Origin of the sequence: Burkholderia sp. LMG 13014, assembly GCF_905232215.1 — a bacterium.
In the GTDB taxonomy this organism is placed as follows: Bacteria; Pseudomonadota; Gammaproteobacteria; order Burkholderiales; family Burkholderiaceae; genus Burkholderia.
The window spans coordinates 1-45,249 of record NZ_CAJNKE010000013.1; the positions used below are offsets into that span (position 1 = coordinate 1).

Annotated in this window: 44 protein-coding genes and 5 pseudogenes; 32 read left to right on the forward strand and 17 right to left on the reverse strand. The window is 64.1% G+C overall.

Going from position 1 to position 45,249, the window contains the following annotated elements:
- Positions 1 to 78: 78 nt before the first annotated feature.
- Genes JYJ84_RS03435 through JYJ84_RS03455 form a run of 5 tightly spaced genes read right to left on the reverse strand, consistent with a single transcriptional unit; the run spans position 79 to position 5,096 of the window.
- Positions 79 to 906, reverse strand: coding sequence for an SDR family NAD(P)-dependent oxidoreductase (locus tag JYJ84_RS03435; RefSeq protein ID WP_175221408.1), 828 nt, complete (start codon positions 904 to 906; stop codon positions 79 to 81).
- Positions 907 to 917: 11 nt separating this feature from the next.
- Positions 918 to 2,195, reverse strand: a complete 1,278-nt coding sequence (locus tag JYJ84_RS03440) for a Rieske 2Fe-2S domain-containing protein (protein ID WP_175221409.1) — start codon at positions 2,193 to 2,195, stop codon at positions 918 to 920.
- A 24-nt stretch (positions 2,196 to 2,219) separates the two neighbouring features.
- A complete protein-coding gene (locus tag JYJ84_RS03445; RefSeq protein ID WP_175221410.1) occupies positions 2,220 to 3,521 on the reverse strand; it encodes a Rieske 2Fe-2S domain-containing protein in 1,302 nt (433 codons plus the stop codon).
- Between the two features lie 36 nt (positions 3,522 to 3,557).
- On the reverse strand, positions 3,558 to 4,556 hold the full coding sequence (locus JYJ84_RS03450) for a PDR/VanB family oxidoreductase (RefSeq protein WP_175221411.1): 999 nt from the start codon (positions 4,554 to 4,556) through the stop codon (positions 3,558 to 3,560).
- A gap of 36 nt (positions 4,557 to 4,592) precedes the next feature.
- Complete coding sequence (locus JYJ84_RS03455) at positions 4,593 to 5,096, reverse strand: bacteriohemerythrin (RefSeq protein WP_236027221.1); 504 nt, start codon at positions 5,094 to 5,096, stop codon at positions 4,593 to 4,595.
- Positions 5,097 to 5,411: 315 nt separating this feature from the next.
- Here JYJ84_RS03455 and JYJ84_RS03460 point away from each other — a divergent pair, with 315 nt between their 5' ends.
- The 3 genes from JYJ84_RS03460 to JYJ84_RS03470 all read left to right on the forward strand — a co-directional run bounded on the left by JYJ84_RS03460 (position 5,412) and on the right by JYJ84_RS03470 (position 9,376).
- Entirely contained in the window at positions 5,412 to 6,482 is a 1,071-nt protein-coding gene (locus JYJ84_RS03460) for a porin (RefSeq protein WP_236027222.1), read from the forward strand.
- A gap of 333 nt (positions 6,483 to 6,815) precedes the next feature.
- A complete protein-coding gene (locus JYJ84_RS03465; RefSeq protein ID WP_175221413.1) occupies positions 6,816 to 8,552 on the forward strand; it encodes an AMP-binding protein in 1,737 nt (578 codons plus the stop codon).
- Positions 8,553 to 8,587: 35 nt separating this feature from the next.
- Complete coding sequence (locus JYJ84_RS03470) at positions 8,588 to 9,376, forward strand: enoyl-CoA hydratase/isomerase family protein (RefSeq protein WP_175221414.1); 789 nt, start codon at positions 8,588 to 8,590, stop codon at positions 9,374 to 9,376.
- A gap of 44 nt (positions 9,377 to 9,420) precedes the next feature.
- Here the strand turns inward: JYJ84_RS03470 and JYJ84_RS03475 are convergent, their stop codons facing one another.
- Positions 9,421 to 10,338: a LysR substrate-binding domain-containing protein gene (locus JYJ84_RS03475; RefSeq protein ID WP_175221415.1), complete on the reverse strand. Its 918-nt coding sequence runs from the start codon at positions 10,336 to 10,338 to the stop codon at positions 9,421 to 9,423.
- Positions 10,339 to 10,517: 179 nt separating this feature from the next.
- On the opposite strand from JYJ84_RS03475, the gene JYJ84_RS03480 reads away from it, so the two are divergent.
- The 4 genes from JYJ84_RS03480 to JYJ84_RS03495 all read left to right on the forward strand — a co-directional run bounded on the left by JYJ84_RS03480 (position 10,518) and on the right by JYJ84_RS03495 (position 14,080).
- A complete protein-coding gene (locus tag JYJ84_RS03480) occupies positions 10,518 to 11,216 on the forward strand; it encodes a pirin family protein (RefSeq protein ID WP_175221596.1) in 699 nt (232 codons plus the stop codon).
- A 48-nt stretch (positions 11,217 to 11,264) separates the two neighbouring features.
- Positions 11,265 to 11,678, forward strand: coding sequence for a DoxX family protein (locus JYJ84_RS03485; protein ID WP_175221416.1), 414 nt, complete (start codon positions 11,265 to 11,267; stop codon positions 11,676 to 11,678).
- A gap of 270 nt (positions 11,679 to 11,948) precedes the next feature.
- The gene (locus tag JYJ84_RS03490) at positions 11,949 to 13,064 is read left to right on the forward strand and encodes an alkene reductase (RefSeq protein WP_175221417.1); all 1,116 of its coding nucleotides are present in this window, start codon (positions 11,949 to 11,951) and stop codon (positions 13,062 to 13,064) included.
- 110 nt (positions 13,065 to 13,174) lie between these two features.
- Positions 13,175 to 14,080 (forward strand): LysR family transcriptional regulator, encoded by a 906-nt coding sequence (locus JYJ84_RS03495; protein WP_175221418.1) that lies wholly within the window; start codon positions 13,175 to 13,177, stop codon positions 14,078 to 14,080.
- Between the two features lie 36 nt (positions 14,081 to 14,116).
- Here the strand turns inward: JYJ84_RS03495 and JYJ84_RS03500 are convergent, their stop codons facing one another.
- The 4 genes from JYJ84_RS03500 to JYJ84_RS03515 form a co-directional block, all read right to left on the reverse strand.
- Positions 14,117 to 14,833: an SDR family oxidoreductase gene (locus tag JYJ84_RS03500; RefSeq protein WP_175221419.1), complete on the reverse strand. Its 717-nt coding sequence runs from the start codon at positions 14,831 to 14,833 to the stop codon at positions 14,117 to 14,119.
- A gap of 50 nt (positions 14,834 to 14,883) precedes the next feature.
- Positions 14,884 to 15,552, reverse strand: coding sequence for a peroxiredoxin-like family protein (locus JYJ84_RS03505; protein ID WP_175221420.1), 669 nt, complete (start codon positions 15,550 to 15,552; stop codon positions 14,884 to 14,886).
- Between the two features lie 308 nt (positions 15,553 to 15,860).
- Positions 15,861 to 16,043, reverse strand: coding sequence for a hypothetical protein (locus JYJ84_RS03510; protein ID WP_175221421.1), 183 nt, complete (start codon positions 16,041 to 16,043; stop codon positions 15,861 to 15,863).
- Positions 16,044 to 16,148: 105 nt separating this feature from the next.
- Positions 16,149 to 16,505 carry a helix-turn-helix domain-containing protein gene (locus JYJ84_RS03515; protein WP_175221422.1) on the reverse strand — a complete coding sequence of 119 codons (357 nt, stop codon included), beginning with the start codon at positions 16,503 to 16,505 and terminating at the stop codon, positions 16,149 to 16,151.
- A gap of 92 nt (positions 16,506 to 16,597) precedes the next feature.
- Between JYJ84_RS03515 and JYJ84_RS03520 the strand changes: the two genes are divergently transcribed.
- A complete protein-coding gene (locus tag JYJ84_RS03520; RefSeq protein ID WP_175221423.1) occupies positions 16,598 to 16,924 on the forward strand; it encodes a nuclear transport factor 2 family protein in 327 nt (108 codons plus the stop codon).
- Positions 16,924 to 17,655 (forward strand): oxidoreductase, encoded by a 732-nt coding sequence (locus JYJ84_RS03525; protein WP_236027223.1) that lies wholly within the window; start codon positions 16,924 to 16,926, stop codon positions 17,653 to 17,655. The genes JYJ84_RS03520 and JYJ84_RS03525 overlap by 1 nt, the downstream gene beginning before the upstream one ends.
- Before the next feature lie 180 nt (positions 17,656 to 17,835).
- Here the strand turns inward: JYJ84_RS03525 and JYJ84_RS03535 are convergent.
- Positions 17,836 to 18,014 (reverse strand): annotated as a pseudogene (locus JYJ84_RS03535) (fumarylacetoacetate hydrolase); the annotation flags it as partial.
- A pseudogene (locus tag JYJ84_RS03540) lies at positions 18,005 to 18,784 on the reverse strand (LysR substrate-binding domain-containing protein); the annotation flags it as partial. The pseudogenes JYJ84_RS03535 and JYJ84_RS03540, both read right to left, overlap by 10 nt.
- A 140-nt stretch (positions 18,785 to 18,924) precedes the next feature.
- Between JYJ84_RS03540 and JYJ84_RS03545 the strand changes: the two are divergent.
- Positions 18,925 to 19,146 (forward strand): annotated as a pseudogene (locus tag JYJ84_RS03545) (transposase); the annotation flags it as partial.
- Between the two features lie 42 nt (positions 19,147 to 19,188).
- Positions 19,189 to 19,428: pseudogene (locus JYJ84_RS03550) on the forward strand (transposase); the annotation flags it as partial.
- A 138-nt stretch (positions 19,429 to 19,566) separates the two neighbouring features.
- Here the strand turns inward: JYJ84_RS03550 and JYJ84_RS03555 are convergent.
- Positions 19,567 to 19,861: pseudogene (locus JYJ84_RS03555) on the reverse strand (ISL3 family transposase); the annotation flags it as partial.
- A 237-nt stretch (positions 19,862 to 20,098) separates the two neighbouring features.
- Between JYJ84_RS03555 and JYJ84_RS03560 the strand changes: the two are divergent.
- The 6 genes from JYJ84_RS03560 (at position 20,099) to JYJ84_RS03585 (ending at position 24,697) form a co-directional block, all read left to right on the forward strand.
- Positions 20,099 to 20,419 (forward strand): DUF4148 domain-containing protein, encoded by a 321-nt coding sequence (locus JYJ84_RS03560; RefSeq protein WP_175221424.1) that lies wholly within the window; start codon positions 20,099 to 20,101, stop codon positions 20,417 to 20,419.
- A gap of 271 nt (positions 20,420 to 20,690) precedes the next feature.
- Positions 20,691 to 21,605: a dioxygenase gene (locus JYJ84_RS03565; RefSeq protein ID WP_175221425.1), complete on the forward strand. Its 915-nt coding sequence runs from the start codon at positions 20,691 to 20,693 to the stop codon at positions 21,603 to 21,605.
- Between the two features lie 13 nt (positions 21,606 to 21,618).
- A complete protein-coding gene (locus JYJ84_RS03570; RefSeq protein ID WP_236027225.1) occupies positions 21,619 to 22,368 on the forward strand; it encodes an SDR family NAD(P)-dependent oxidoreductase in 750 nt (249 codons plus the stop codon).
- 18 nt (positions 22,369 to 22,386) lie between these two features.
- The gene (locus JYJ84_RS03575) at positions 22,387 to 23,268 is read left to right on the forward strand and encodes a 3-keto-5-aminohexanoate cleavage protein (RefSeq protein ID WP_175221427.1); all 882 of its coding nucleotides are present in this window, start codon (positions 22,387 to 22,389) and stop codon (positions 23,266 to 23,268) included.
- A 104-nt stretch (positions 23,269 to 23,372) separates the two neighbouring features.
- Positions 23,373 to 24,350, forward strand: a complete 978-nt coding sequence (locus tag JYJ84_RS03580; protein WP_175221428.1) for a zinc-binding alcohol dehydrogenase family protein — start codon at positions 23,373 to 23,375, stop codon at positions 24,348 to 24,350.
- Positions 24,347 to 24,697 (forward strand): cupin domain-containing protein, encoded by a 351-nt coding sequence (locus JYJ84_RS03585; protein WP_175221429.1) that lies wholly within the window; start codon positions 24,347 to 24,349, stop codon positions 24,695 to 24,697. The genes JYJ84_RS03580 and JYJ84_RS03585 overlap by 4 nt, the downstream gene beginning before the upstream one ends.
- 41 nt (positions 24,698 to 24,738) lie before the next feature.
- On the opposite strand, the gene JYJ84_RS03590 is transcribed toward JYJ84_RS03585, so the two are convergent.
- The gene (locus JYJ84_RS03590; protein ID WP_175221430.1) at positions 24,739 to 25,803 is read right to left on the reverse strand and encodes a LacI family DNA-binding transcriptional regulator; all 1,065 of its coding nucleotides are present in this window, start codon (positions 25,801 to 25,803) and stop codon (positions 24,739 to 24,741) included.
- 382 nt (positions 25,804 to 26,185) lie between these two features.
- Here JYJ84_RS03590 and JYJ84_RS03595 point away from each other — a divergent pair, with 382 nt between their 5' ends.
- From JYJ84_RS03595 to JYJ84_RS03640, 10 genes are all read left to right on the forward strand, one after another.
- Positions 26,186 to 27,196, forward strand: coding sequence for a sugar ABC transporter substrate-binding protein (locus tag JYJ84_RS03595; protein ID WP_175221431.1), 1,011 nt, complete (start codon positions 26,186 to 26,188; stop codon positions 27,194 to 27,196).
- Positions 27,197 to 27,289: 93 nt separating this feature from the next.
- The gene (locus tag JYJ84_RS03600) at positions 27,290 to 28,795 is read left to right on the forward strand and encodes a sugar ABC transporter ATP-binding protein (protein ID WP_205182757.1); all 1,506 of its coding nucleotides are present in this window, start codon (positions 27,290 to 27,292) and stop codon (positions 28,793 to 28,795) included.
- A 2-nt stretch (positions 28,796 to 28,797) separates the two neighbouring features.
- Positions 28,798 to 29,778: an ABC transporter permease gene (locus tag JYJ84_RS03605; protein WP_175221433.1), complete on the forward strand. Its 981-nt coding sequence runs from the start codon at positions 28,798 to 28,800 to the stop codon at positions 29,776 to 29,778.
- Complete coding sequence (locus JYJ84_RS03610) at positions 29,775 to 30,782, forward strand: ABC transporter permease (RefSeq protein WP_175221434.1); 1,008 nt, start codon at positions 29,775 to 29,777, stop codon at positions 30,780 to 30,782. Before JYJ84_RS03605 ends, JYJ84_RS03610 begins: the two co-directional genes overlap by 4 nt.
- A gap of 275 nt (positions 30,783 to 31,057) precedes the next feature.
- The gene (locus JYJ84_RS03615; RefSeq protein ID WP_175221435.1) at positions 31,058 to 32,161 is read left to right on the forward strand and encodes a porin; all 1,104 of its coding nucleotides are present in this window, start codon (positions 31,058 to 31,060) and stop codon (positions 32,159 to 32,161) included.
- Positions 32,162 to 32,263: 102 nt separating this feature from the next.
- Complete coding sequence (locus tag JYJ84_RS03620; protein WP_175221436.1) at positions 32,264 to 33,394, forward strand: YncE family protein; 1,131 nt, start codon at positions 32,264 to 32,266, stop codon at positions 33,392 to 33,394.
- 189 nt (positions 33,395 to 33,583) lie between these two features.
- Positions 33,584 to 34,129, forward strand: a complete 546-nt coding sequence (locus JYJ84_RS03625) for a heme-binding protein (RefSeq protein ID WP_175221437.1) — start codon at positions 33,584 to 33,586, stop codon at positions 34,127 to 34,129.
- 36 nt (positions 34,130 to 34,165) lie between these two features.
- Positions 34,166 to 35,365 (forward strand): acetamidase/formamidase family protein, encoded by a 1,200-nt coding sequence (locus tag JYJ84_RS03630; RefSeq protein WP_175221438.1) that lies wholly within the window; start codon positions 34,166 to 34,168, stop codon positions 35,363 to 35,365.
- A 94-nt stretch (positions 35,366 to 35,459) separates the two neighbouring features.
- Positions 35,460 to 36,761 (forward strand): MFS transporter, encoded by a 1,302-nt coding sequence (locus JYJ84_RS03635; protein ID WP_175221439.1) that lies wholly within the window; start codon positions 35,460 to 35,462, stop codon positions 36,759 to 36,761.
- 48 nt (positions 36,762 to 36,809) lie between these two features.
- The gene (locus JYJ84_RS03640; RefSeq protein ID WP_175221440.1) at positions 36,810 to 37,742 is read left to right on the forward strand and encodes a fumarylacetoacetate hydrolase family protein; all 933 of its coding nucleotides are present in this window, start codon (positions 36,810 to 36,812) and stop codon (positions 37,740 to 37,742) included.
- A gap of 51 nt (positions 37,743 to 37,793) precedes the next feature.
- Here the strand turns inward: JYJ84_RS03640 and JYJ84_RS03645 are convergent, their stop codons facing one another.
- A complete protein-coding gene (locus JYJ84_RS03645; protein WP_205182759.1) occupies positions 37,794 to 38,663 on the reverse strand; it encodes an AraC family transcriptional regulator in 870 nt (289 codons plus the stop codon).
- A 140-nt stretch (positions 38,664 to 38,803) separates the two neighbouring features.
- Between JYJ84_RS03645 and JYJ84_RS03650 the strand changes: the two genes are divergently transcribed.
- From JYJ84_RS03650 to JYJ84_RS03665, 4 genes are all read left to right on the forward strand, one after another.
- Complete coding sequence (locus tag JYJ84_RS03650; RefSeq protein WP_175221441.1) at positions 38,804 to 39,745, forward strand: alpha/beta fold hydrolase; 942 nt, start codon at positions 38,804 to 38,806, stop codon at positions 39,743 to 39,745.
- A gap of 295 nt (positions 39,746 to 40,040) precedes the next feature.
- Positions 40,041 to 40,322 (forward strand): YciI family protein, encoded by a 282-nt coding sequence (locus JYJ84_RS03655; protein ID WP_175221442.1) that lies wholly within the window; start codon positions 40,041 to 40,043, stop codon positions 40,320 to 40,322.
- A 577-nt stretch (positions 40,323 to 40,899) separates the two neighbouring features.
- On the forward strand, positions 40,900 to 42,138 hold the full coding sequence (locus JYJ84_RS03660; RefSeq protein WP_175221443.1) for a porin: 1,239 nt from the start codon (positions 40,900 to 40,902) through the stop codon (positions 42,136 to 42,138).
- A gap of 156 nt (positions 42,139 to 42,294) precedes the next feature.
- Positions 42,295 to 43,089, forward strand: coding sequence for an SDR family NAD(P)-dependent oxidoreductase (locus JYJ84_RS03665; RefSeq protein ID WP_175221444.1), 795 nt, complete (start codon positions 42,295 to 42,297; stop codon positions 43,087 to 43,089).
- A 34-nt stretch (positions 43,090 to 43,123) separates the two neighbouring features.
- Here JYJ84_RS03665 and JYJ84_RS03670 read toward each other — a convergent pair whose 3' ends face one another.
- Both JYJ84_RS03670 and JYJ84_RS37600 read right to left on the reverse strand, forming a co-directional pair.
- Positions 43,124 to 44,266, reverse strand: a complete 1,143-nt coding sequence (locus JYJ84_RS03670) for an FAD binding domain-containing protein (protein WP_175221445.1) — start codon at positions 44,264 to 44,266, stop codon at positions 43,124 to 43,126.
- A gap of 39 nt (positions 44,267 to 44,305) precedes the next feature.
- A complete protein-coding gene (locus JYJ84_RS37600) occupies positions 44,306 to 44,494 on the reverse strand; it encodes an alpha/beta fold hydrolase (protein ID WP_236027227.1) in 189 nt (62 codons plus the stop codon).
- Between the two features lie 497 nt (positions 44,495 to 44,991).
- Here JYJ84_RS37600 and JYJ84_RS03680 point away from each other — a divergent pair, with 497 nt between their 5' ends.
- Positions 44,992 to 45,201 carry a fumarylacetoacetate hydrolase family protein gene (locus tag JYJ84_RS03680; RefSeq protein WP_236027229.1) on the forward strand — a complete coding sequence of 70 codons (210 nt, stop codon included), beginning with the start codon at positions 44,992 to 44,994 and terminating at the stop codon, positions 45,199 to 45,201.
- The last annotated feature ends 48 nt before the right edge of the window (positions 45,202 to 45,249 follow it).

The following is a 45,249-nucleotide window of genomic DNA, read 5'->3' on the forward strand; positions in this document are numbered from 1 at the left end:
GCCGCCGGGCGGCCGATTCGGCGAACGCGCGCAGCGATGGATGGAGCCGCTCGAGCGGGGTGGGCTCGTTCATCGTGCTCATGGCGTGGGCGTTGCCGACGGGGCAAACGTGATCGCGGGAATGGCGGCCTTCACGCTGAGCCCGCCGTCGACCGTGACGATCTCGCCGGCCATGTGCGCACTCAAGTCGGACGCGAGGAACAGCAGATGTCCGGCGATTTCCGCCGGGGTGGCGGCGCGACCGATCGGGATCGCGTCGCCGACGCGCGCCCAGGTCGCTGCGTCCAGCCGCTGGTTCAGGCGCGGCGTGCGCACGAACCCCGGTGACACCGCGTTGATGCGCACGTTGTACGGCGCGTACTCGACGCCCGCGCAGCGCACGAGGTGATGCAGTGCCGCCTTCGACGCCGCATACGCGACCTCGCTGGCTACCGCACGATCGCCGGCGAGCGAGCCGACGAACGCGAACGTGCCGCCGCCGTCCGCCTTCATCATCTCCCCGCCGATCTGCAGCGCGAGATACGCATGACGCACGACGATGTCGAACTGCTGGTCCCACGATGCATCGTCGACGGCGGCCAGCGGCTTGATGCCCGCGACACCGATGATGTCGACCACGCCGTGGATGCGGCCGAATTGCGCGCGCGCCGTGTCGAACACGCGCTGCATGTCGCTGCGCGACGTGGCGTCGGCCACGCACGGAATGCCGTCGACGGCTTCGGCGATGCGGCGGGCAAGCGTTTCGTCGCGGTCGACGCAGAGCACGCGGGCTCCGGCCTGGGCGAGCGCGTGGACCGTCTGCTCGCCGATGCCCTGGCCGGCGCCGAGCACGACGAAACCGCGTCCGTCGAGGCGCAGCAGGGACACGTAGTCCGGCGTGTGGCTGCGGGTGGAGTCGTTCGTCATCAAGGTTCTCCTTACGCTTCGACGGCTTCGATGGTGTCGCGATGCGCGGGCAGCAGGTCCTGCCACGCCGCATCGTCGGCGAGTGTCCGGTCGCACGCGCTGACGCCGCGCAGATCGAGCCCGAGCGCCGGCGGCTGCTCGTCATTCATCACACGCTTGACCGCTGCGAGCAGTGCGCGGCGCACACGCACGACGGCCTGGTCGGCAGGCACCAGATGCTCGCGCGACCGGTCGTACAGCGGGCCCTGGGACAGCCCGATCGTCGCATCCTCGACTTCGACGCCGCGCAGCCCGGTCCAGTTTTCCTTCATCAGCGCGCGGCTCTGGCCGAACGAATCGGCCCAGCTCGCGTTGAACGTGCAGTTCTTGCGATCGTAATACTTCGGGTCGTCGAGGCCCAGCAGCTCGATGATCTTCTCCTCGGTGACCGGCGCTTCGCCATGCACGACGATGTAGGTGCTTGTGTGCATGTCGTCTTCCGGCACTTCGAGCACGGTGAACAGGAATGCCGGCGCGGGAATGATCCGGCCGTACGGCACGATGAACGGTACGACGCGCGCGTTGCGCACACCTGACTCGCCGGTCTTGCGCAATGCGACATAGTGAAAGCCGAACGCCGTGTCCTCGATCTTCAGCGACGGCTCGAGGTCGTTCGACGCGAGCGCGGCCGGATTCACGACGTCCGGATTGCGTGTGAACGAATCGTCCTTCCAGCCCGGCCGCGCCATGTTGGTGTGCAGCACGCCGACGTGCGAGCTGTCCTCGCCGCCTTCCACGAGTTGCAGGTAATTGCACGCGACATTGATGCGCAGCACGACGCGGTGATCGGGTGCCGCGTCCATGAACGCGTAGCGCGAGAACGCGGGCTCCAGTTCCTTCGGGCCGACGTAGGCCCACACGATGCCGCCGGCCTCGCGCACCGGAAATGCGGGCGCCGTCATCCGCGCCGCATACTTCGGGTCCGCATGGTTCGGTGTTTCCAGCACCGCGCCGGACACGCTGAATTTCCAGCCGTGATACAGGCAGCGGATACCGCCTTCCTCGACGCGGCCGAGCGCGAGCGACGCGCCACGGTGCATGCAGAGCTCCTCGAGCAGGCCGACGTGGCCGTTCGAGTCGCGGAACGCGACGTACTGTTCGCCGAGCAGGCGGACCCGCAGCGGTGCGCAATCGGGCGCCGGCAGTTGCGCGGACGTGCAGACCGGGTGCCAGTAACGCCGCATCAATGCGCCGCCGGGCGTGCCCGGGCCGACGCGGCACAGCATCTCGTTATCGTCGTGGCTCAACATATCGAACTCCTGTTTCGAATGGGGTTATGTATTGCGGTGCGTGCGTGCGCTCGAGGATGAAACGATCCGGTGATGCGGAACCAGCCGCCGCCAGTCGTCGCCGGGGCCGATCTCGCCGGACACGCCGATCGCGCGGCCCGATTCCGCGCGCAGCGCCGGAATGTCCTGCTGGTCGCGCGCCGCACGCGCACACGCAAGCAGCGTGCGATGCAGGCGGCTGATCGCGAGATCCGCCGTCGACAGCATTTCCTGCGACCGGTCGCGGATCGCGCCGCTCGAGATGCTGCACGCGGCGTCTTCCTGCGTGATGCTGTCGAAGCCGGTGAAATGGCCGTCGCGCTGCGCGCGGCGATCCTGACGGTAGCCGTTGACGAACGACATCGCAGCCGGCGAGTCGCAGGTGTCGAGCGTCATCCCGTATTTGCGCAGCGTCGGCTCGTCGAGGCCGACGAACGCGAGCTGCGCGCTGCGCAGCGGTTCTTCGCCGACCGGCTTCTCCGCATCCCACCACACGTGGAAGAAGTAGCAGCGCTCGTCGTTGATCGGGACGGCGGCGAGCCACACGTCGCCGTTCGCGTTCGCGATGAAGCTCGGTGCGATGAAGGACGTGACGCGGGCGATGCGGTTGTCTCCGGCCTGGCGGATCGCGACATAGTGAAAGCCGAAATCCGTCTCGTCCGCCTCGATCGTCGGAGCGGCATCGAACTGCATGTGCGTGATCTTCCCCGCGTAGTCCAGATCCGAATCGTTGGTCCGGGCCAGCGCGGAGCTGTGCAGCACCGTGAGATGCGACGAGTCGACCAGCCCTTCGATCACCTGCACGAAGTTGCAGTTGACGATCGCGCAGGCATTGATGCGATGGGCATCCGGCAGATCCATGAACGCGCGGTGCGGGAACGGCGGCGCGTTGCCTTCGGGGCCGAGGTAAGCCCACATCAGGCCGCCCGCTTCGCGTACCGGATACGTGCGGCCGCGGATGCGCGCCTTGAACTTCGGATCGGGAACGTTCGGCGTGTCGAGCACCGTTCCGTCCACCGTGAATTTCCAGCCGTGATAGATGCAGCGCAAGCCGTCGCCGTCCGCGCGCGCGAGCTGCATCGACGCGCCGCGGTGCAGGCAGCCTTCGTCGTAGAGGCCGGGCCGGCCGTCACGGTCGCGCCAGACCACGAAGCGTTGCCCGAGCAACTCGATCGCTCGCGGGTCACCGTCCGGCTGCGGAAGATCGGAGGACTGGATCACCGGCAGCCAGAAGCGGCGCATCGCATCGCCCATCGCGGTGCCCGGTCCGGTGCGGCACATCAGTTCGTTATCCTGCTTGGTCAGCATGTTGATTTCCTCGTTCCAGTGTTTGGCGCGGTGGCGTCAGAGTTCGAGCACCAGCCGCGCGGTCTTCGCACGCGAGCAGCACGGCATGAAGCTGTCGTTGCGCGCCTTTTCTTCGTCGGTGAGATACAGATCCCGATGGTCGGGCACGCCTGCGAGCACGCGGGTCATGCAGGTGCCGCACACACCTTGTTCGCACGACAGCGGCAGATTGAAACCCGCGTCCAGCAGCGCATGCGCGGCGGTCCGGCTGGCCTCTACCCTGATCACTTCGCCGCTGCCCTGAATTTCGATTTCGAACGGGCTGTCTTCGTCGGATGACTCGACAGGCGGCCCCGCGAAGTATTCGCGGTGCAGATGCGCTTCGTCCCAGCCAAGCGTGCGCGCGGTCTCCAGGATGTGATCCATGAAGCCCGTCGGCCCGCAGACGTACAGATGCTTGTCGGCGGACGCCGGACCGATCGCGGCGCGGGCATCGAGGTGCTGGTCGGACGGGCCGTCGTCGACGTGAACCTGCACGCGCGTGCGGGGCGTGTCGATGGACGACATGCGCTCCACGCGGTCGACGAATGCCATCCGTGACAGCGAGCGCCCGCAGTAGTGCAGCGCGAACGGCCGGCCCTCACGTACCAGCTGTTGCGCAATCGCGAGGAGTGGCGTGATGCCGATGCCGCCCGCGAACAGCAGCGAGCGCTCGGGGCCGCGATGCAGCGCGAAGTGATTGCGTGGCGCGCTGATCGACAGCGTATCGCCGGCGCGCACGTCGTCGTGCAGACTCGCGGATCCGCCGCGCGAGTCGGGGTCGCGCAGTACACCGATACGGTAGCGCGATGGCAGGTCGGGCAAGTCGTACAGCGAGTACTGCCGCACGATGCCGGAGGGCAGCTGCACGTCGATATGCGCACCCGCTTCGAAGTCGGGCAACCGGTCGCCGGACAACGGCGCGAGGTCGAAGCCGACAATACCGTCGGCCAGCCACGTCTTCGCGGTGACGCAGACTTGCAGCGATGCGTTCGACGGGGAAATGTACTGTTCCATGATGACCGCTCGTATGAAAGGGAGGGCGTGCGTGCGTCAGGCTGCGACGGCAAGGCGGCGCCGGATGACGACCGGCGCCGCGCCCAGTTGTTGCTGAACGAGCCAGCGCGCGAGCCCCTGGTCCATCACGCGCACATGCTCGGGAAACCACCCGGCCAATGCGCGGGCAAATGAACGGGCGACTTCCGGCCGCCCTTCGGCCAGTGCGGCGCGCACCTCGTCGGTCGACTGCAGCACGGCCGCGTGTTCGTCGATATGGCAGCCCGCGGACCCGTAGGCCGTCTCACGCATCGCGGCATCCTCGTCGCCGAAATGGCTGCGCGCGTGCGCGGCAAAAGCATCGAGCGCGCGTCCGAGATCGTCGTCCGGCGTCGTGAGCAGCGCGTTCACGCACGCGACGAATTCGTGGTGCGTGTCGTCCATCGCGCGATGACCGAGCGCGTAGTCGTCGCTCCAAACGAAGCCGGCGGCTTCCGCCGGCGGCGGCACAGGCCCGTTTCGGGCCGCCGTACGATGATCTTCCGATGCCTTCATTCTCATGCCTCGCTCAGTGAACCCGATCAGACGAATAATTATCATCTTCCACGGAAGATAAATTGTGACGAACCGGAAGTCGAGGTAGGGAAAACTATGACGCCCGGCATTTTCCTCCGATAGCCCCGTGTACGGGTCGTGTCGGGCGGACGTAGGGGTAACCCACGAGCCGTCGATCGGTTGACATGGAAGATGCGTGATTACTATCTTCCATGGAAGAAGATAATTGCACGGAGGTTGAAAATGAGTCGGTGGAAAAATGGGTTTGGAGAAGGGTTGGTGCGTGGCAAGGCGGTGTGTCTCGGACTTTCGACGCTGGCGATGTTGGCATCGGGAGCGTCATCTGCACAGTCGAGCGTGGCGCTGTACGGGATCATCGATAGCGGCGTCGAATACATCACGAACGTCGGTCCCCAGAAGCAGAGCGTGGTCAAGGTGCCGCAACTCACCGGTTCGCTGCCGTCGCGGTGGGGCATACGCGGCAAGGAGGATCTCGGCGGCGGCCTGAGCGCCGTCTTCGTGCTGGAGTCGGGTTTCTCGCCAGGGCAAGGGACGCTGAACCAGAGCGGCCGCCTGTTCGGCCGGCAGGCATACGTGGGGTTGTCCGGGCGCTGGGGCACGCTGTCGTTCGGTCGCCAGTATTCGCAGATCTACTGGGCGATACCGGGCGACACGATGGGGCCGAACATCTACGCGGCGGGGCTGCTCGACACGTATCTGGCACAGGCGCGTCTCGACAACACGATCGTCTACAGCATTACGGCGTCGGGCTTCACCTTCGGCGTCAGCTATTCGCTCGGGCGGGACGCGGTCGCGCCCGCGGCCGCCGGCGGCTGCGCGGGCCAGTCGCCCTCCGATTACCGCGCGTGCAAGACGATCGCCGCGATGCTGAAGTACGAGGCGGACAGCTGGGGCATCGCGACCGCGATCGACCGTAACGATGGCGGAGGCGGCGCCGGCTCGCCGCTGCCGAGCAGCTCGCAGACCGACACGCGGGCCGTCATCGACGGCTACGTGAAGTTCGGCACCGCAACGATCGGCGGCGGCTTCCTGCACCGTATCAATCACGGAGAGCTCGCACCGGGCGTCGTCGATGCGAACAGCAACTACTGGTGGCTCGGCGCGACCTATCTGCCGGTGCCGAGCGTCGTCCTCGACGCGCAGTTCGGCCACCTCACCGTGAGCGGGCACGATGCCGGCGCGTCGGTCATCGCGGCGCGCGCGATGTACCTGTTGTCGAAGCGCAGCTCGGTGTATGTGACCGCGGGGCGCATCTTCAACCAGCGCAATTCCGTGCTGACGATCGATGGCGGCACCGCGGGCACATCGTCGTGGCCGGCCGCCGGCGTGGACCAGACCGGCGTGATGCTGGGCATCCGTCATATGTTCTGAAGGAACGGCGCGCGCGTTGCGGCGCGTGCGCCAGTGATGATCATTGCGGGTCCGCACGAGCGACGCGGGGCTAATCGAACTGCTTCCGTGGATGACGAATACCGGAAACATGTGGTGAATCTGCGCATGGTTCTACGCCATTCCATCGGAATGGAGATGGGAATGTCACGTTTACCCGAGAAAGATGGGACGTTTTGCGTATTGCATGTTCATGGAAGATCAGGCCAAGTTCGCATTGACGTCTTCCAGGGAAGATGAAATGATGGTTTACGGGAAAGGCGACCGAGCGTCCCGCACGGCGATCCTTGCGCCACCGAAACTCTGGAGACACGCATGAAGATGGAGACTGGAACCCCCGGGCCGGGTGCCGACCCGACGCTGCCAGTCGGTGGACTGTCCTACGTCCGGGGCATCACCGATTCCGCGCTGAGTGAACTCACGGTCCCCGCGCTGCTCGCCGATACGGTGAAGCGCCACGGACAACGCCCCGCCGTCGTGTTCCGCGAGCAGGGTGTGCGCTGGAACTGGCAGGCATTTGCCGACGAGGTCGATGCGATGGCGGCCGGGTTGCATGCAATGGGCCTGCGCCGTGGTGAGCGTATCGGCATCTGGTCGCCCAACCGTTTCGAATGGACCGTCACCCAGTTTGCGTCCGCGCGGCTCGGCCTGATTCTCGTCAACGTCAATCCCGCCTATCGGCTCGCGGAGCTGGAATACGCACTGAACAAGGTTGGCTGCAAGGCCATCGTTGCGCCCGAATCGTTCAAGACGTCCCGCTACCTGGACATGCTGCAGACCCTCGCCCCGGAACTGCGGCACTGCGAACCCGGCGAACTGCATGCGGCCCGACTGCCCGCGCTGCGATGGGTGATCCGGATGGAGGATGTGCCCACCGCGGGCATGCTGACCTATCGGCAGGTGCTCGCGCGCGGCGCCGATGTGTCGAAGGATGAGCTCGATCGGATTGCCGCGACGCTCGACGCCAACGACCCGATCAACATCCAGTTCACGAGCGGCACGACCGGTGCGCCCAAGGGCGCGACGTTGACACACCGGAACATCGTCAACAATGCCAGCTTCGTCGCCGCGGCCATGAACCTGCAGGAAGTCGACCGACTGTGTGTGCCGGTGCCGCTGTATCACTGCTTCGGCATGGTGATGTCGGTGCTGGCGTGTACGGCGAGCGGCGCGTGCATGGTCTTTCCGGGAGAGGCGTTCGATCCGCTGGCCACCATGGCGGCCGTGAGCGACGAGCGTTGCACGGCGCTGCACGGCGTCCCGACGATGTTTATCGCGCAGCTCGATCATCCGGATTTCGCCCGGCACGATTTCTCCAGCCTGCGCACCGGCATCATGGCCGGCGCGCCGTGTCCGATCGAGGTGATGAAGCGGGTCGTGGCGAACATGTACATGACGGAGGTCACCATCGCCTACGGCATGACCGAAACCAGTCCGGTCTCGTTTCAGAGCGCGACGGACGATCCGCTCGACAAACGCGTGTCGACAGTCGGTCGCATCCAGCCGCATCTGGAATGCAAGGTCGTCGACATGGACGGGAACATCGTGCCCGTCGGCGAGACGGGCGAGCTGTGCACGCGCGGCTACTCGGTCATGCTCGGCTACTGGGACGACGAAGGGCGCACGCGGGAGTCGATCCGCGACGGCTGGATGGTCACCGGCGACCTCGCGACGATCGACGCGGACGGCTACTGCAATATCGTCGGGCGCGTGAAGGACATGCTCATTCGCGGTGGGGAGAACGTCTACCCGCGCGAGATCGAGGAATTCCTCTTTCGCCATCCGAAGGTGCAGAGCGTGCAGGTGTTCGGTGTGCCGGACCAGAAGTATGGCGAGGAGATCTGCGCGTGGATCGTGCTCAGGCCGGGCCAGGATGCGTCCGAGGACGAGATCCGCGCGTTCTGCCGCGATCAGATCGCGCACTTCAAGGTCCCGCGTTATATCCGCTTCGTCGACGACATGCCGATGACGGTGACCGGCAAGGCGCAGAAGTTCGCGATGCGCGAAAGCATGATCCGCGAACTCGAGTTGCACGCACGCGGCACGACCTGAACCCGCACCATCCCATCCCCATCAAGGAGACACACATGACATCCATCCGTTTCGAGCGCCACGGCTCCGTTGGCCATATCGTGCTTGCCAACCCACCGCTCAACCTGATTGCCGCCGCGTTTTCCGAACACCTGAGCGACGCGATTCATGCAGCCAGCGAATCGGATATCCGCGTGCTGCTCGTGCGCGCGGAAGGTCCGAACTTCAGCCAGGGCGGCGATATCCTCGACTTCATCGACAAGGAGTTCAACGCGTGGCGGACCTTCATCAGCGACATGCATCACAGCTATCGCAAGATCGAGGCGCTGCAGATTCCGACCGTGTGTGCCGTGCGCGGCCGCGCGTGGGGCGGTGCATTCGAGCTGGCGCTCGCATGCGATCTGGTCGTGGCGGCGGAGAACGCGTCGTTCCGCTGCATCGAGCCGTCGGTCGGCACGATCCCCGTGTGCGGTGCCGTTCAACGGATCGCGGAACGGGCAGGACCGGCGCGTGCGGCGCGTTACGTGATGTTGAGCGAGATCATGACGGGGGCGACGGCCGGTGATCTCGGCATCGCCGCATTCGTGGTGCCGGAAGGCGACGTCGAGCAAGAGGCGCTCGATCTGGCGAACCGGCTCGCGAACGGGCCGACGCGCTCGTATGCGGCGATTCGCGCGCTGCTGAAAGCGTGGTCGGCGGGCGGTGTGCCGGGCGCCGACCAGGTAGTGCTCGATCTCGGGATGCCGTTGCATAACACCGAGGATGCGCGGCGAGGGCGGACGGCGCGCGTCGACGCGATGAAGCGCGGTGTGGAGCCCGAACCCGTAGCCTTTCACGGCCGCTGATGCGTCCACCTCGCGCGCATGCCGAGCCGGTGCGGTAAGCAGCGCTATCGGGAACGATTCAGTGCTTCGAACCCTTCGACGAGCGCGTCGAGCAGATGCCGAACGGCGGGGACCATCCCTCGCCGTGTCGGAAAGATCGCATGGACGAGCCCCGGCGTCGTGGAGAGTTCGGGAAGCAGATGCAACAACTGGCCGGCCTGGATATCGGCCGTCACCAATTCCCGCGGCAGCAGTGCGACACCGATGCCGCGCATTGCGGCTATCCGTAAGCTGGCTAGATCGTCGGTCGCCAAGCGCGGCCGATGTGCAAAGAACATCTCCTGGCCGTCGGCCGAGACGAGATTCCAAACGTACTTCTCTGCGCCACTGCCCATCGAGAGTGTCGGCCAGTCCTTCAGGGATTCGAGCGACGTCGGGGGGCGATGGCGTGCGACCAGTTCCGGGCTGGCGATCAGAATGTGTACCGACAGGCCCAACTGACGGACGGCCAGATCGGTGTTTTCCAGCGGCGGCAGCCTGACACGAATCGCGAAGTCCAGACCTTCCTCCACCACGTCCACACGGCGGTTGGTCGCGTCGACCCGCACCTGCACCTGCGGATTGCTTTCGATGTACCGCGCAAGGATTTCGGACACGCCGGAGCTGAGTAGCGCGACCGGACAACTGAGGCGCACGGTGCCCTGCGGCTCGGCGCGTGTGCGATCGACGATGTCTTTCGCAGCGTGCGATTCCGCGACGAGCGCCACGCAATGTTGATGGAACTGTCGGCCGGTTTCCGTCAGCGACAGACTACGGCTCGTGCGATTCAGCAGTCGCACGCCCAACTCGTCTTCCAGCGCGCGGATTCGCCGGCTGAGCTTCGATGTCTGCGCGCCGAGGCTGCGGGCAGCAGCCGTAAAGCTTCCATGTTCGACCACTTCCGCGAAGAGCCGGAGATCGTTGAGGTCGGTGATTCGATTCATGGGCAGGGCTCCGCTGAAAGAGATCGTTCTACCAGTGGCAATGATACGTTGCAAAGCAGGAGATATGCAGCCGATCGTTGCGCCAATAGCATTCTCATATGGCTCGGCGCTGCACGGAGGTCGATGTGGCGCTACCTGGAAACGGCTCGCGCGGCGAGCGGCAAGAAAAGGACGGAAACATGCTCACCCATCGACGCTGGCCATCACTGGACGGACGAGACAGCGGCTGGCTGCGCGCGAAGTACCATTTCGCGGTCAGCGCGGACGGCAATCCCGAGCATCGCGCGTTGGGTCCGCTGATCGTCTGGAACGACGACGAGATTGCCGTGGGCGCGGGTTTTCCGATGCACGGTCATCGCGACATGGAAATCATCACGTATGTGCGTCAGGGCGTTCTTGGCCATCGGGACACGCTGGGTTCCGATGGAACGATCGACGCGGGCGACGTGCAGGTGATGAGTGCCGGCACGGGTATTCGCCATGCCGAATTCAATATGGGCGACATCCCGCTCAAGGTTTATCAGATCTGGCTGCTGCCGCGTGTACGCGGCGGGATGCCCGGATGGGGAACGAAGCGTTTTCCGAAGCACGATCGGTCCGGCCGCTTCGTCGTACTGGCGAGCGGTTTTCCCGACGACGAAGGTGCGCTGGCGATCCGGGCAGATGCGCGTGTGCTCGGCGCGACGCTGAAGGCGGGCGAGCAGGTTCGGCAGCAATTGAGCGCGGCTCGCCGTGCGTATCTCGTGGTTGCGTCCGGAAGCGTGGCAGTGAACGGCGAACGCGTGGGGCCGCTCGACGGTGTCGTGATCGCGCATGTGGCGGCTGTGGACATAGCCGCTCTCGAAGATTCTGAGCTGGTGATGGTGGACGCCGGCTGAGTGCCATTCCTTCTCAGTCCACCTTTCATGTCATTTCAGGAGTTGATCGTGGATCGTTATAAATTTCTTCCGTTGCTGGGCCGCATTCTGATCGGTGCGCCGTTTCTCATGAGCGGCTTGAGCAAGCTCGGTGCGCACGATGGAACCGTCGCATACATCGCGGCCGTCGGCCTGCCCGCACCGTCCCTCGCTTTCATCGTCGCCGTGCTCGTCGAGGCGGGCGGCGGCCTGTTGCTGATGTCGGGCTATCGCGCGCGCATCGTCGCGCTGGCAATGGCGGTGTTCTGCTTGGTCACCGCGGTGTTCTTCCATCACAACTTCGCGGACCAGAATCAGATGATTCACTTCCTGAAGAACGTGATGATGGCCGGCGGGTTGCTGCAGATCGCTTACTTCGGCGCAGGCGCGTTCAGCCTCGACGCGCGTGCATTGCGTGCGACGTCACGCACGGTCACGGCGTAAAGCGGACGATGCGACTGATCGAGTCGATCACCGCGCCGACCACCTGGATCGACTCGCCCGCCTCGGCGTCTCCAGCTCTTTGCCGCCCCGACGCGGGAAGTGCCGTGTCCACTGCGTGCAGGCACCAGGGCCGCCTGACATGCTTCGTCGCATCGTCACGTCGACGCTGCCATTCCGCCCCGGAATGATTGCTATCGCCTCATGGCCTCTACCGCGCAAGCAGGTGCAAAGCCAATATGGCCGCACCTCACACCTTGTCAGGATGACGTCATGAGCAAGCTTTTCAGCCGTACGAGAGTCGGTCATTTCGATTTGCAACACCGCGTGGTTCTTGCTCCGCTCACGAGAATGCGGACCGAGCCGGGCAACGTCCCGGGCAATCTCATGGTCGAGTACTACACCCAGCGGGCGACGGACGGTGGCCTGCTCATTTCGGACGCGACGGCGGTGTCGCAGCTCGGTATCGCGTACGTCGATGCGCCCGGGATCTACACCGAGGAACAAGTCGCGGGCTGGAGGCGTGTAATCGACGCAGTGCATGCCAAGGGCGCGCGCATCTTCCTGCAGTTGTGGCACGCGGGGCGTCAAGCGCATCCCGCCAACACCGGCGGTATCACGCCGGTTGCGCCGTCGGCATTGCGTTCCCTGGAGCATGCAGCGATTCGCGACGAGAACGGTCAGATCGCCGAGGCGGAGCTGATCGTGCCGCGCCCGCTCGAAACCCGCGAAATACCCGCCATCGTCGAGCAGTTCCGTCGCGGCGCCGAACTTGCCAAGCGGGCCGGCTTCGATGGCGTGGAACTTCATGGCGCCAACGGCTACCTTTTCGAGCAATTTCTCCTCGACGGCACGAACCACCGCACTGACGAATATGGCGGCTCGATCGAGAACCGCGCACGGTTCCTGTTCGATACGCTGGATGCGGTCGTTTCCGTTTGGGGGCCAGGGCGCGTCGCGGTTCGCCTTTCGCCGAGCGGGACCTACGGCACCATGTCCGATAGCGATCCGCATGCGACCTTCGGTTATGTCGGGGAACGCTTGAACAGCTACGATCTCGCATACGTCCACGTGATCGAACCGCGCGTTCGCGGCACGATGGAGCAGGCGACCACCGACGCGGATGTCTCGTCGAAGGACATCCGACGGATCTATCGTGGGACGATCATTGCCGCCGGCGGCTTCACCGGCGAGACCGCGGAGCGGATCGTCGTGGACGGACACGCGGATCTCGTCGCCTTCGGCCGGCTGTTCATCTCGAACCCGGACCTGCCGCAGCGGCTGCGTACCGGCGCCCCGCTCAATCGCTACGATCGAACGACCTTCTACGGTGGTGACGCGCGCGGCTATACCGATTACGGATCGATCTCCGCAGACATCGCGGCCTGAGCGCATGTGCGAGCCGGAGAGTGCGATGCCGGCACCCGCCGGCAACAGTCGTTCAGATGGCGGCGTACTACAATCTGCGCCGACGCCCCCGAAACCTGGAGATGCAGCCGATGGACCGACTCGCGGCAATGGAAACCTACGTCAGCGTCGTGGAAGCCGGTTCGTTCTCGGCCGCGGCGAAGCGGATGAATCTCGGTCAGCCGGCGATCTCGAAGTCGATCGCGCAGCTCGAGGAGCGGCTCGGCGCGCGCCTGCTGCTGCGCTCGACGCGCGGGCTCACGCCGACCGACGCCGGCCACCGCTTCTACGAACATGCGAAGCGGGTGATCCGCGAGGCGGACGAGGCCGAACACATCGTGCGCGATGCGTCGTCGAGCCTGTCCGGCAAGCTGCGTGTCAGCGCGGCCGTGTCGTTTACCTGTCTGCATGTGCTGCCGCTGCTCGACACATTTCTGAGCCGTCATCCCGATCTGGAGATCGACCTCGTGCTCGACGACCGCAACATCGATCTGCTGGAAGAGGGCACCGACGTCGCGCTGCGCATGGGCACGCTGATCGACTCGTCGATGATTGCGCGCCGCATCGCACGCAGTCCGCGGATCGTGGTCGGCACGCCCGCGTATTTCGAGCGGGCCGGTGTGCCGAATGCGCCGGCCGAACTCGCGCGCCACCAGGCGATCGTGTATTCGCAGCGCGGCGGCGGGGAAGCGTGGTCGTTCAGCCGCAATGGCACCGAAGTCGCGGTGGCCGTGTCCGGCCGGGTGCGGGTGAGCGCAGCCGAGGGGATGCGGACCGCCGTGCTGTCCGGCATGGGGCTCGCGGTCGCGTCGCGCTGGATGTTCTCGCCGGAGCTCGCATCGGGCGCGGTGCAGGCCGTGCTGACCGATTGGGAATTGCCGCCGATCGACCTGTGGGCCATCTTCCCGGCCGGCCGGCTCGTGACCGCGCGTGCGCGCGCTTTCGTCGAATTCGTCGAGCAGGTGCTCGCCGGGCAGGACGCCGCGCCGGCGGCCTGAAACCGTGCATCGCGCGCGCCGTTCCGTGCGCGTCGTTCAGAACGGTGCCTTGCCGATCGACGCGCCGCCGTCGACGTGAAGCGTTTGCCCGGTCATGAAGCCCGCGTCGTCCGACAGCAGGAACGCGATCGTCGCCGCGATTTCGTCGGGCCGGCCGAATCGCCCCATCGGTACCGCAGACAGATAGCGGCGTTCGCCTTCGCTGCCCGGCGCATTGTTGGCACGGAACAGTTCGGTTTCGGTCGGCCCCGGTGCGACCGCGTTGACCGTGATGCCCGTACTCGCGAGCTCCAGTGCCCACGACCGCGAGAAGCTCACGAGCGCGGCTTTCGCGGCCGCGTATGCGGTGCGTTGCACGATGCCGAGCACGGTCAGGCTCGAAATATTGACGACGCGCCCCCAGCCGCGCTCGCGCATGCCGGGCAGCAGCGCCTGAACGGTCTGGACCGCCGGGTGGAGGTTCAGTCGCAGCACGTCGTCTAGGTCGGCGAGCGTCACATCGCTGATCAGTTGTGGGCGAACGAGGCCGACGTTGTTCACGACGCCGTCGATCGCGTGGCGCCGCAGCAGTGCGGCCAGGACGGCATCGGTCGCCGCGCGATCGCCGAGATCGACGCGGACGAGCTCACCGGGAAAATCCGCGTCGTCGCGCGCGAGGCCGATTACATGGTGGCCGCCGCGCACCAGACGTTCGGAGAGGGCGCGTCCGATCCCCTTGGTTGCGCCGGTGACGAGAAAAGTACGGGATGTCATCAAGGTTTCCTTATCGATGGATGGACTCGAACGCGCCGCTGGTGCGTCGCTCAGGCGTGCGTGGCCTTTTCGATCACCGGCAACATCTCCGACGGATCGGGACGATGCGTATAGTCGGGATTGACTTCCGAATACAGCACGATTCCGTTCTGGCCGATCACGTAGCGCGCGGGCATCGGCAGCGTCCAGCTCGGGTCGTTGTTGAAGGCCGGCAAATCGTTCTTCAATTTCTTGTACAGGTCGACGAGGTAGTCCGGCAGCGCGAAGCGCAGCCCGAACGCGGCGCCCGTCTCGCCGTTCACGTCGCTCAGCACCGGGAAGCCGAGCTCGTTGGTGCGGACCGACTTGCGGCTGTTGACGGCCGTCTGCGGCGAGATCGCCACCACGTTTGCGCCGAGCTCGCGGAGCGCCGGCAGCGCTTCGTTCAGTGCCTGCAATTCGAGGTTGCAATACGGGCACCATACGCCGCGATAGAACGTGACGACGAGCGGCCCTTTCGCGAGTAGCTCCGCCGACGATACGTCGTTGCCGTCCTGATCCTTCAGGCGGAACGTCGGTGCGAGGTCGCCGGCCTTGATCGCGCGCGCGGCCTGGCCGCTGGCAATCAGCTCGGCCGTCGCGCGCTCCATGATCGGGTGGATGTCGGGCGGTGCGTTGTACGGCGGTTTGCCCGCCTTGAAGTCGGCCTTGAATGCGTCGAGTTTGTCCTGGAGCGACATGGCGAATCTCCTGTGTGTGGAAGGAACCGGCTGGTCCGGCCGGCGAGCGGTGGCTCGTCGTGGAATTCATCTTGGTCGAAGCCCGGCCGTGTCGGTAGCGGGGCCCGGTGAATAACTTCCATTCCCACCGGGCATGGGGGGCGTCATGACGTTTGGGGGCGGGCGATGCGGCGAGATTGACGCCGTGGCGTCGAACCGGATCCGGTCCGGATGCCGCTACTGCTTGCTTCACGAGCGGGAAATCGACGACCGTGCCGTTGATGCGGTTCAACGTGTTGGTGAAGATCGTCAGCGCGATGGCCAACGTTTCAGCCAGTTGCGTGTCGGTGTAGCCGGCTGCGCGGATCGCGGTCGACATCGTCGTCGGAGAGCGTCCTGCTCATGCGCTGCAGGGTCAATACGAAGCGGACCGGTGCGTCGCGCTTCGGGTCGCCGGGGTCCGTGTGGGCCGAGCGGATCGCGCGCAGCGCGTCGCCCGACAGCCCGGTCATCTTGCCGCGCAGATTGTGTGCGGCGACGCAGTAGTCACACCCGGTGTCAGCGCTGCCAAGCAGCTTGATCGCTTCGAGATCCTGATGTCAGGGTTCAATGTGGTCTTAAGACGCGTCGGCATCGGGTGATGATGCAAAGCGCTCGCGTTGCTCCGCCCATTTCAGCATCGCATCCAGGGCAGGGCACAGAGCCTGTCCCCAATCCGTGAGTCGGTACTCGACCTTCGGCGGCACTTGCGCATAGAGCTTTCGCGAAACGATTCCGTCGGCTTCCAGTTGCCTCAGTTGCTGCGCCAGCATCTTCTGGGAAATGCCGGGAATCAATTTCTCAAAATCAGAATATCGCTGCACTTTTCCGCCGAAGAGATGGAAAAGAATAATCAATTTCCATCGGCCTTCGAGCAGCTGGATCACTTGTTCTACCCCTAGCGCGGCAGTCGCTGGCGTGTATTTCTTTCCCATGGTTCAGTAGCTTACTTTTTGGTGCGTTCTTGTGGAATGGTCAGTCTATGACGAGAATACCCGGCAGGAAAGCCCACGGCGAGAATGCAGACATGATCCCTTCACTACCGGATTCAATTCGCGTCTATTTCGATTTCAGCAATGGCTCCGACACTGCCCGGGTGGCCCAATGCTTCACGCAGGACGCGGTCGTCGTTGACGAAGGCCGGACGTACTGCGGGCACGACGCGATCGAGTCGTGGAATCGTGACTCACGGAAGAAATACGCGTTCACGGTCGAGCCTGTCGCCGCTTCCAGAAACGGCGAGCGACTGACGATTACGGCCCGTGTTGTCGGAAACTATCCCGGCAGCCCGGTGCAACTCGACCATGTGTTTGATCTGGCGGGCGACAAGATCGGGTCACTGGAGATCCGCTGATGTCGACGACTTTGGAATTGAAGGACAAGCGTGTGTTGGTGACTGGCGGTACCACGGGTATCGGAAAGGCCGTCGTCGGCTTGTTTCGCGAACTCGGCGCGCGGGTACTCACCACGGCACGAAAACAACCGGCCGATACACCGGCCGACATCTTCGTCGCGGCGGATCTGGCGACGGTCGAGGGCTGCGACGCCGTAGCCAAGGCAGTGCTGGCAAACTTTGGCGGCGTTGACGTCATTGTCCACGTCGTGGGCGGTTCAAGCGCACCTGCCGGAGGCTTCGCCGCATTGGACGAAGACGCGTGGCAGAACGAGTTGAACCTCAATTTGCTGCCCGCCGTCCGACTGGATCGCGCATTGTTGCCAGGCATGCTGGCACAACGCGCAGGGGTCGTCATTCACGTCACGTCGATCCAGCGCATGCTTCCGTTGCCGGAATCGACCACGGCCTATGCGGCGGCGAAGGCCGCGCTTTCGACCTGCAGCAAAAGTGCCGTGATGCTCGTCTATCGCAAGGACCGGATGCGCGGCGCGGACGTGCTTGCCGCACTCGAGCGGATCGCCGAGGTGCGCGACTGCGCGGTTCTCAGCGGCGAGGTCGACTTGCTGGTGCAGATAGAGGCGGCCACGCATGAGCGCATCAGCGACATCTGGGCGACCATCAGCGCATTGGACGGCGTGCAGAACATCACGACCAGCTTCGTGCTCGACTCGGTCGTTCATAAGCGGTGACGGCCCGGCGCCGTGGATGAAGACCGACCGGCGCCGCCTGCCATCGATACGGCGCGAACCGATCACGACCGGGCATCGTGCACCGACGTTGCGGGGCAGGGGGCTTGCCGTCGACCCACTGCCCGTCGATCGGGTTCGCGAACGCTTTCGCGTCGTCGAATCTCGCCGTTTCTCGCCGCCTCAGGCGCCGAGCAGGCCGCGTGCGGCCAGGTTGGCGTACAGGGCGCGCACGCCGAAGGTCCAGGGCGCACCGCGTAAAGCCGCACGGTATTGACGAGTGCGCCGAGCGTGGGCGTCGAGATGGCGACGCGGTCGCCTAGGTGATGCGTGAATCCGCCGCCGGGTGCGTCGCGATCCTGGGATCGCCGATTGCAACTCTGTGCCCTTCCGCCGCAGCGGTGAGCGTCAATTCGAGGGTATCGAAAACGAGCCCACGGCTCGCGTCGATCTGCCGTGCCCCAACGCTTTCCAGCCAGCATTGCCACTCCTCATGGCCGTGCCCGGGATGGAGCAATGTGACATGAGCAAGGTCGGCTGCCGAGCCAAGCGATGCGGCCATTTCGCTTGTACACATCGGTATGAGTTGCTCGGCAAACAACGGAACCGCGTCCATGCCCGCCCACTGCCCGGTTCCACGCACAACGATGGCGTCGACGTCAGGTGTAGTGAAATCCGGCGTGTCGTCCGCCGATGTGGAGATGCGAAGTTCTGTTCCAGGCAACGCGTGATTGATGTCTGCCAGCCGTGGAAGCAACCAACGAATCGCGAACGTGGATGGCAACCCCAGGGTGACGATAGACGCTGTCTTGGCGTGAATGTCTGCGTGTTGAACCAGTTGCGTGAGTACGCTTACGGCCACGGTCAACAGTTCGCTTCCTTCTGCCGTCAGCGTCAGCCCAGACGCATGGCGCACGAAAAGTGCACACCGGTAGTGCGATTCCAGTTGCTGGACCTGACGGCTCACCGCGCCCTGCGTTCGACACAGATGGCCGGCGGCTCTGCTGATGCTCCCGAGTTGCGCCGCGGCGACGAACGACTGGAACGCTGTCAGCGGCGGCCGCGTCAGGTCGCCCAATGGATATGCATGGGCTGCATACCCGGGTTGCGGATTTTTCGATTGTTCGGTCATTGGTGCATCGCTATCCTGCCTGTACCGGAGGCGCGTCCGTTCGAATGCGTGGAATTGTCAACGAATGATCGGAGAATTGGACCGGCCAGCCTTTCGTAGACATCTTCCAGCCATAATTTACGGCAACCGAGGAGGTCAGTATGAGCGGCAAGCGGTACACGGATGAGTTCAAGATCGAAGCAGCCAAGCAAGTCACCGAGCGTGGTCATACGGTGGCGGACGTGGCCCAGCGTTTGGGCAATACAACGCACAGCCTGTGTGCCTGGCGGGCGAAGTTCGATAAGCCAGACGTCGTGCGGCAGGTTGAACTCGACCAAAGCGCCGAGATGCGGCGACTGAAGGCCGAACTCAAGCGGGTAACCTGGTTATGCGCTGGTTGCGATGCTGCAATCGGCCTGACCTGCATCCCGCCTGGCAGTCCGTGGCAAAACGGATTCGTCGAGAGCTTCAACGGCAAGCTGCGCGACGAATTGCTGAATCGCGAATGGTTCCGCAGCCGTGCCGAGGGCCAGGTACTCATCGAACGCTGGCGACGGTTTTACAACGCGCGCCGGCCCCATAGCGCGCATCGCTATCAACCTCGGGCCACGGTCCGTCGAGCCTGGCTGGATTCCGATAATATCGACGCGAGACTCACTGCCTGATTGGTCACAAAATTCCGTCTCAGGTCAAAATTTCGCCATCTCCGGCGCGTCACCGAAGCGACCAGTCGCTTTCCCGAACGCGACACGTTGATCCTGTTGCTCGGCATCGCATGTGGCATGCGGGTAGCGCCCCAGTCAGTCCAGTTTCTCGAGTCGGAGGCCTTCGCAGTGCTCACACCAGACCCTCCGGTGCGGAACCTGTCGTGCCGCCCGGTATTCGAACAAAGGAAAATCCCGTAGCCGCCGGGTTGTCGTCTCGTGAATCTGCTGGCAGCGCGTGCCACACTGTTCGCAGTACATCACCTTGCTCACCGGCTTCAAATGCAGTGACAGCGTCAGACTACTTTCCGACGGCCATTGCGCTTGCTCAAGACGGTAACCCTTCCAGTAGCCGGTGCCTGAAGGTCTTGCGATCCAGTAATTCGTCCTCCAACGCCTGTTCTTCGCTGCGTCAGATTACAAACTGCCTCGAAAACTTCCACGGTTTTACGCGATTTACCAATTGTTTCTTCATCAGTCAGGAAAATTCAGGTGTCTTAAGAAAAATCATCTTGGCGTCGTGTTACTTGTGGAGGGCGTGAATCGGATGAAGCCATGATCGATACCGGTCGAATTGGCGCCGGCACGTACAACCTTGTCATTCAATCATCGACGAAAAAAGGAGAATCACATGAAGAAGTCCAGCTTGGTGCCGCTCGTGCTCGCTGTCCTGACGGGAGTCGTTCTGCTTGGTGCACCGGTCGCGTACGCAGAGGATGCGGGCGGAACATCGGCCACCCCCGACGCCCCGATGTCGAAGCAGGCGCTGAAAGCGCAACGCAAGGCGCAACGCAAAGCGGCTCGGGTCAAACGGAACCAGGAACTGAGCACGCTCGAGAAGAATGGCTATCGCGTGAGCAAAGACGATCACTATCCTCAGAGCCTTCAAAGGGCCGAGCACAAAGCCGCAGCTCAGAAAGGGGCTGACGACTCGACTCCGCCCGGGCAGTAACGATCCAGCGCCGCGACCCGCGCCGCGGCGCCAGCGCGGGTCGAGTCACGGCGTCTTGTCATATGTCCAAGCGCACGCCACACACGCCAGCAGCACGCAATCGTCGGCAACGCTCATTCCTTTGAGTCAGTTTCGTGCAAACGGTTGCGTCAAGAATGATACCCATGGCTGCTGGAAATTTCGCCTAATTTAGGGTTAACGCTCTATCCATCGCTGATAGTCGACTAGTACTATTGCATCAAGTTATGCAAACGGTTGCATGGAGGAAATCATGGCGGAAGGTACGGTTGCAAGCGCGATTACCGACGATCCCGCGTCGGTTACCGCGATCGTCAAGGCGGCGATGGCGGGGACTCAAGACGCTCGACTGAAGGAGATCGTCAACGCGCTGGTCGATCACGGACACGCGTTCCTGAAGCAGGTAAAGCTGACCGACGAGGAATTCGAGCGCGGTCTCGCGTTTATCCGTGCCGCGGGGCATGCATGCAACGAACGACACAATGAGGTCGTGCTGCTGTCCGACGTGCTGGGTTTTTCGACGCTCGTCGCATTGCTGAACAATTCCGACGCGACGGAGCGCACGCCCGGCGCGTTGCTCGGGCCGTTCTACCGCAGCGGTTCGCCGGTCTACGAAAACGGCCAGTCGATCGCAAGCTCGGGGTCTCCCGGCTCGCCACTCTTCATGCGCGGCTGTGTCGTCGACGTGTCGGGCCGGCCGGTCAAGAACGCACTAGTCGACGTCTGGCAGGCCTCGCCCGTCGGACTCTACGAGAACCAGGACCAGAGCCAGCCCGACCGCAACCTGCGCGGCCGCTTTCATACCGATGCAAAAGGGTGGTTCAACTTTAAAACCGTGCGTCCCGCCGGATACCCGGTGCCCATCAATGGCCCCGTCGGTACGCTGCTCGCGGCGCAGAACCGCCATCCGTACCGGCCCGCGCACATCCACTTCGTCATCGTCGCGGAAGGTCATGCGACGCTGGTGTCGCAGGTGTTTGCCGATGATTCGGAGCATCTCGACTCGGACGTCGTATTCGGCGTGCATCGTCGCCTCGTCGGCAATTTCGAGCGCCATGACGCGGAGACAGGGCCACACGCCGATACCGACGAGGTGTATTACACGCTCGACTTCGAATTCGTCATGGCCGACGGTACGCCGACGTACCCGACGCCGCCCATCGACTGAACAGGAGGGGACAGTGTCACGCAACCTGAACGAGAAAGTCGCGGTCATTCTCGGCGGCACCGGCGGAATCGGCGTCACGACCGCAGTGCGTTTCGCCGAAGCGGGCGCGCGTGTTGTCGTGGTTGGACGAACCGACCTGGACGCAGCGTGGCGCATTGCCGACACGCTGCCCGGCGAAGGACATTCGGGCGCGGTCGCGACGATCACCGAGAGCGCGACGCTCACTGCGCTCGCCGATGAGGTGCGCGCGCGTTACGGGCGCGCGGACATCCTGGTGAATGCCGCCGGCTTTACGAAGCCGGTTCGTCATGCGGACCTCGATGCGCTGACGGACGATCTGATCGACGAGATCATGAAGGTCAACTGGCGCGGCCAGTTCTCGGCGATCCGCGCATTTCGTGCGCTGCTCGACGCAACGGGCGACGGGCTCGTCGTCAACGTGTCGTCCATCGCGGGCACGACCGGCAACGGCAGCAATGTCGCGTACTGCGCAGCCAAGGCGGGCGTCGACGTGATGGCACTGTCGCTCGGCCGCGCGCTTGCGCCGAGCATTCGGGTAGTAAACGTGTCTCCGGGCGTGGTGGATACGCAGTTCGTTCCCGGGCGCGGCGACGATTTCAACGAGAAGGCCGCCGCGACGACGCCGCTTCGCCGGATCGGCGCGCCGGACGATGTCGCTTCCGCCATCGTCGCCTGCGCGACGACGCTTACTTTCAGTACCGGCACGACGATCGTCGTCGACGGCGGACGCCGGCTGAACTGATTGTCTGGAGATCTATCGATGCATCCTCGCAAGACCATCATTACGTGCGCGGTCACGGGCAACATCACCCGACCCGAGCAGCATCCGGGCCTGCCGGTCACGCCCGAGCAGATCGCGCATGCGTCGCTCGAAGCCGCGCAGGCCGGCGCCGCCGTCGTGCACATCCACGTCCGCGATCCGGCCACGGGCAGACCGTCGATGGACCTCGAGCTCTATCGCGACGTTATCAACCGGATTCGCTCGGTCGATCGCGAGCTGATCATCAATCTGACGACCGGTCCGGGCGGACGTTTCATTCCGAGCGACGACGATCCCAAGGTTGCCGCGCCAGGCACGACGCTGCTGCCGCCCGAAAAGCGCGTGGAACACATTCTCGCGCTGAAACCCGACATCTGCAGTCTTGATCTGAACACGATGAACTCCGGAGCCGAGGTCGTCATCAACACCCCGAAGAACGTCACGCGGATGGCCGAGGTGATCCGCCGGGCAGGCGTCAAGCCGGAGCTCGAGATCTTCGATTCCGGCGATATCCATCTGGCGCGGGATCTCATCGCGAGTGGCGTGCTGGACGGCCCAGGGCTATGGACCTTCGTCAGCGGCGTCAAGTACGGGTTCGGAGCGTCGCCGGAAACGCTGCTCTATGCGCGCGGCCTGTTGCCGCCGGGGGCAATATGGTCCGCGTTCGGGGTCGGACGTTTCGAATTCCCGATCGTCGCGCAGGCGTGGCTCGCGGGCGGGCACGTGCGGGTCGGCCTCGAGGACAACATCTATATTGAGAAGGGCGTGCTTGCCGAGAGCAATGCGGCGCTCGTCGCGCGGGCCCGCGAGATCGTTACGCTGCTCGGTGGCGAGATCGCGACGAGCCGCGACGCACGCGAAAGCCTCGGCCTCTCGTCCTGAACGCAACCCAACGTTCGACATTCAACGCCACGGATGGATGCGCGGTGACCCGACGGTCATCGCGTCATGCATCCGAATCGACATCTTCCCGGAGACAATCGAGTATGAAATGCATTCGAGTCCAGCAGAAAAGCGCCGATATCAGCGCGCTCGCACTGAGCATCGACACCCGGCCTGTCCCGCAGGTCGATACGACCGACTGCCTGATCGAGATCGAGAGCGCCGGCGTCAACCCGAGCGATGTGAAGGCCGTGCTCGGTTTCATGCCGCACGCAGTGTGGCCGCGCACGCCGGGGCGAGACTACGCGGGGCGTGTGATCGACGGGCCGCCGGAGCTGATCGGCAAGGAAGTCTGGGGCAGCAGCGGCGAGCTCGGTATCCGTCGCGACGGCACCCACGCCAGCCATCTCGTCGTGCCGGCGTACAGCGTGCGCGAGAAACCGGCGAACCTGACGATGGACGAGGCGGGATCGATCGGCGTACCGTTCGTCACCGCTTTCGAGGGCTTGCACCGTGCCGGCGGCGTGCAGCGGGGCGACGTCGTGCTCGTGCTGGGTGCAAACGGCAAAGTCGGGCAAGCCGCTGTCCAGCTTGCGACGATGGCGGGGGCGGAAGTGATCGGTGTCGTGCGCGACGATCCGTCTTACGTCGGGCACGCAAGCGCCGATGTTACGATGATCAACGCATCGGCTGAGCCGTTCGACGAACTCGTGCTCGAGATGACTGCCGGCCGTGGCGCAAACATCGTTTACAACACGGTCGGGAGTCCATACTTCGAGCGTGCGAATCGTGCGATGGCCGTGCGCGGCACGCAGATCCTGATCTCGACGGTCGAGCGCGCGGTGCCGTTCGACATCTTCGCGTTCTATCGCGGGCAGCACACCTACGTCGGGATCGACACGCTCGCGCTTGACACGCAGCACTGCGCGGACGTCCTCGATGCGTTGTTGCCGTCTTTCGAACGGGGTGCGTTGAAGCCGTTCCCGATCGATGCCGATTGGGTGTTCGATCTTGCGGACGCGGCGCACGCGTATCGGGCGGTATTCAGCGGCACCGCGAACCGGGTGCTGCTCAAGCCATGAACGTTACGCGCTTTCGCGACGCGCCCGAATACTTCCCGCCGAATCACTTCGGGATGCAATGCGTGCGCCTGCAAGGGCGCGAGGCAGGTCCGGCCGAATCGCTCTGGCTCGGTGTGTCGACGATCGAGCCGGGCGGGCACACGACGATGGACGGGGCCGGCGTCGAGAAGCATTACGTCGTGCTGGAAGGCCGGGTGTGCGTGAGCACGGACGGTGTCGAAGCCGAATTGCAACCGTTCGATTCGTGCCGCCTCGCGCCGGATGAGCGGCGTTCGCTGCACAACCGCTCGGACCGCCCTGCGAGGATCCTGCTCGCGATGCCGTTCGCGCGCCCCCCGCGCGACTAGCTACGGCCGCATGCTCGGTGTCCGGCGGATCGGGCAACGCGTCAGCTCGAGCGCGCCTGACTGCCTGCGGTTCGAGGTGCGCCGGTCGACCCGCGTACCACCAGTTCAGGCGCCAGCGTGATGCGCAGCGGCGCCTTGCCCGGCGTGGCGATCATGCCGAGCAACAGGCGTGCGGCCTGCCTGCCCATCTCGTGATGCTGGATTCGTAGCGTCGTCAGCGACGGATTCAGCATGTCGAGCAGCGGCATGTCGTTGTGCCCGATCACCGAGATGTCCTTCGGGCAATCGATCCGCCGCTCCGCAAACACGTCGTAGCAACCGAGCGCGATCAAATCGTTCGCCGCGATGATGGCGGTCACGTCTCGATGCGCATCGAGCATTTGGGCGCACGCGGCGCGCCCGGCCTCGCGCGTGAACTCGTTTGCTTCGACGACGACATTCGCCGAGAGACTGTGCTGCTGGGTGGCAATCTGGAAGCCCTGCAGTCGCGACAGGCCGGTCGCCAGCCGCTCCGGCCCGGACAGATGTGCGATACGGGTATGGCCAAGCCCGACCAGATGCTCGACCGCAAGTCGCATCGACAGAAAGTCGTCGTTGACGACTTCGGGTACGCGGCCGCCTTCTTCGCCGCGATTGACCAGCACGACCGGCACGCCATCGAGGATACAGCGTCGCACGAGCGGATCCTGCCGTGCGGCAGTCGCGAGTACCAGACCGTCGACCTGACGCTCGAGCATTTGCTCAAGCATACGCTCCTGATCCTTGGGCTTGCCGACGATGTTCGCGATCAACACGCCGTAGCCTTCCGCCGCGAGTTCCTGCTCGATCCCGCAAACCATGGGCGGAAACACCGGGTTCGAGATGTCGGGCAGACATACGCCGATCACCTTCGATTGCCCCCCGCGCAGTGCGGCTGCGAGCCGATTCTGGCGATACCCGAGTGATTTGGCCGCAGCGAGCACGCGCCGCACGACCTCATCTCCGATCAGGTGGCGTGTGGCCGGGTTGAGCACGCGCGAGACCGTCGACGCATTGACGGACGCCGCTGCGGCGACTTCTCGAATCGTGACGCGGACGGTGCCGCGTGCTTCGGAGGATTGGCTCATGGAACCTGCCGGGGAATAGGGATCCGATTGTATCGATGCAATGGGTTGCGATCAATGTTGCAGGTAAAACCCTAATGTTTTCAGGACTAAACCTCATTGACAGCCCAATTCCCTTGGGTAGGATGTGCATACGTTTGCATTGAATTAAATCATATAAATGACGTAACCGGTCGAGCCGTTGCGAGAGTCGACGAAACCCGCGGCGGTCGGGTAGACAGAAACGCGGAAAAATGCGGGTCGATTGAAAGGGGAGGCATGGAGCGCCGGAGCGTTGCATGGCCACCTTTTTGTCTGGATTTATGCAAACGGTTGCATTGGGTCGCCCCAGATGCCACGCCGGCAAGCGGTGTGGCCAACGTGAACGACGGACAGGAGGCAGTGGATGGAGACGAACCTTAAACCCGAGCGCAAGACGGCACGCAGGCGGGCCGCGATGTGCATCGTCACCGCGTCGGTGGCGGCGATCGGCATCGCTCATGGCGCGAGTGCGTTGGCGGCGAACGAAACGATCGCCGCCTTCTACAAGAACCAGGTCGATCCGCATTTCGCGCTCGTGCGCGCTGGCGTCGACGCCGAGGCGAAGCAGCTCGGCGTGTCGGTCACGCACTACGCGCCGACGCGCCCGAACGATCTCGGCGAGCAACTGAGCGAGCTGGAAGACGTCGGCGTGAAGAAGCCGAACGCCGTGCTGTTCATGGGCGTGAATCCGCACGGCGTCGTGCCCGCGATCCAGAAGATCAACGCGGTCGGCATTCCGGTCGTCAACTACAACGATCGCGTGGCGGGCGGAAAGTTCTCGTCGGTCGTCGTCGCGGACGATTACAACCTCGGGCTCGACGTCGCGCGATACCTGTTCAAGAGCCTCGGCGGCAAGGGCAATGTCGTGATCCTCGAGGGCGTGAAAGGCTCGACGACGAGCGACGAGCGCGTGCGCGGGTTCAGGAAGGCCCTTCAGGAATTTCCGGACGTTCACCTGCTTGCGTCGCAGCCGGCGAACTATCAGCGGCTGCAGGCGCTGCAGGTGATGGAAAACCTGATCCAGTCGAATCCGAAGATCGACGGCGTGCTCGCAGCCGCAGACGTGATGGCGATGGGCGCGATCGAAGCCCTCGAGGCTGCGGGCCAGAAGCAGGTGAAGGTCGTCGGTATCGGCGGTGTGCCCGAATCGGTGAAGGCGATCAAGGAAGGGCGCCTGCTTGCGACCGCCGAATTCAACGGCTTCAAGATGGGCTGCATCGCGACGATGGCCGCGGTCCGCACGCTGCGGAAAGAACCCGTACCCGACACGGTGCTGATCAAGGGCATCGTGATCGACAAGACGAACTATGCACCGTTCGAGCTACCGGGCAATCAGCGTCAATGCCCGGCGTGGAACGACGTGGCCAGCAAGTGACGCGGCCCGCCGGGCCTGTCGCGAGTCGGCGACCCGGCTGTCGCCCGACGCCCGACGCACGGCGGTCCGCCGCACAGCACCGTGGAGATGAACATGGAAATCTCGACCGAGCGCGTTCCGCGTCTCGAATTACGCAAGATCTGCAAGAATTTTCCTGGCGTGGCTGCACTGACCGACGTCGACCTGACGTTGTATCCGGGCGAAGTGCACATGCTGCTCGGCGAGAACGGCGCCGGAAAATCGTCGTTGATGAAGGTGTTGTTCGGCGCCTACCGCGCCGATAGCGGCGAAATCCGCTACGACGGCATGCCGGTCGCGATCGAATCGCCGACCGACGCGAAGCGCCTCGGCATCGCGGTGATTTTCCAGGAATTCTCGCTCGTGCCGCATCTGTCGATCGCGCAGAACATCTATCTCGGCCGCGAGCCGCGCAACCGCTTCGGCCTCGTCGATCACCGACGCATGCATGCTGACGCCGCCGCCGTGCTTGCGCAACTCGGGCTCGCGTACGACACACGGGCCCATGCTGCGGACCTCGGCGTTGCGCAGCAGCAGATGGTCGAGATCGCGAAAGCGCTGTCGCACGACGCGCGCGTGCTCGTAATGGATGAACCGACCGCTGCAATCTCGGACAGGGAAGCCGATGCGCTGTTCACGGTCGTGCATCGCCTGCGCGACGCGGGCGTTGCGATCGTCTACATCTCGCATCGGATGAAGGAAGTGTTCGATCTCGGCGATCGCGTGACGGTCCTGCGCGACGGCCGCCTGGTCACGTCGATGCCGGCCGCCGACGCGACCGCCGACGAGTTGATCGCGCTGATGGTCGGGCGCAAGGTCGGCACGGTATATCAGCGCCGCTACTTCGGCGCGTGCGGCGAGATTGCGCTCGACGTGCGCGACCTGACGACGTCGACCGGCGTGAACGGCGTCGACATGCAGGTGCGCTGCGGCGAGATCGTAGGATTGTCGGGACTGGTCGGTGCCGGGCGGACGGAGGTCGCGCGCGCTGTGATCGGCGCCGACCCGATCCAGGGCGGTTGCGTTGAGATCTTCGGCGAAGCTGTGTTGGGTGGCCCGCACCAGGTGGTCAAACGCGGCGTGGCCCTGATTCCGGAAAATCGCAAGCAGGAAGGTCTTGCACTGCGCCGCTCGGTGCACGAGAACCTGCTCGTGTCGAGTCTGTGGCGCCTGTTCCCGACAGGCTGGTATCGCCCGGCTCGCGCACGGCAAGCGACACGCGGCCTGATCGACACGCTGCGGATCGCACCGGGCGATCCGGCAAAACGCGCGCGCAACCTGAGTGGCGGCAACCAGCAGAAGATCGTGATCGGCAAGTGGCTCAACGCGAACTGCCGCCTGTACATCTTCGACGAGCCGACGCGCGGGATCGATATCGGTGCGAAGACCGAGATCTTCAATCTGATCGAGCGGCTGGTCGAGGAGGGCGCGGCGGTCCTGCTGATCAGCTCGGAACTGTCGGAAATCGTGCACGTCTGCGACCGCGCATACGTGATGCGCGACGGCGCGATTTCGGGCGAGCTGCCGCGTGAACGGTTGAGCGAACAAAGCATTCTGGGTCTGGCAATGCACGGAGGTTGACGATGTCGATTGAAACGAAAAGTAATGGCAGGGATCCGGCGGCGCGGCCCAAACGGCCGCTCCCTTCGATCGTGTGGGCCAGTGTCGCGCTGGTCGCCGCGGCGACGTTCGGCGTACAGGGTTTCGCGTCGCGCGCGAATCTGGTCGACGTCGGCCTCCAGGTCTCGATCCTCGTGATGATCGCGATGCCGATGACCCTGGTGATTCTGAGCGAGGGGCTCGACCTGTCGGTCGGCGCATTGCTGAGCCTCAGCGGTGTCGTGTTCGCGCAGTCGCTCGGCGCGGGTGCCGGCATCGGTGTCGCGCTCGGCGCGGCCGCGGCGGTCGGTATCGCGATCGGCTTCCTGAACGGCACGCTCGTCGCGCGGCTGGGTCTGCCGCCGTTCGTCGTGACCCTCGGCACGCTCGGCGTCGCGCACGGTGTTGCACTCGTGATGACCGACGGTAACGCGGTGGTCGTGGCGAATCCGGCCGTTGGCGCGCTTTACGGGTCGTCGGTACTCGGGGCTCCATTTCCGATTGCCTGCGCGCTCGCGGCATACGCAGTCACGCATCTGCTGCTCTACCACACGCGGTTTGGAGCCTACGTGTTCGCGATCGGCGGCAACCGCGACGCACTCACGCTGGCGGGCGTGCGTGCCCGTCTCTACCACATCGCGATCTACGTGATGAGCGGTCTGTTCGCGGGCCTTGCTTCGCTGCTGCTCGTCGGCCGTATGAATGCGGCCGAGCCGAATGCTGCAATCGGGATGGAATTCGACGCGATCGCGGCAGTGGTCCTCGGCGGTACGTCGTTCGAACGCGGAGAAGGGTGGTTGCCCGGTACAGCGATCGGCGTATTGACGATCGGCGTGCTGCGCAATGCCCTCAACCTGATTGGAATCGAATCGTCGTTGCAGGTCGTGACGATCGGTTTGCTGGTCCTCGCGGTCGTCGTTATCGACAGCGTCCGGAAATCTCGTGTCGCAGGAGCACAAGCATGAGTACACGGAATCAATCTCCGTTCGTGGTGGCGCGCGTCATCGGCGTCGATCGCCGCAGCCGGCTTTCTGAAGACACGACCGCACTGATCGGTCGCGCGCTGTTTGTCTGCGTCATCGCGATTGCACTCGCATTCGCGTCGGACAGCTTCGCTACGTCCGCCAACCTGCTGAACGTGCTGAGGCAGGCCAGTCTGATGTTCCTCCTTGCGTCGGGGCTCACGATCGTGATCCTGTCTGGCGGATTCGACCTGTCCATTGCAGCGAATCTCACCCTGTCCGCGTGTCTGGCAGCGGGTGCGATGAAAGCCGGTGTCTCGCCGTGGCTGGCGGTCGCAGTCTCGATGTCGTGCGGGGCGTCGATCGGGCTGCTGAACGGATTGGCGGTCACGTTCCTGCGGCTGCCGCCGTTCCTCGCGACCTACGGGATGCTGTGGGTCGTGCAGGGGCTCGCGTTTCACTACATGGGCGGAAACGAGATCTTTGGCTTCCCGGCCGGCTTTCGCGCTCTCGGCACCGGGTTCTGGTGGGGCGTGCCGATTCCGGTCTACATGATGCTTCTCGTGCTGATCGTCGGCTCGGTCGTTACCGCCCGCCTGAACATCGGTCGCGAGATTTATGCGATCGGGTCCAATCCGGAAGTCGCACGCCTGTCCGGGATTCCGGTGCGCCGACGGCGGATCGCGGTGTATACGCTCAGCGGCCTGATGGCCGGGATTGCCGCGGTGGTCTATCTCGCGCGCGTGAATGCGGCCGATTCGGCGATGGGGGATCCGATCCTGTTGCCAGCGATCGCGGCGATCCTGATCGGCGGCGCGTCGCTGTTCGGCGGGACCGGCACCTTGCTCGGTACGCTGTTCGGCTGCCTGACGCTCGCGCTCGTCATCGACGGGATGAACCTGCTGAACCTAAACGCGAACCTGCAGCCGCTCGTTGTCGGCGCGGTGCTGCTGGTGGCGGTGCTTACCGACGCGATCGGTCGCCGGCATGCCGAGCGGATCGGCTGACGGTGCCGAAGTACCGCCTGCCCAACGAAAACAAAGAGACGATTTGACAAGCGGCGGGACTTTTCGGCGACGGTCTCCGACCGAATTGTCCTTAAGATGAAATCGAAATGACCGGCATCAACCGGTCAGCTCAGGCGGCAAATCAGCTCGGCTTTCGTCACGGTTCATCGCCGAAATGACCCGATAAATGCTTAGTCATGCAAAGCAAATAAGACGTCCCGTTCAGGGGTATCCGGTATCAAAAGACCGAAATGGAGGGGTAGACAGTGGTGGAGATGAGGAAAGCAACGATCGCGGCGCTGATCGGTGTGGCGTTCAGCGGATCGGCTTTCGCGCAGAGCAGTATCACGCTCTCCGGGAAGATCGATAACGGCCTGACTTACGTGACGAACGAAGGCGGGCATCACAACTTCAAGATGGACAGCGGCGTGCTGTTCCCAAACCTCTGGATCATGTCGGGTGCGGAAGAGTTGGGCGGCGGTTACCGGGCGGTGTTCAAGCTGTCGTCGCTGTACAACCTGAACAACGGGCAGCTGAACCAGCCCAACACGTTGTTCGGTCAACAGGCGTATGTCGGCGTACAGACGCCTTACGGCATGATCACGCTGGGTAACCAGTTCGACTTTACCGCCGAATTTCTGGCACCGCTCAACGTGAGTTCGGCTGGCAGCGGCTATGCCATTCACCTCGGTGACTTCGATCGCACGAACAACGACCGCTTGAAGAACGCGATCAAGTATATGAGCCCGACGTGGGGTGGATTCCAGTTCGGTGCGATGTACGGGTTCAGCAACACCCCCGGCAGCTTCCATGACGGTAGCGGCTGGAGCGCAGGCCTGCAATACACGAACGGGCCGCTGACGCTCGCGACCATGTACACGTTTGTCGCAACGCCGACGATCGATCCGTACGCGCAGATCGGGGTGCATTCGTTCTTCGGTCTCCCCGTGGCGACCGGGTCGGGCGACAGCGTCACCGACGCGGCACCGAATTTCCAGATCCGCTCGCTCGGTACGCTCGGCGTCGGCGGGTCGTATGCGATCGGCAACGTCACGTTGTACGCGGACTACACCAATACGGTTCTGAGGTTTCAGGACGCGAAGTCGGTCATGAACGTCTACGAAGGCGGTGCGACGTGGCAGGTGACGCCCGCGTTCCAGCTCGTCGGCGGTTATCAGCACACGAGCTTCGAAGCGCACGCGTGGAACCAGGTCACGGCCGCGGCGCTGTATTCGCTGTCGAAGCGGACGACGGTCTACCTGTCGTCCGACTACCTGAAGGCATCCGCGGGCGTGGATGCGGTGATCGGCGCAAGCTTCGCGCCGGCGCCGACCGGCCACCAGGCGGATATCCGGGTTGGCTTCGCACACACGTTCTAACCGAATGGCGTGCCGTTCTGCCGACAGGGTGTCGGCGGGCCGCCGAAGCTTCTTGACCCGGGGCGTCCCGGGTCTGTCAATGAGTACAAGGAGGAGTCAATCATGAAACGAGCCTATTTCGCCTTCGCAATGATGAGTCTGACGGCGGCCGCCGCCGTTGCGTGGGGCGCCGATGCAGCTGGAGGCGGCCCGAAGTTGATCACCACCATTCCGGTCACGAGCGAAAAGCCGTTCGGTTTCGATATCAGCGCCGCGTCGGATGGAAACTACTACCTCGCCGACGGAGCGAACGGGACGCTCGACGTATTCGATGCGACGACGATGCAATTGCGCGACCGGATCAAGGCCGACTTCGCGGGTATCGGTCCGACTCATGAGAAGTCGGGCCCGTCGGGCGTGCTGCCGATTCCCGGCACGTCGCAGGTGTACGTCGGCGACGTGAACGCGGTCAAGGTGATCGACGTCGCATCGAAGCAACTCGTGAAGCGCATCGAGGTCAGCTCGTCCGGTATTCGAGCCGATGAAGGCTGCCTCGATCCGAAGCACCATATCGCGATGTTTTCGAGCGGCGCCGAGCAGCCGCCGTTCGTGACCTTCATCAATACCGACACGCAGTCGGTGATCGCGAAGATGCCGCTCGCGGATTCGACCGGGCTCGAAGCGTGCGAATTCGACTCGAAGAACGACAACTTCGTGCTGAACAACGACGGGATGAAAGCGAATCCCAAGGGTGAAGTCGATCTGATCCCGGCGAAGTCGGTCCTCGAGGCCAAGCCGGTCATTCAGGCCGCGCTGAAGCTGAAGGGTTGCGATAGCCCGAGTGGCCTCGCGCTCGGACCGGGCAACGACGCGCTGATCGGCTGCGATCCGGACGAAGGCGGCAAGCAGACGACGTTGATCATCGACCGGACGAATGGCACGCCGCTCGCGCAATTGCCGTTCGGTGGAGCCGACGAGGTGGCCTACGACCCGGTTTCGAATCGCTACTTCCTGGCCGGCGGCCACCACTCGACAGACAACGTGTCGCGGGTGGGAGCGAAGGATGCGAAGTTCGACCCGGCCCTCGGCATCATCGACGCCAGCACCCGTAACCTCGTCGCGATCGTTCCGACAGGCAAGTTCTCGCATTCGGTCGCAGTCGACGGTGCGTCGCATCACGTTTTCGTTCCGTACGGTGCCGGGTCGTCCGCGCAGTTCCCGGGAACCGGTGTTGCGGTCTTCGCGACGGAATAACGACTCCAGTGTGGTGATTTTCCGCGGGGGAGGGCCCCGCGGCTTTTTTTATCGCTCATTCCCTGCTGCGTGGAGCCGAAATATCGGACTGGAAGGTAAATCGCGCGGCTGGCTGGTTAAGTGACGAGGCTTGACCGGACGTACGCTGGAACTCACGCGTACAGGGTGACGCGGAATCAGGAGACGGAAGTGAAATTCAGGTTACGGGCTCGGTGGCTGCTGCAGTGGATGACCGTCGCGGCCGGATTCGCCGGCGGGATGCACGCTGCCTTCGCCGAAGACGCACGCGACAACGCAGCGATACCGACCTACGTGCTGAGCTACGCACAGACACAGTCACTGCTGTCGATCGCGGTCGACGACGCGAAGGCACGGCATCTGGCGATGGGCTTCGCCGTCGTCGATCCGGGCGGCCATCTGCTCGCCGCGGTGCGGATGGATGGCGCGTCGTTCTCGAGCGTCGACTTCGCACGCGGCAAGGCGTTTGCGTCGGTCGCGCTCGGCGGCCAATCCGGCGTCACGCTCGAACATCGCTACCGCGACGATCCGTCCGAGTACAGCAACATGTCCGGCGCCGGCTACTACGCGCCGTTCCTGCCCGGCCGCGGCACGTTCCCGGTATTCATGAACGGTCATCTGCTCGGCGCGATCGGCGCCGCCGGCGCGCCCTCGGAGATCGACGATCAGGTGGTACTGAAGGCGATAGCCGGGCTCGGCGCTCAATCCGCGCGTTGAACGCGCGTTGTCCTTAAAACTAAGTCTGGAAGACGTATGAGACACGACACGGAAATGGAACATCCGGGCGACACCCCGGCAAGCGAGATGGCGACGCGCGGCGCGACGACGATGGACGGGACCGCGCAATGCCGCCGCACCCTGCTGAAGCTCGGCTTCGGCGCAATCGCGGCAGGCGTCGCAGGCATCGTACGGGCGCAAACGCCGGCTCCGAAGGCGCGCACAGCGACGATGCAAGTCGTGCCGGGCGGCAAGACGGTCAAGCTCGCGCCGTCGTGGGACACGGTGCAGGTTGGTCAGATGACGCCGGACGCCAAGGCGGCGGTGTCGATTCAGTCCGGCGACACGGTCTGGTACGACGGCACGTGGACCAACTGGGGCAACGAAGCGAAGTACGGGATGGGCTTCAAGGAGCGCGAGCCGATCCGCAAGAAATATCCGAACGGCGCATTCTCGCTGATCGGCCCGGTCGAGATCGACGGTGCCGAGCCGGGCGATGTCGTCGAATGCCGGATGCTGAAGATGCGGCCGATCGATTGGGGCTGGAACTCCGCGCCGCCGGGCGTCGGGGCACTTCCGGGCGATTTCGGTCCGTACCTTCGTTATCTGAAGTTCGACGACGCGCGTACCTATGCGTCGTACGTACCGGGCGTGCAGATTCCGCTGAATCCGTTCCAGGCCTATCTCGGCACCCAGCCTCCCGGCGACCACGTGATCAGCGCGAACTTCGCCGGTAGCTACGGCGGCAACCTGGATTGTGCGGTCCTCGGTGTCGGAACGTCGGTGTTTCTGCCCGTGCAAGTTGCCGGAGCGCGCGTGTGGACAGGTGGCTCGATGGGCGCGTCGGGCGAGGGCAACATCGATCAGACGTCGATCGAATCCGCGTTCGAGGAGATGCGGATCCAGTTCATGCTCCACAAGCGCTCGCCGCTCAACGGCCCGATGGCTGAAACCCCCGAGTACTGGATCGGCTTCGGCTTCGCCGACAGCCTCGACGACGCGCTCGTCGCATGCATTCGTCAAACGATCGGATGGATGGCTTCGGCAACCGGCATTGCGCCGGTCGACTGCTACGGCATCCTGAGCGTTGCGGGGAGCTTCCGGATTACGCAGTATGCACACCAGACCGGCACCGTCTACAAGACAGAGCCGCCGAAGGGCGTGCATTGCATGGTGCCGAAGAACATCTTCTCCGCCGACATGTTGCACCGCCTGTCGGCCTACACACGCGCGTAATCGCACGTTCTTCACGGCTTTGGAAAGAGCGGCCGCACGGGCCGGATCCATGCATTGCGGGGACCGGATCGTGCGTGCCGAAGGAGATTGTCAAGTGAAACTGAATGATCGGAAAACCGCAGTCGACGTCGATACGGCGGAGCTCGGCGGCATGAGCCGCGCAATCGCACTGCTTGTTTGCTTTCTCGTCGTCGTTCTGGACGGCTTCAACACGACGTCGATATCGTTCGTGGTTCCGATGCTGGCCAGGGACTGGCATCTCACACCGGCCGCATTCACGCCGGTATTCGTCGCGACGAACGTCGGCGCGGCGATCGGATTCATCGTCACCGGTTCGCTGGCGAATCGCTTCGGACATCGCTCGGTCGGGCTCGCCAGCGTCATGCTGTTCGGTGGATGCACGTTGCTCACCATGTATGCGAACAACGTCGCGCTGCTGTCCGTCATGCGGGTTCTGGCGGCGATTGGACTCGGCGCGGCGCTGCCGATCGCGATCACTGCTTCGGCAGCGATCATCGGCGGCAAGCACAAGGTTGCCGCGTCGGTCCTGGTGACGACCGGGATGTCGGTCGGCGCCGTGACCGGGGGCCTGGTCGGTGGCCCGCTGATGCATCGCTTCGGCTGGCAGGCGGTGTTCCTGATCGGCGGCATCTTGCCGTTTGTGGTCGCTCCCGCGTTCTTCCGGGTGCTGCCCTCCGCCGCATCCGCGCCAACGGGTACGCAAAGCCGGGAACGGCCGGTGGCGAGCACGGTGCGCGCGCTGTTCGCGAACGGTCGCGCGGGCTATACCAGCGTGCTTTGGCTGTTCTCGTTCCTGATCTTTATGGACGTCTACGCACTGTTGTTCTGGCTTCCGACCATGCTTCTCTCGTTCGGCTTTTCGCTCGAGCGCGCACCGGCCGGGATGGCCGCGTTCAGTGTCGGCGGATTGAGCGGAAACCTGCTGATGACGGCCGCGGTCACCGCGATGACCGTCGCCGGGAGGTTGCGTGTGAAGTCCGCGCTGGCCGTGGGGATAGTCTGCGTGATCGCAGGCATTACGGCACTGAGCCAGGCCGCGCTCTCGCCGTCGATCGTGCTGCTGTCGATCGGCGTGATCGGTGCGGGGCTCGTGAACGGGATCATGGGCCAGACGGCGCTTGCGGTCGCGTTCTATCCGCCGAGCATCCGTGCGACCGGCGTCGGCTGGGGGCATGCAATCGGACGCATCGGCTCGTTCGTCGGCCCTGCGATCGGAGGAGCGCTGCTCGCGACGGGTTGGGATACGCGCAACATCGTGCTCGTTGCCGTTGTGCCGGCCATCGCCGCCATCGCCGCGCTCGGCTTGCTGACGATCATCGGTCGCGGGGCGACCGGCGGTGACACGGTCGCAGACGGCGCGCCGATCGCCCACTGAATCGTTCTCCATACCTATTCTTCGAAATCAGCGGAATCACGCTCAATCATGAAAATCATTGCTTACTCGGACGCGGGCAACACAGCGCTTGGCGTCGTCACCAGCGATACGCATTTCGTCCCCGTCGCGGAAGTCGCGCCGGATTTGCCCGCGACGCTGATCGAAATCCTCGAATTGGACGACGGGCTCGAACGCCTGCGCGCATCGGTCGCCGGCAAGCCGGGCACCCGGCTGCTTTCCGGCGTGACGTTGAAGCCGTTCCTCGAGCGGCCGAACGCAATGTGGGCGCTCGCGCTGAACTTCAAGAGCCATATCGCCGAGACAGGCCTGCAAACGAATCCCGACTATCCGCATCTGTTCTTGCGCACGGCCGCGTCGTACGTCGGCGCTGGCGAGCCGATCATCGCGCCGCCGCAGGCCGTTGCGCGCGCATTCGATTACGAGGGCGAGCTGGGTGTGATCATCGGCAAGCCGGGGCGCTACGTCCCGGTGGAGCGCGCGCTGGACTACGTCGCCGGCTACACCTGTCTGAACGAAGGATCTGTGCGCGAATACCAGGTGCACAACCGGCAATTCGGCCTCGGAAAATGCTTCGAAGCGTCGGGGTCTTATGGCCCGTGGCTGATGACGCCGGACGAGTTCGGCGACCCGGCGAAGCATTCGGTGCTCACGCGAATCAACGGCGTCGTCCGGCAGCGTGCGCCTCTCGACGACATGCTGATCGACGTTGCGCGCACGGTCAGCTATCTGAGCCGCGGTTATCGGCTTCGCCCCGGCGACCTGATCGCGATGGGGACACCGGGCGCGCTGAAGCCGGCACCGGACGACGTCGAAGGAAATGATCTTTCGCGACAGTACGGGCCGTTCCCGACGCCGGGTCTGGTGCACATGCGCCCGGGCGACTGGGTCGAAATCGAGATCGAAGGATTGGGCGTGTTGGGAAATCCGGTGATTGCCGATCCGTCGGACCTGCTGGCCTGACCTGCGCTGCATGCGTGCTCCCGCACGCATGCAGTAGACCAACCGAGCCGGTTAGTCGAATCGCTCGAGATCGAGCGTGACCGAATGCCGGCGAAAATCGCTCGGCGGCACACCCATGTGCTGTGCAAAGAAGCGCGTGAAGTGGCTGTGCTCCTCGAAGCCGAGCTCGTCCGCAATGTCGGCGAGCGGGCGGTCACTTTCCGCGAGCAGCCGAATCGCATGCGACATCCGGACCCAGTCGATATAGTGCTGCGGCGAGATGCCCATGCAGCGCCGGAATTGCTCGAAAAAACGCGACCTCGACAGCCCGACTTCGCTGGCGACCTGCGTGACCGTCGCGTTTGCGGACGGCGTGCGCTTGATGAAGTCGAGCGCCTTCCTGATTCGGAAATCGACCGGGCGGGTTGACGGCGCAATGCGGGTCGTCAGCTCCGGATCCGCGAAATCGCGCCCGAGCGCGGTGATGAGATCCTCGAGGATCGGCAAGCAGCCCGCATCCTGCGCAACGAGATGATTCGTGATCGCGGCCGCCAGGCGGTCGACATGATGCTGGACGTCCGGCGTGACGACGACAATTCTGCGCGGGAAGATGTCGGCCGGGCTACCGTCCGCCAGGCCGAGCCGCTTGCGCAGCCACGGCGGCTCGATCACAAGCGACAGGATGAGCGACGGGGTGTTCTTGTTTGCGCATTTTGCGTGCTCGACCCACGGGTTCAGGCAGATGGCGGAGTCGGCGCTCAGCGTGCAGTCTTCGGCACCCAACCGGAAGTCGCAGTCGCTGCCGCCGAGCTTGAACAGAAACTGGTATTGCGAGTGCGCGTGAGCGACGAGCGGCCGGCTGATGAAGTTCACCGTGGCGCGACCGAATTCCCCCTGCAGGATCCAGACCGGCTTTTCTGATTCCATTGCTGCTAGCACCATGTCCACCTTCTCCGATACCGCCGCGGCGGGAGCGCCGTCGCGATGAAGAAACGTTGCTTGCACGTCCGCGCAAGCCGTCTACTTAATCAAATGCGCGACAGCCCGTCAATCCGGGAAAAATCGCATGCGGTGTGTGCGCGATGCTCGACACGCATCACGCTGAAATATCCGGACGATCGGGTAAGCCGTCGCTTCAATCGATCATCGTTCTGGCCGCTCGCACGATAGAGTGTGGCGAGGTCAGGCTGCATCGTGCGGCCCCAATGGATGTGAGTGAAGAGAGGAAGAGGATGAAGGCATCGTTTGAGCGCGAGGGCATCCGCTTCGCCTATGAAGAATCCGGCCCGCATGACGCGCCGGCGATCGTTTTCAGTCATGGCTTTCTGATGGACGGCGAAATGTTTCGCCCGAACGTCGCCGAGTTGAGCGATACGTTCCGCTGCGTCGTCTGGGATCAGCGTGGCCTCGGTGCGACGGGGCCGACCGATCGCGCGTTCAGCTACTGGGATTCGGCCCGCGACCTGATTGCGTTGCTCGATCACCTTGAAATTGCGTCGGCGTCGCTGGTCGGCATGTCGCAGGGCGGTTTCGTGTCGATGCGCGCGGCGCTGCTCGAGCCCGCCAGGTTTCGCGCGCTCGCGCTTATCTCGACGCGAAGCGATCTCGACGACGCATCGGTGACTGCGTCGTTCGAGGAACTCAAGACGGAGTGGGCGCGTAACGGCGCGGCCAACGTCGCGGAGAACCTCGCCGGGTTCTTGCTCGGTGCCGACTATCCCGCATCGGCTTGGATCGACAAATGGCTGAAAATGCCACGTGAGCACTTCCAATACCCGGTCGATGCGCTGACGTCGCGCGACGATATTACGGCGCGGCTCGGCGAGATCACGCACGCATCGATCGTGTTCCACGGCGGCGCCGATGCAGCCATCCCGCTTTTTTGCGGCGAGGCACTTGCCGAAGGGCTGCCGAACTCCAAGGGAATGGTCAACGTGGTTGGTGCCGGACACACGCCGAATCTGACCCACGCTCGGGATGTCAATCCGAAGCTGCGGGATTTCTTGCTGCGCTACGGACGTTGATCGCGGCGCCGGAACGATGAAATGCGGACGATTCGGTAAGCGGGCGCATCTTGTGACCAATGCCCGGTGCGATGCACGTCGTATAGTCTCATCAACGCAAACCTGGGCACTCATTCAATGCGCATCGTTCGTCTGAAATCGACGGAATGGAACGCAAAACAGCAGGCTGAATGATATGCAGGCGTATTGCGCATGACTCATTGATCAACATGCCGTATCGAGCGACGCGTGTCGTCACGCACCATCCCGACTGACGACACTGCCATCAGCGGCTCGCATCCCGTAAGGAAAGAACATGTTTTTCGTCGTTTACTGTCTCGATCATCCGGGTATGGCGGAGCGTCGCAAAACCCACTTTGCAGCACATAAGGCGCGGCTGCTGGCGTCACCGTTGAAGGCGAGGATTGCAGGGCCGCTCATCGATCCGGACGGGTCGGTGGGCGGGAGCCTGTTTCTCTATGACGCGGACGATATCGAGACCGTACGGCAACTGGTCCTGGAAGACCCATTCAACACGGAAGGCATCTGGAAGACGGTCGACATCCGGTTTTTCATGAACCGGGCAGACGAGCACTGATGCGCCATTTCGCGTCGTCAACCATTGATGACGTCTCAACTGTTTTCACTCGCTCCGGACCGCGCACACCGCCGTTCGCTTGAGCATCCACTCGCGCACGCCACCTTGTTCGACGGCCGCATCGCCGCACGGACATCGCACCGACCGTTACTCGCCATCCGACTCGAATAAAGAAAAAGGCTTATGGCGGGCGGGCGACGAAGCAAGCCAACCCGATGTCGCCGGGTGTCACGTGTCGAGACACCGTCGTCGGAAAGCAGGCGAGACGGGTAAACACCGACTCGCAATTCATGCCGGACGCATGAGCTGCCGTCTATAATTTATCGAACGATCACTATCGTCGAAAATCGAAATGGGGCGTTCCCGTCCCGAAACTGTCGGTAGCGCACGTTTTCGTGATCGCGGGTGCGCGGGACAGGAGAAGTCGCGCCGGCGTCCATGCCAACCAGGTTCCCGGTATCGGTCGCACCGTAAACAATATTATTCGCACTGCATATAAATAATTGAAAGCCGTCATTCAAATTGAAAGTCCGCCGGACGGCGCTGTCGAGTTTTCCAGTCAACCGAGAGAGGTGATATGTCGATCGAAAGAAAAGCATGGATAGCCGTGGCCGCGTTGCCGCTCGGATGGGCGTGTGGCGCGTTCGCGCAGAGCAGTGTGACGTTGTACGGGATCGTCGATCCCGACGTGGTATTCGTCAGCAACGCGCAATCCGGAAGAGTGGCGGGCGCGCTTCACGGCGATCGGCAGGTGTCGCTGCAGGACGCGACGACGTCGGCCTACGTGGGCAGCAGATTCGGGATCCGCGGCCGGGAAGACCTCGGAGCCGGAACGTTTGCGGTTTTCACGCTGGAGAACGGATTCAGCGTCGCGAACGGCTCGCTTGGACAGGGTGGCGCACTGTTTGGCCGCCAGTCGTTCATCGGCGTGTCGAACGAGCGGCTTGGCAGCGTGACGCTCGGCCGACAGTATTCGCCGGTGATCGACTATCTCGCGCCGCTCACGACAGTATCCCAGTGGGGCGGGTTCATCACCGCGCATCCGGACGACATCGACAATCTGGGCCTGACCGTGAGGCAGAACAATACGGTCAAGATCGCGACGCCCGTCTGGCACGGCTGGTCGGCTTCCGCGATGTACGGATTCGGCGGTGTCGCGGGCCACGTCGGCCAGAATCAGGTCGTTGCGGCAGGCGCGGGGTACGTGGGCGGTCCGTTGCGCATCGGTATCGGCTATCTCAACGCGTCCGCGCCAAACGTGTCGATGTGGGGTGGGCAGCCTAGCGGTGGCGGCATCGCGGCGAACAACATCGGTTCGTTCGGATCGGCCACGGCACCGGAGCGCAATCCCGTGATGGCCGGATACGCTTCGGCGAGTCGCGAGGAAACGATCGGCGCCGGTGCAAGCTATACGCTCGGCAACGCGACGATCGGCGCGGCCTACACGAACACGCGCTTCATCGGGCTGGGGTCGGACTCGGGGCCCAATCCGCGCGGCTATACCGGCAGCGCGAGTTTCAATGCGGTCGAACTCAACGGCAGCTATCGGATCGGTGCTGCCGTGTCGGTCGGCGCGTCGTATTCGTACACGCTGGCGCGCGGGCCCGACGCGAGCGGTGCGCATTACAACCAGTTCAACGCCGGTGTGCACTACGCGCTGTCGAAGCGGACCGACGTCTACATGATCGCGGTCTATCAGCGAGCGGCCGGCACCGATTCGCTCGGTCAGGCGGCCGTTGCGTCGATCAACGGGATGACGCCGTCGGCGTCGCGCCAGCAGTTCGTGGACGCCGTCGGCATCGCGCATCGCTTTTGACGGGTGCATGCCGCGCGCTCGCCGCTGCTGTCGAGACGTTTAAGGATATTTCAGACAGGCCGCGGCGCCGGCGGGACTACCATCGGATGGTAAGCATCGGCGGGACGCACACGCATGGGTCGGCCCGCCGTTTTCGACCTGAACGAGAGTCACATCATGAATATCGATCTTTCCGGCAAGCTCGCCGTCGTCAGCGGCTCGACCGCCGGCATCGGGCTCGCGATCGCGACGGGGTTGGCAGCGTCGGGCGCGAAGACGATCGTCAACGGCCGGACGCAGGCGAGCGTCGATGCGGCGCTCGCCGCGATTCGCGCCAGTGTCTCGCACGCGCAGGTCGACGGCTGCGTGGGCGATCTCGGTACGCGTGCCGCGTGCGATGCCCTCGTCGCGGCCTTTCCCGCGGCGGACATCCTGGTCAACAACGTCGGTTTTTATGCACCGGGCACGATCTTCAGCACCGACGATGACACATGGGAGCGCTACTTCCTCGTCAACGTGATGTCAGGCGTTCGGCTCACGCGCGGCTACCTGAAGGGGATGATGGCGCGCGGCTGGGGGCGCGTGGTGTTCATGTCGTCGGAGTCCGCGTTGAATGTTCCGCCGGACATGCTGGCTTATGGCTTTTCCAAGACCGCGCAGTTGAGCATCGCGCGCGGCATCGCGAAGCAGGCGGCAGGCAGCGGCGTGACCGTGAACGCGGTGTTGCCGGGGCCGACGCTGTCTGACGGCTTCCGCTCGATGGTCGAGGCGACGGCGGCCCGGCAGGGCAAGTCGGTCGAACAGTTCGGTATCGATTTCGTACGCGCGCATCGGGGCAGTTCGATTCTTCGGCGGCCGATCACGCCGGAGGAAGTGGCGAACCTGGTGGTCTACGTATGCTCGCCGCAGGCGTCGGCGACCACGGGCGCGGCGTTGCGGGTGGACGGCGGCGTGGTCGAGACCATCGCGTGATCCGAACGATGCTGCGCGCGTGGCCGGGGGGCGGTCACGCGCGCCCCATGATCCGGGTGCCGAGCGAGATGCCGAGTTCGGACAACGATGCGTTGGTCGTGAGCTGAAGTCCTTCCCAGCGCAGCAGCGCGGCATCGAACGCGGGGCTGCGCGCGACGCCGCGCAACGCCTCGGCGAGACCGACTGCATTCTCCGCCGCTTTCGCGACGCCCGCAGCGGTGTGCGGGCGGACGAGGCAAGCCGCGTCGCCGAGCAACACCGCACGGCCAAATGCCATGCGGTCGACCGCGAGATCCAGGATCGACTGAGCGAACGGCGCGCGCGTCGCGTCGACGAGCGCGGCGAGCGTCGGCGCCAGCATCCGGCGGCCCGCTTCCACGAGTTCGAGTCGATTGTCGTCACGCATCGCGCCGGGCGGCAGCGAACCGTCGCGCTGCGTGCCGTCCTGCGCAAGGAACAAGGACGGCAGGCGATCCTGCGCGAGCCGCCGGTACCAGACCCAGTTCACGCGACGCTTGCCCGGTTCGATCGCGCCGTCGCGGCCGGGCACCAGGTAGGTCAGGAACAGATGCGCGTCGCCCTGTTGAAACGTGAAGCGATCGCGCAGCACCTGCAGCACCGTGTCAGGAAGGTCGTGTTCGTCGACGAGCCCGCGCCACGCGACATAACCCGCGTACGCGGGCCGCGCATCGGGCAGCAGTTGCGCGCGGACGTTCGAGCGGCCGCCGTCGGCGCCGACCAGCAAGTCAGCCTGTTCGATGCGGCCGTCCGCGAAATGCACGATCACGCTGTCGCCGTCTTGCTCGAACCGCTCGAACGATACGCCGGCGTGCACGATGCCGGCCGGCAGCGCGCGCTTCAGGGCCGTGTAGATCACGTTCCACGCCGTCTGCGTTTGCGGCATGAAGTAGCGTTGCACGATCCGGTCGTGCTCGTCGAGATAGATCCGGTCGACCGAATCGACGCCCGTATCGCGCGGCACGGATACGCCGCCGAACGCGAACGCGTGCTCGATCGGCGGTTGCAGTACGATACCGCCGCCGCGGCTGTCGAGGTCGTTCGGCGATTGCTCGAAGACCTTGACGCGCCATCCGGCCGCACGCAGCGCGGTCGCCGTGAACAGCCCGCCCACCGATCCGCCGATGATAAGCGCCAGCGGGCCCGAAATGTCGCTCATGATGCCTTCCTCCCGATGATCCGTGATGTGCGCGGCAATTCAGCCTTTCCAGTGTTTCAGGAAGTCGAGCAGCAGCGCGTTCACGCGCTCCGGCTGCTCTTCGTACGGCAGGTGTCCGCACTGCGCGAGCGGCTCGGCACGCAGGTTCGTCGCCATGCTTTCCCAGACGGATTTCATGTCGAACATCCAGCCGAGCGCATCGAGCAGCCCGGCGAGGTCGTTCGCCATGTTGCGTTTGCCGTAACTGGCGGCCGGTTTGCCGGTTTCGCCGTAGCCACGTGGAAGGATGATGACCGCCGGCCTGCGGCCAGCATGGATGTAGCGGGGCGAATGCCGTTCGCAGTGGCGGTGTGATGGATGATCGAAGGCGTGGCGATAGTCAATTGACTTTCCGTGTTCGGTGCAGCCTGCTCACAGTTTGGGGGCGGGCGTAAATGTCTTTCGATGATAGGAGAAGCAATCGGCACGCCGGATAAATTATTCTGAATTCGTCTGGTTGCGCGCGCGGCCGGTATTGATCCCTAAGTGGTGGTCGGGTTGCCGGCGCCCGCTGATTCTCGCGTGAATCGCTCGGGAGGTGGCGTACGGACACGGCGTCCCGTCGCGCGCTCACGACCTGTCCGGCCAACCAACGATCCCCGGCGTGTAGATGCCACATGTCGATTCGACCGCCGTTGAGCATTCGTTCTTCAGCGACGCGACGCTGCGCGATTCCGCACGCCGAAGTGGACGATGGGCAAGAGCTTCGACAGGACGAGGGCGACGAGTTGCCGCGCGGCTGCAAGGGGTTGCGAATCCAGACGCGCCTGAACGGCGCGGTCGTGCAGGAGGCGTCGACGTCGGACATGATTTTCGATGTCGAAACGCCTGTCGTGCTGCTGAGCGACGTGATGAAGCTGCATGCCGGCGACGTGTGCGAAATCGAGATCGAGTGACCCGGCGTGTTTCTCAATCCGGTCGCGCCGACGGTTGTGGCTAGCGGA

What these genes read in the sequence shown, in the direction of transcription:
- JYJ84_RS03455 (WP_236027221.1), bottom strand. Translation starts at nt 5,096, where the DNA reads ATGAGAATGAAGGCATCGGAAGATCATCGTACGGCGGCCCGAAACGGG.
- JYJ84_RS03640 (WP_175221440.1), top strand. Translation starts at nt 36,810, where the DNA reads ATGAAAATCATTGCTTACTCGGACGCGGGCAACACAGCGCTTGGCGTC.
- JYJ84_RS03600 (WP_205182757.1), top strand. Translation starts at nt 27,290, where the DNA reads ATGGAAATCTCGACCGAGCGCGTTCCGCGTCTCGAATTACGCAAGATC.
- JYJ84_RS03480 (WP_175221596.1), top strand. Translation starts at nt 10,518, where the DNA reads ATGCTCACCCATCGACGCTGGCCATCACTGGACGGACGAGACAGCGGC.
- JYJ84_RS03660 (WP_175221443.1), top strand. Translation starts at nt 40,900, where the DNA reads ATGTCGATCGAAAGAAAAGCATGGATAGCCGTGGCCGCGTTGCCGCTC.
- JYJ84_RS03470 (WP_175221414.1), top strand. Translation starts at nt 8,588, where the DNA reads ATGACATCCATCCGTTTCGAGCGCCACGGCTCCGTTGGCCATATCGTG.
- JYJ84_RS03670 (WP_175221445.1), bottom strand. Translation starts at nt 44,266, where the DNA reads ATGAGCGACATTTCGGGCCCGCTGGCGCTTATCATCGGCGGATCGGTG.
- JYJ84_RS03655 (WP_175221442.1), top strand. Translation starts at nt 40,041, where the DNA reads ATGTTTTTCGTCGTTTACTGTCTCGATCATCCGGGTATGGCGGAGCGT.
- JYJ84_RS03500 (WP_175221419.1), bottom strand. Translation starts at nt 14,833, where the DNA reads ATGACATCCCGTACTTTTCTCGTCACCGGCGCAACCAAGGGGATCGGA.
- JYJ84_RS03440 (WP_175221409.1), bottom strand. Translation starts at nt 2,195, where the DNA reads ATGTTGAGCCACGACGATAACGAGATGCTGTGCCGCGTCGGCCCGGGC.
- JYJ84_RS03475 (WP_175221415.1), bottom strand. Translation starts at nt 10,338, where the DNA reads ATGAATCGAATCACCGACCTCAACGATCTCCGGCTCTTCGCGGAAGTG.
- JYJ84_RS03605 (WP_175221433.1), top strand. Translation starts at nt 28,798, where the DNA reads ATGTCGATTGAAACGAAAAGTAATGGCAGGGATCCGGCGGCGCGGCCC.
- JYJ84_RS03495 (WP_175221418.1), top strand. Translation starts at nt 13,175, where the DNA reads ATGGACCGACTCGCGGCAATGGAAACCTACGTCAGCGTCGTGGAAGCC.
- JYJ84_RS03630 (WP_175221438.1), top strand. Translation starts at nt 34,166, where the DNA reads ATGAGACACGACACGGAAATGGAACATCCGGGCGACACCCCGGCAAGC.
- JYJ84_RS03595 (WP_175221431.1), top strand. Translation starts at nt 26,186, where the DNA reads ATGGAGACGAACCTTAAACCCGAGCGCAAGACGGCACGCAGGCGGGCC.
- JYJ84_RS03515 (WP_175221422.1), bottom strand. Translation starts at nt 16,505, where the DNA reads ATGGGAAAGAAATACACGCCAGCGACTGCCGCGCTAGGGGTAGAACAA.
- JYJ84_RS03445 (WP_175221410.1), bottom strand. Translation starts at nt 3,521, where the DNA reads ATGCTGACCAAGCAGGATAACGAACTGATGTGCCGCACCGGACCGGGC.
- JYJ84_RS03645 (WP_205182759.1), bottom strand. Translation starts at nt 38,663, where the DNA reads ATGGTGCTAGCAGCAATGGAATCAGAAAAGCCGGTCTGGATCCTGCAG.
- JYJ84_RS03585 (WP_175221429.1), top strand. Translation starts at nt 24,347, where the DNA reads ATGAACGTTACGCGCTTTCGCGACGCGCCCGAATACTTCCCGCCGAAT.
- JYJ84_RS03525 (WP_236027223.1), top strand. Translation starts at nt 16,924, where the DNA reads ATGTCGACGACTTTGGAATTGAAGGACAAGCGTGTGTTGGTGACTGGC.
- JYJ84_RS03560 (WP_175221424.1), top strand. Translation starts at nt 20,099, where the DNA reads ATGAAGAAGTCCAGCTTGGTGCCGCTCGTGCTCGCTGTCCTGACGGGA.
- JYJ84_RS03615 (WP_175221435.1), top strand. Translation starts at nt 31,058, where the DNA reads ATGAGGAAAGCAACGATCGCGGCGCTGATCGGTGTGGCGTTCAGCGGA.
- JYJ84_RS03650 (WP_175221441.1), top strand. Translation starts at nt 38,804, where the DNA reads ATGCTCGACACGCATCACGCTGAAATATCCGGACGATCGGGTAAGCCG.
- JYJ84_RS03490 (WP_175221417.1), top strand. Translation starts at nt 11,949, where the DNA reads ATGAGCAAGCTTTTCAGCCGTACGAGAGTCGGTCATTTCGATTTGCAA.
- JYJ84_RS03460 (WP_236027222.1), top strand. Translation starts at nt 5,412, where the DNA reads ATGTTGGCATCGGGAGCGTCATCTGCACAGTCGAGCGTGGCGCTGTAC.
- JYJ84_RS03620 (WP_175221436.1), top strand. Translation starts at nt 32,264, where the DNA reads ATGAAACGAGCCTATTTCGCCTTCGCAATGATGAGTCTGACGGCGGCC.
- JYJ84_RS03510 (WP_175221421.1), bottom strand. Translation starts at nt 16,043, where the DNA reads ATGACCGGGCTGTCGGGCGACGCGCTGCGCGCGATCCGCTCGGCCCAC.
- JYJ84_RS03590 (WP_175221430.1), bottom strand. Translation starts at nt 25,803, where the DNA reads ATGAGCCAATCCTCCGAAGCACGCGGCACCGTCCGCGTCACGATTCGA.
- JYJ84_RS03580 (WP_175221428.1), top strand. Translation starts at nt 23,373, where the DNA reads ATGAAATGCATTCGAGTCCAGCAGAAAAGCGCCGATATCAGCGCGCTC.
- JYJ84_RS03565 (WP_175221425.1), top strand. Translation starts at nt 20,691, where the DNA reads ATGGCGGAAGGTACGGTTGCAAGCGCGATTACCGACGATCCCGCGTCG.
- JYJ84_RS03575 (WP_175221427.1), top strand. Translation starts at nt 22,387, where the DNA reads ATGCATCCTCGCAAGACCATCATTACGTGCGCGGTCACGGGCAACATC.
- JYJ84_RS03610 (WP_175221434.1), top strand. Translation starts at nt 29,775, where the DNA reads ATGAGTACACGGAATCAATCTCCGTTCGTGGTGGCGCGCGTCATCGGC.
- JYJ84_RS03435 (WP_175221408.1), bottom strand. Translation starts at nt 906, where the DNA reads ATGACGAACGACTCCACCCGCAGCCACACGCCGGACTACGTGTCCCTG.
- JYJ84_RS03505 (WP_175221420.1), bottom strand. Translation starts at nt 15,552, where the DNA reads ATGTCGCTCCAGGACAAACTCGACGCATTCAAGGCCGACTTCAAGGCG.
- JYJ84_RS37600 (WP_236027227.1), bottom strand. Translation starts at nt 44,494, where the DNA reads ATGGCGAACGACCTCGCCGGGCTGCTCGATGCGCTCGGCTGGATGTTC.
- JYJ84_RS03450 (WP_175221411.1), bottom strand. Translation starts at nt 4,556, where the DNA reads ATGGAACAGTACATTTCCCCGTCGAACGCATCGCTGCAAGTCTGCGTC.
- JYJ84_RS03665 (WP_175221444.1), top strand. Translation starts at nt 42,295, where the DNA reads ATGAATATCGATCTTTCCGGCAAGCTCGCCGTCGTCAGCGGCTCGACC.
- JYJ84_RS03465 (WP_175221413.1), top strand. Translation starts at nt 6,816, where the DNA reads ATGAAGATGGAGACTGGAACCCCCGGGCCGGGTGCCGACCCGACGCTG.
- JYJ84_RS03520 (WP_175221423.1), top strand. Translation starts at nt 16,598, where the DNA reads ATGATCCCTTCACTACCGGATTCAATTCGCGTCTATTTCGATTTCAGC.